The organism is Hominisplanchenecus faecis (assembly GCF_020687205.1).
Taxonomy (GTDB): domain Bacteria; phylum Bacillota; class Clostridia; order Lachnospirales; family Lachnospiraceae; genus Hominisplanchenecus; species Hominisplanchenecus faecis.
The window spans coordinates 1-56,688 of the sequence record NZ_JAJEQE010000017.1 but is presented as its reverse complement, the minus strand read 5'-3'; the positions used below and the strand labels follow the sequence as shown (position 1 = coordinate 56,688).

The following is a 56,688-nucleotide window of genomic DNA, read 5'->3' as shown; positions in this document are numbered from 1 at the left end:
GTGGATGTTCGTTTTGCTCCGACCGAAGCGGAGCGTAGACATAAAAGTGGGATGATAATCCCACGATATGCGAATACCGGAGAGGATTGTGGGAGTGCAACGCACGGAACAATCCGTAGGCATCATAGTTAGGGACTTTTGACACCCACATCATATGATCGGATATTTTTGTTCTATCAGAACTATAACACCCGATTCTCAATCTGTCAATACTTATGCACAAAAAACATGGCCGATCAGCCTGGAATCTTCTTTCTCCAGCAGAATTTCCCTCACTTTTTCAAAAACTGCCTCTGCCAGTGCTGCATGTCCTTCTCTTGTCATATGCTCCTGATCCTTTTCCCCCGGCAGTGCCACATCCGATGCCGCCAGAAATGCAATGCCTCTTGTTTTTGCGATCTGTTCATAGACTCTTTTCAGACCTTTTGACACTTCTACGGAACGGCGGTCAAATTCCCGGTCGTATTTCTCCACATCTGCTCCAAGATGGATCGGTGAGATCAAAAGCACCGGAAGATCCTCTCTTTCCCTCCAGATCTGATCCAGAAGACGCTCAATGCCCACGCCGATCTTCTCCGGTGTCGTCTCATAAGCCGCTTTGCAGTCGTTTGTCCCGAGCATAAGAACCACCAGTTCCAGCGGGCGGTGCGTCTCCAGGATGGCCGGCAGCATATCGATCCCACTTCTTCCGGAACGGTAAGCATCTGCAAACATAGTCGTTCTGCCGCACAGTCCTTCCTCTGCGACCCGATAGCCGTAAAACTGCATCTTTTCATCTAAAATACTGGTCCACCTCGTTCCCCAGCTGTAACGGTTCGCTGTTCCGGGGATCAATCCGTACGTGTTTGAATCACCAAAGCATAAAATCTGTCTCATATCCATATCCTTCTTTCTGTTTTGCTGTTTTGCTGTTTTGCTGTTTTGCTTTGCTTTTTTTCGTTTGTTTATTTCTTTTTGACCTATTTCTTATTTTCGCTTTTTGCTTCGTTTTATATTCCTATTAATTTGATATGTTTACTATATATTATTCTTTTCCATTTGTCAAGTACAGGCTTGCACAGAATTAAAAAACATGCTATGGTCAGAGTACCTGATGCCATAGACCATCGTTTAGTGCCGACCGAAGCGGATCGTAGATTGCAAAAGTTACTCTGTTACAAAGCAATTCGCAGGCATCCGTGAACTATCGATAAATTCGCAGGCATCCTCTGACTGCTAATATTTGACTGTTATTATCATATAGAAGGGATTCATTATGGAAAACACAGAAATGAAAAAAATCATCGACCGCCAGCGTGCGTTTTTTCACACCGGAACGACACTGGATGTCTCTTTTCGCATCGCCGCACTGAAACGGCTGCAGCATATGATCCGCCGCCACGAAAAAGAGATCGAGGCAGCTCTTCTGCTCGATCTGAAAAAGAGTTCTTTTGAAAGTTATATGTGCGAGACGGGTCTTGTTCTGGATGAGATCCACTATATGCTCCGCCATATCCGCTCATTTGCAAAAGAGCAGGATGTCAGAACACCGCTGGCACAGTTCTGCTCCAGAAGCTACCGAAAACCTTCTCCTTACGGCGTCACACTGATCATAAGTCCCTGGAATTATCCGATCCTGCTGACTCTTGATCCGCTTATTGATGCCATTGCAGCCGGAAATACGGTGATCTTAAAGCCAAGTGCCTACTCTCCTGCCTGCAGCGATCTGCTTGCAAAACTGATCCATCGCTATTTTCCGGCAAAATACCTGACAGTGATCACCGGAGGACGCTCTGAAAATACTGCCCTGCTTGAGCAGCATTTTGACTATATCTTTTTCACCGGAAGCAAAACGGTCGGAAGGGAAGTGATGCGGCAGGCTTCTTCGCACCTGACTCCTGTAACACTGGAACTTGGCGGCAAAAGCCCGTGTCTGGTCGATGAAAGTGCCGATCTTGCACTCGCCGCCAGACGCATCGTATTCGGGAAATTTTTAAACTGCGGACAGACCTGCGTTGCCCCAGATTATATTTACTGTGATGAAAAAAGAAAAGAGGCTCTGATCTGCGAACTGAAACGTCAGATCACGAAACAGTTCGGCAGTGAGCCTCTGAAAAATCCTTCCTACGGAAAGATCATAAACCAAAAACATTTTGAACGCATCCGAAGACTGCTCAATCCTGAAAAAGTAATCTTTGGCGGAAATGTCAATCCGGATACTCTCCAGATCGCTCCGACCCTTCTTGACCACGTGACCTTTGAAGATGCTATCATGCAGGAAGAGATCTTCGGACCGCTCCTGCCGGTCATCACTTACTGCACACTGGATGAAGCAATCGCCAGGATCAATTCCATGGAATGTCCGCTCGCCCTCTATCTTTTCAGTAAAAAGAAAGAAAATATAGAGAAAGTGACCGCAAAATGTCAGTTTGGCGGCGGCTGTGTCAACGATACCATCATCCACCTCGCCACCCCGTACATGGGATTTGGCGGCTGCGGCGAAAGCGGCATGGGAAGCTACCACGGAAAAGACGGGTTTGAAACCTTCTCCCACACCAAAAGCATCGTCGATAAAAAAACATGGATCGATCTTCCGGTGCGGTATCAGCCTTATCGTCCGGTCAAAAAGTGGCTTTTGAAAAAAGTGCTTGGATAGATAAGAACAGATAAATTTTATTCTTCTTCCAGTCTCTGGATCATTTCATAGATTGCCTTTGCGGAATTGAAGTTTTCCGGTTCCATTTCTTCGGATGGAATCTCGATATCATACGCATCGGTGATCTCTGAGATGATCGTTACAACGTCCATGGAGTCGATCACTCCGTCATCTACGAGGTCTTCTCCGTTTTCCCAGTCTACTTTCGGCATTGCTTCTTTTAAGATGTCTAATAATTCGTTCATGGTTTTTGTCTCCTTTGATTTTGTATTATTTTTTTAATATAACAGTCCGGTTTTTACTCTGTCTTTTCTTTCTCGGCTTCGATCAGTTTTTTACGCTGCAATTTTCCGTTATAGGTTCTCGGGATCTTGTCGATCTGCTCGATGAGTTTTGGCACTTTATATGCCTCCAGTTTGCCTTGCAGATACTCATAAATGCCCTGCTCATCAAATGCGGCACCGTTTTCCATCTCCACAAAGAGCTTTGGCTCTGCCCCAAGGAGCGGATGTGGCACCGGAATGCAGGCACAGTCGGCTATTCCTTCAAATCCCCCGGCGATCTCTTCAATCTCATCCGGAGCGACTTTGTTGCCGCCGGTTATGATGACATCATCTTTTCTGCCCAGCATATAGATCAGTCCGTCCTCGCCCACATAAGCAAGATCTTTGGTGCAGATATAGTCATCACGCATGATTTCCTGATTGAGCTGCGGTTCATGATAATAACCCTTCATATTCATAGTTCCGCGGCAGGCGAGAAAGCCCGGTGTCTCTTCGGTCGCATCGATTGCATTGCCCTGCTCATCAAAAAAGACAAATTCTGCATGGCAGGACGGTTTTCCGATGCAGTTTTTCTTATCCGGCATTGCATTGAAATCCAGGATACAAGAGCATCCGGACTCTGTTGTTCCGTAAAAATTATAGAGGCGTGTGTTCGGAAGAAGCTCTCGCAGATGCTCCTTGTCGTGGTTCGGGATCGGTGCGGAACCAAGCTGCACATAATCGAGCTGGTCTGCATATTCACCGAGTTTATCTCCGCTTAACTTGAACAGTGCCGCCAGTGCTGCCGGTACAAGGTCTATCGCTGTCACATGATATTTTTCGATCGCTCCGAAAAATTTCTTTGTAAAGATCACGCCGTCGATGATCACCACGCTGCCGCCATTTAAAATATTGGAATAATAGCGGCGAAGTCCGTGCGAATGGCTCAGGGGTACCGGTATCAGTTCGACACTGTCTTTTTTCATTTCGACGGAACCAATCACATTTTCAGAAACGGCGATCACACTCTCATAAGTAAGCTCAATGCCCTTGGATTTTCCGGTTGTTCCGGTTGTAAAGAGAACTTCTGCGGTTTCTTCAGGCTCAGGAAAGCGAAAACTGTCTCCATTTTCATCATCGCTTTCGGATATTCGCATTTCTGCGGCATCGTCCATTTTATACGATAATACATCTTTTATTGTTTCCCATTTGCAAGAAAACTCACCCTGCTTCGCTGCCAGATATAATTTTGCCTCCACTGCCCCGATGATCTCTGCGATGCGGTCATCTGCCGCATTCTTCTCAATCGGCACAAAGACTGCTCCGACAAGCTGGATCGCCAGTTGACTGATCACCAGCTGGGCATTTTGTGAGTTTCGCACAACGACATGGTCTCCTCTTCGGATGCCAAGTTCTCTTAAATGCACGGCATAACCGTACACACATTTCCAGGCATCCAGATAAGTCAGTTCCACTTTTCCATCTGCCAGAAACAGTTTGTCCGGCTGTACTTTTGCATATTCTGCCAGTGCTTCCACGATGGATCTTACCATATGCTCCCCTTCTTTCTTTTGATCTGATCTTTCTGTTTTCGCTTTAAACTTCATAAATCAATCTTTTCTTCGGCTGTACTAGTACTGCTCTGTCTGATCAGCCTTTGCTGCTTTGATTGCTTTTACTGCCTTTTTCAGTATCTTTTCGGCTGCCTTCTCATATTCTTTTTCTTCTTTTTCGGCCGCCTTATCCCAGCTTGCCGCCACCTCTTCGCTGTGGTCGGTCTTAATATCATAATGTTCCCTGATATAATTGCCCAGGTATGTGGTAAATTTCGCTGCACCGATCGCATTGGTATGCTTTGGATTGTAAAAATCCACGTTATATTCCAGCCCCATTTCTTCTGCATAGTAATTGCCGTCCAGGAACCGGAAGCCTGCTTCTTCCACAATGCGTTTGATATAATTGTCTTTCTGATGTTCTTCCTCTGTCACCTGCCATGGTGTTGCCACAAAAAGTACCTGAATATTTTCTTTTTTACATTTTTCTATAATTTCCCGCAGTTCTTTTTCGGATTTTTCTGTGATCGGTATTTCTCCGGTAATGTCTTTCACATCCAGATAACTTAGGATCTTATGACGGCTGTTGACCGACCATCCTTTCAGCGGATGTTCTTTTGCATTAAACAGATATTCCCAGGATTCTTCTGTCAGATTTTCCCAGTTTCCATGGTATTTTATCAGGTCAAAACCATAGCTGAGCCGATCTTCAAATCCTTCGGTCAGTTCTGTGACCATCTTAAAACGGTTCCAGGAAACTTTCATATTATCTGCGATCTGGCGAAGACGATTTTCTTTGATCACTTCATTGTCTGTATCTGTAAAACGTCTGGTTTCTATAATATACAGCTGCGGTGACTGTGTTTTTTCCACTTCATCGATCAGTGACGGTATCACATAGACCGGCTGGGCTGCCGTGGCGATCCCGTAGGATGTGATGCCCTGCTGTTTCCAGAGCAGCGGACTGTTCAGATAACGGTAAAGTGCACTGCTCCCAAAGCCTACCACATCCAGGCTGTCTCTGTCTTCTGCATAAAATCCAGCTACTCTCGCCCTGAAAAAATCTTTGTCCGTCGGACGCATCACATAAGTGGTCAGCGTCAGCAGAACTGCTGCGATTGCAAGAAATACAGCGGTTCCGAAAATGTATTTGATCTGCTTTTTTATCTTCATCTGCCACGCCTCCCCTTAAAACTTCTCATAGATAAATGCGGAAGGATCATACCCAGGGCCGTACATGCCAAAGATAACAACCGCAAGCAGAAGTGCATAGATCAGTACCCAGCGAAAGACCAGATTCTGTTTTTTCAGTGCTTCCAGGACATCCATCTTTTCCTGCAGGATACTGACGGTCAGAAGTACCAGCATTGCAACGATCACAACGGTCATATTCGCCTGGTTCAGTCCATAGTTATAAATTTTGCCGTTTGCCAGGCGGTACCATCCGATGCCGGTGCAGGCTCTCTTTAAGATGCCGACCGCACTTGCAAAGTCATCTGCCCGGAAGAAAACTCGTCCGAGACAGCAAAGCAGGAAGGTTCTTCCCATCTGGAAAAGACGGAAACTGAAACATTCTGTTTTGATATGTAATTTCTGCACCAGTTTTTCGTTGTATGGTGTGAAGATCATGCTCAGCATGATCAGGATACCGTGAAACAGTCCCCAGGTCACATATTTCCAGTCCGGTCCGTGCCAGATTCCGGTCAGGAGCCAGACCGCCAGGATCGGGATCGCTGAGGAGACGATTCTTCCAAATTCATTGCCGAAACGTTTTCTCGCCTTTTTATTTAAATCCAGTGAAAATTTGGAGATTGAGATCGGATAGAATACATAGTCTTTAAACCAGTTTCCAAGCGTCACATGCCAGCGTCTCCAGAACTCCGGCATCGTCTTTGAAAAATACGGACGCAAAAAGTTCGGTGCCAGACGGATGCCAAACAGTCTTGCCGTTCCGGTCGCGATATCCATACATCCCGAGAAATCAGCGTAGATCTGGATGGAAAAAGCTGCCGTCGCCACAAAGAAAAAGAGCATACCGGTGTACTGCGTATAATTTCCATAGATCTGATCTACAAACGTACCGAGACGTTCTGCAAGGATCAGCTTCTTTGCAAATCCCCAGAGGATCAGAAGTGCTCCGTCCCTGAGGTTATCATACTCAAAACGATGCTCTTCGTACAGCTGTGTGCCAAGATCTGCATAACGCGGGATCGGTCCCTGAACGACACTTGGGAAGAAAGAAATATAAAGCAGATATTTTAGAAAATTCTTCTGTGCCTTTACTTTCCCCTTGTAAACATCGATCAGATAGGACAGAATTTGAAATGTGAAAAAGGAAATGCCAAGCGGCATAATCAATTTAAACAGGTCATCTCCGTGTCCGATCCCGAAAAGATCGAGAATAGAATAACCGGTCTTCAGTAAAAAGTTCGTGTATTTGAACACGATCAGAATCCCGATATTGAGCACCAGCCCCCAGATCAGGATCCGTTTTCGCTGTTTTTTGTTGTTTGCCTTTATCCGCTTGATCTGTTTGCGGTCAAGGCCTTCTTCCTGTTTCTGTTTTTCAAGTTTTTCATGCAATTTCCCCATTTTGCATGCCACAACGTAAGATACTGCGGTTGCCAGAAGCAGCACCAGAAACTGGTCAAAGCCTGCTGCCAGATAGAAGATCACATTTGCGACAAGCAGCACATACATACGGTGCCGGGGTCTTATGATATAATAAATACAGAATACTGCCACAAGAAAGAGCAGATATGTTGATGATGTGTACGACATGATTTTCCCCTTATTAACCTTCCTGATGCAGTGCTTTGTTAAACATATCCCACATCTGTCCATAGCCTTCCGATGCCGGTGTGACTGGTTTCGGAATCGTATTTGGCACATCCATCTTGATACCGCCCTGCTTTGCCATGACCAGGATCCTTGTTCCCAGGCAGACTGCCTCCTGGATATTGTGCGTGATAAAGATAACGGTTACTTTTTCTTTCTGGTGCAGCTTCATCAACTCTTCCTGCAGATGATTTCGCGTCATGGCATCCAGACTGGCGAACGGCTCATCCATCAGAATGATCTGCGGCTTGAGTGCCAGTGCTTTGGCGATCGCCACTCTCTGTTTCATACCGCCGGAAAGCTGATGCGGATAGAGCGTTCTTGAAGAAAGCAAATCGACTTTCTCAAGTGCCGCATCTGAAATCTCCCGCAATTTTGTTTTATCTTTTAAACCCTGTATTTTCAGAGGGTACTGCACATTTTTTTCTACTGTTTTCCACGGAAGCAGCTGATTAAAGTCCTGAAAAACCATGATGCGATCCGTCCCCGGCTCGGTTACCTCTTTTCCGTTTACTTTGACCGTTCCGTCAAAGGTTTCAAAACCGCCGATGCAGCGAAGAAACGTAGTCTTTCCACATCCGGACGGTCCCAGGATGCAGACAAATTCGCCCTCATTCATCGTAAAGTTTACGTTTTTGAGGACTTCATTTCCGTCCCCTTTTCCACCATTGTCATAGATTTTTGTCAGGTTCTGCACATCCAAAACGGGAGTTTTCCCCTTCTGCTCCTGTGTCATCTGCTCATCCCCCATTTCTTAAGTGTCATTTTTTCTATGGTGTGGAAAACTCCGTATTCTACTACAATTCCGATCGCAATGATCACCAGAAGTGCCGCAAAAACACCGGCGATATCCACATTGGTACGCTTCATGAAAATAAACCATCCGATACCGGCTCCGGAACTGGTCGTTCCGAAGATCATTTCCGCACTGATCAGACCTCTCCACGCTCTCGCCCATCCGGTGCGGATACCGGAAAGAATATAGGAGAACGATGCCGGAATGTAAATGCCGGTCACAAGTCCGAGTTTTCCAAGTCCCATATTTTTCCCGGATTCTATGTAGATCTGCGGCACCGCCCGAAATCCGTCCATAATGCTTCTGGACATCGGCCAGATGATCGAATGTACCACGATCAGGATGATCGTCCCTTCCCCGATCCCCATCCACAGGATTGCCAGTGGCAGCAGTGCCACACCAGGTATCAGGTCACACAGGGAAACGACCATATGGTAAATGGAATAAAACGTCTTGCTGACGATGGACAGTCCGGAGAGGATAAATGCCAGCACGATTCCGATCAGCAGCCCTTTTGCGATCAGGCTTAAGGAATAAAGCGTCATCGCTCCCAGACCGTCCCGTGAAAATCCTTTGATCAGCGACTGAAATATCTTTCCAAGTGACGGAAACATCAGTTCCGGAAAGGAACCCATCTGATAGACGACCTGCCATACCACCAGAACAGCAACAATAAAAACAATCTGATTTCTTAAATTTTTCATCGTTCTCATCCTTATTCTTTCTTTTCCGACAGATCTTATCTTGCCGACTCTGTTGTGATTGCTTCAAAGGATTCCGGTGCCTTGTCTGCAAAATCATTCTCCGCCATAAAGTTTGCCATATCCATGACGCCCGGAAGTTTCATATTATAGACACATCCCGGATCCTGCATCCAGCCCAGCATTGTTTCTGCCGTGACATCTTCTTTTTGGCAGAGAATATTTGCTGCTTCTTCCTGGTTGTTGTTGATGTAATCCATCGCTTCCTGCGTTGCGTCTACAACTGCCTGATAGATTTCTGGCTGATTTTCATACAGGTCATCAGATACCAGACCAACGATAAAGGCATTTCCTTCCGGCCATACGGAATCCAGGCTCTCAGCTTCTTTGATATTATCCTGTTCTTTTGCCTTGAAAATATAAGGTGCGGTTGTGAGCTGGCAGGCTACACTTCCGGACATCAGGGCAGTCATGCCATCCGGATGGGACATTGCCACCAGATTGTTGTCCAGTGCATGGGCATCTCCAAGCTCTTCCTTTGCGAGCATTGCCAGCAGAATATGCTGAATACTTCCGACGTTTACAACGGAAATCTTTTTATCATCTGTGATATCTTTTAACGAATGGATCGAATCATCGTTTGTAAGCAGTTCATGTGGCTGTGCTGCGATCGTTCCGTACATTTTGTAAGGAATGCCTGCTGTGACGCCGGAAATAAACGGTGCAATTCCCATACATGCCACATCAATATCCCCGGATGCCATCCCTTCATTGATCGCCGATCCGGAATTTAAGCTGACCCACTCAACCTCGATATCTCCATCGTAGTTTTTCTCGATCAGTCCCTGTTCCTGCATGATGGTCAGCGGTGCATAAGCCAGTCCGTACTGATAAGCAATCTTTACTTTTGCTGTGTCCCCACTATCCTGCGTACTTTTCTGACTTTTTCCGCATCCGCTTACCCCCAAAACCATGGATGCCGCCAGAATCATTGCTGTTATTTTCCTCACCCTTTTTTTCATCGTCTTTTCCTTTCTTTTGAGCACCCGGTCTGCTGCCTGGTACATTTTTAATTTAAGCCACGGACATTATTATAACATATCCGGGTCATTTTGCATCAGCTTATTCTATAATTGTGATATAATTATGACATTTTCATTACACACAGCACTGTTTTCGTCATTTTTTCATAAACTTCCTGGTCAGGAATCTGGACAAACCGGCATCGGAAGGCAAAAAAATCCCCCGGAAATCGCTCTCCGGAGGATTGTATGTTCTGTTTTATGCTCTGGCTGCCGCCTTTGCCTTCGCTTTCTCACCCAGGAAATCAATGGATGTCTTGCAGATTACCTTATCAAAGATAATGAACATCGCCGGCAGGATGAAGATTACGCATGCCATACTGATCAGGGCACCTCTTGATAACAGTGTACAGATTGCACCGATCATATCAACTTTGGAATACCATGCCACACCGAACGTTGCTGCGAAGAAACTGAAACCACTTGTCATGATAGACAGTGCACATGCTTTGTGTGCATTCATGACGGCTTCTTTCTTGCCAAATCCTTTTCTTCTTTCCTTCTGGTAACGGCTCGTCATAAGGATCGCATAGTCTACGGTTGCACCAAGCTGAATGGTTCCGACTACGATACTTGCAACGAATGGAAGTTCGATTCCCTGGAAAAACGGGATTGCCATGTTGACGTTGATGGCAAATTCAATAACCGCAACCAGAATGATCGGAACGGAAATGGATTTGAATACCAGCATAATGATGATAAAAATAGCTGCTACGGAGGCAACGTTTACATTTACCAGGTCGATGTCCGTTACATCCTGCAGATCTTTCATCAACGGAGCTTCACCGATCACCATACCGTTTGAATCGTATTTCTTTACAAGATCGTTGATCGCTGCGATCTGACTGTTGGATTCGTCTGTTGCGGAGCTGTACTTTGAGCAGACAAATACCAGTTCCTGTTCATCACTTTGCAGCATATCTTTGACATCTTTCGGGATCATGGAAGCCGGCACGTTTGCACCGAATACGCTGTTCAGTCCAAATGCCCATTTCACACCGTCCACCTTTTCGATGTCTTTCATCAGCGTAGTCTTGTTTGCATTGGAAATGTTTTTATCCATCATGATGATGTGCATGGTGCTCATGTCGAAGGTATCTTCCAGTTTTTTGTTTGCCACATTTGAATCCAATGTTGACGGAAGCGATTTATCAATATTGTAGTAAATCTTGGTGTTGTTGTTTCCGTATACTGCCGGAAGCAGTCCGATGCAGAAAACGGCCAGCCAGATTTTATAATGCCTGATGATAAAACCGGACAGTCTGTTCGTATTCTTGATCAGCGGTTTATGTTTTGTCTTTTCGATCAGCGGATCAAAGATCAGGATGATCGCCGGAAGCAGGGTTACACAGCAGATAACACCGATGATAACACCTTTTGCCATTACGATACCAAGGTTTTTACCAAGTGCGAATGTCATCAGACACAGGGCTGCGAAACCGGCTACCGTTGTGATGGAACTGGATACGATGGATTTGAAGGTATTGGATATTGCATGACCCATCGCTCTGTTCTTGTCGCCAGGGAATCGTTTTTTATTCTCCTCGAAACTGTCCAGCAGGAAGATCGAGTAGTCCATCGTAACACCAAGCTGAAGGATCGCTACCAGTGCCTGTGTCAGATACGAAATCTCACCCAGGAAAATATTCGTTCCCATGTTATACAGGATCGAGATTCCGATACAGAGCAGGAACAGGATCGGCACCACAAAGGATGTTCCGGTAATCTCCAGCACGATGAAAGAAAACAGTGCTGCGATCGCCACGTAGATCGGCAGTTCCTGCAGACACAGATTCTTGATATCGGTTACGACACCGGACATACCACTGATAAAACACTGTTTATCTGCAATGGCACGCATATTTGTGACTGCTTCCATCGCTTCGTCTGAAGATGTCGTATTATCAAAAAGTACCAGCATCATTGTGGAATCGTCCGCAAAGAAGATATCCTTTAAATCTTTTGGCACCATGCTTGTCGGAACGCTGATATCAGCGATGTCATCATACCAGAGTACCTTTTTGACATGTTCGATCTCTTCGAACTTGTTTTTCAGTTTCTGCACATCTTTAAGCGGCATATCCTCGACGACGACCATCGAGAATGCACCTGTGCCGAATTCATCCACCATAACATCCTGACCTTTTACCGTTTCCAGAGATTCCGGAAGGTAACTTAAGATATCATAGTTGATTCTTGTTTTTATGGTTCCAATAACAGATGGAATGAGAAGCAAAATTCCGATCAGTACAATCAGGATACGGTGTTTTGCTATCCATTTTCCAGTCTTGACCATTGTTGTCATCTCCTATCTTTCCTTAATATTTATGATACCGGGGAGCAAAGATTTTATTCCCCTGACATCCCGTTTACGGATTCTGTGTCGGCTGATCATTCTGTGCATGGATTGCCTCCAGTGACATCAGCAGTGCATAATTTGATGCCTGCATCGCAAAGTCCAGAAAGTACTCTGCCAGCAGTATCTTATTCTCAGCTGAGAGTTCTTTTGTCGTTTCCTCCGTAAAACTAATCCCAAGCTGCTCCTGTGCAATCTGGATCACCTGGTCGACTTTGTCGTAAGCTTCTGCTATCCGTCCTACCAGTTTCGCCTTGCTGTACTTCATTTTATTGTGGAGCATTTCACGGTTTTCTCTGCATTCTCTGCGGAGTTCCTGGATATCTTTTTCTACCTGTTCCGGACAGTCCATCTCGCCCTGCTCAATGCGGCTGTGCATCTGTCCGATCGCCTTATCCAGCTCATATAGCTTTACAGAAAGTATATCATGTGTCATACGCACACCCCTTTCCTTTCTTTCTCACACCATTTTAGCAAAAATCTGCTTCGCTGATATAGACAAAATATCCGCAGTGTAAAAGAACTTTACACTGCGGATATTTTATAAATCGTTATTCTCATCTGAAACAAGGACTGCTTTGCCCATTAACAGAAGATAAATCTGATGTACTATATAACTGATGTTTTCGGTGTCCTGCTTCGTCCACTCGCGGAGCAGTCCCATAACTGCCTGACAGTGGTAATGCAGGATAAACTCCCGGTCTTTGTCTGAATAACCCTCGTACCAGTGCTGCATCTCCGTCACTTTCTCAAACAGATCATAAAAAACCTGCTCCAGCATACGTCCGATCTCGTCACCATAGTTGGACTGCATACCGCGGATCGCATAAGGCTGAAGCTGGATCGCAATCTCAAAGAAATGGCGAAGCCCCTTCTCAAGATCCTTCTTTGCAATGCACTCTTCCAGGACAATCTCCATCTCCTGGTACAGAACCCACTGGATCAGATCCGGAATATCCTCAAAATGATAGTAAAATGCCTGTCTTGTGATGTGACATTCCTCCACAATATCCTTTACCGTCAGTTTCTTTACTTTTTTCTCAAACAGAAGGTTGCCGGCAGCTTCTGCAATTGTTTTTTTCATATCAATAGCCATTTTACCTACTCCTATTTCACTCAAAAAACCGCTTTGTTGCTTATGCTACCGTACATTTTTTCTTCTGTCAAGTAAATTAATTCTAAACTGTTCCTGAGGCTAACGATATGCAAAATGAACAAATTCCCCAAGAAGACACTTTTACGTGTCTTCGGGGAATTCGTTCATTTGCACATTCAGAAAATCTCCGCATCTTCCTAATAAAACTGATGTGCTCCGATCTTCACTCCGGTTCCGGATCCTGTATTAAAGTACAGTGCTCCTCCTACCGGATTCTCTCCGTTCAGTGCTGCCTGAGCTGCTTCTACGCAGTCACTCGGTACACCGCTTGCCAGTGCACTTGCCAGTGCTCCGCTGTACGCCGGTGTGAACTGTCCTGCCTGGTAAACAACCTCGGAAATGCTGTTCGGGAAGGAAGCACTTGCCACACGGTTGAGAACAACGGCACCGACTGCCACTTTACCTTCGCGGCTCTGGTTGCCTGCCTCGCAGTAGATGATCGCTGCCAGAAGGTTCAGATCACTGGAATCTGCTGTGGTAACAGTCTCTTCGCTTCCGGTTGACGCTGCAGAATCGTAAGTGTCGTCTGCGGTATCATAGGAAGCATCTGCTGTCGTATCTTCGCTGTAGCTGTTGTCGGTATAAGAACCGTCTGTGCCGTATGTACTGTCGGACTCATAAGTTTCACCGGCATAAGTACCGTCTGTATAAGAATCGCCTGTATTATAAGCATCACCGGTATAAGTACTATCTGCATTGTAGCTGTTGTCTGCATAAATGCTGTCCGCAGAAGTATTATCATAAACACCATCTGCACTGTAGCTGTTGTCGGTATAAGTATCATCTGTACTATAGCTGTCATCGTTGTAAGTGCTGTCTGTATCTGCCGTGCCATAGCCTGCTGCATTCCAGCCCCAGCCGTTCGGATCGTAATAGCCCTGTGCCACGCTGTCCGTTGTGTCTGTATTGGCATCTGCATCACTGACGTTGACATCCGCAGTTGAGATTGCAACGGCACGGTCTGTGATGATCGTCTCTTCGGCATCCTCTGCCGGAACGTATGCAACCGTAACGTCATCCATCTGTACCTGATACCAGTCACCATCCTCGGAAATCAGGCTATACTCGCTTCCGTTGTCTGCACTGTCCAGAATGTCTGCTGCTGCATCCGGTGAAGAGAACAGGTTTACACCATCCCAGTTGACCTTGACGCCCTGTGTACCATAGACATTTGCCAGATATTCTGCATCTTCTCCGTATGCCAGATAATCATTCTTGATATATCCTTCCACGCCGTTTGAAATGATGTGTGACCATTTCTCGCCCTTTTCGATCAGGTCTGCAGATGCTCCCTTTGGAAGATAGCCGACGATCTCACTTTTGGTGGATGCATTTGCACGGATGTTGACCTGTGTATCTACATCTGCCACTGCACGATAAGACCACACGCTGTCTTCTATATTATTACTGTCTGTAGACGGTGCTGCAAAAACAACTGTGGAAGATAATACTGTAAATGCAAATACCGTCGCACTGCCGCAAAGTACCGTTTTCATTCTTGCTTTCATGTAAAAAAACCTCCTGAACTCCTATAACTTCACGCTTTTTTGGCATTTTTGTTATATTTGTTACAAATGTATTAATTTTTGTTACGTTTGCATCATATAACAGTTACAGTATTTTGTCAACCTTTTTTTATCTTCGTCAAGTGATGAGAAGCAAAGGATTGCACTCCCACTAAGATAGCCTCCGGCGGATTGCAGAGGCATTCTTGAATTTTAAAGTTTGAGGATATAACGCAAAAAAACATTGCTCTCATAAAGAAAGGTGAGAATCGGACTTTCTTTTATCATCGAAAGCAGCTGGCTTCCGATCTCTGTGTTGGAGCAGATCGCCACTACCAGAAAGAACAGCCAGACGATGCAGATCCCTTTTACAAATCCGAGTGCTCCTCCGCACATCCGGTTGACGCCACGCAGGATCGGCAGCCTTGTCATGATCCGCAGTGCCCGTGCAACGGCGTGCAGGGCGATACTTACCAGGTTAAAAGAAATAAAGTAGGTCAGCATGTTCAGGATCATATCCGCCAGATAGGTGGAAATATATTCCGAAAAGGTCTGAACCGCCATATTTGCATACGTGTAACTGTTGTTATTATCAAGAAGCTGCGTCTGCAATTCTTTCGGGATCGGCAGTGATTTGATGATCTTGTTCTGATCTTTTCGCGGCACATCGCTCTGCTGTGCAAATTTCTGTGTTTCTTCATCCAATTTGTCCATGATCGCATCTTTCACCAGCGTCTCGCATTTGCTCTCCACAAATGAGTAGACGGGTGTCTGCGTTTTCAGAAAATCATTGACATAGGGTGTCGAATAATAGACCAGTACACCAGAAAACACGAAAAAAAGCAGAGAGGTCAGCGTCCTCGCAAAACCTCTCATATAGCCATTGATCGCAAATACCAGCAGTACCAGTAAGATAATGATCGTAAGTAAATTCATAATTTCCTTTCTGCTATCCAAGCCGGATCAGATCTGCACTGTCCTCGGTGATCACCATATATTTGCGGAATCCACGGATACTCAGCACATTCTGGATTGGCTTGCGGTATTTTCCCTGGAATGTTTTCTGACCGTTTAACTTATAAATGGCAAATTCTTTTTCATTGAACAGCACGATTTTGTCTTTCTGCAGGGTAATACTGTTGTACTGCAGATCAAAATATTTCTGCATGGTATTCTTACCGCCGGTATTGTAGACCTTCATCAGATATTTATGTCCAGAGTCGCCTCCGTCAAAGACAAAGCCGATGCGGTTGCCGTCATGGAAAGTACTGATGATCTCCTGATCAAACTTCACCGTTTTCTTTTCTTTCGGAGACTGGCTGCCGGAAAATACCGTAAACCCGTCGGTGCGGACGGCAACTGCCGTGCTGTTGTCACAGAAAAAAATCTGCGGAGCCAGCACGTCGTCCACATTTAGCTCACCGACCTGATTGTTCAGCTCCATCTGACCTGCACTTCCGAAGTTATAAAACGCAATATGTGTACTGATTTTGTTTCCATTGACCCGCATATAGGACACTGCCATCTTGATCCCGTCCGGAGAAAGTGCCATATCCAGCGGATAACCAAAATCGTCGATCGTCGTGCGATTCTCGGCGATCAGTGTCCCGGATGCATCGTAAAAATTGACCCAGGTCACATCATCATCTGCTAGGATCACCGCCACAACACCCTGCGTTGCCACTCTTGCCTTCTGGATCGGCAGTTTTGTCTGGAACTGTCCTTTCAGTCCCTCTTCATCAAATACATAGACCTGCATCCCCTGCTGATCTGCGATCACAGCAGTCGTACCGCAGACATCCACGAACGGTGCCTGCATACTGTAGGTCGTACTCCATTTTATATTCGATTTGCTGTCCACACAGGCTACCCCGTCGGAGCTGTATTTCAGGAAATAATCTCCAAACTCCAGATACTGCGTACTGCTCACGTCATTTCTCTCAATGCGGTCTGAGGTAAGATAGGTGCTTCCGGTGTGGAAGAATAAAAATGTCCCAAGCCCGAACAGCAGGATAAACAGAAGTCCCATGGTGATCGCATTGCGGTTATGTACAAACTTCTGATGTTTTTTAATCTTATCCCACAGTTCTTCTTTTGCCTGTGGATCTTCCGTCATCTCATATGTCTCGATGCGGATATCCGGATCGTTGAGCTCTTCGTCCAGATTCAAATCCAGATCATCCTCTTTTTTTCTGAATAATTCTTTTAATTTTATTTTCATCCTCATTTCGTCCTTACTGTGCCAATTCTGAAATTTTCCTGATGCTCTGCAAAAGTTCTTCTTAAGTACCCTGCAATGTTGTTATTATAGTTTAAAAGGCATGGGATAGTCAACCATGCCTTTTACGTTCCTTATTCTTTTTACGGCAGCACGATCTTCTGTCCCGGAAGGATCGTGTTTGGATCGGTAATGCCGTTCAGATCACAGATTTCCTGAAGCTTGTCCAGATTTCCGTAGTACATCCGGCAGACGATCGCCAGCGTATCGCCGTCCCGCACCGTGTATTCTGCCTGATACTTCGTCACATCCGAAGAGGATGCCGCACGGCTATTTGTAGAGGAACTGCCGGATGTGGTGCTATCCTGCCTACCGGAAGTTCCGGCACCTCCTGTTCCATCGGTTGCTGTGCTGCTTCCCGCTGTTCCTGTGCTGCCTGTTGTTCCCATATTGTCTGTGGAATCGCCTGTTGTCGTCGTATTGCTCTCTGTACTGCTCTCTTTTAAGATCCAGGTCTTTTCGGTCTCATCCTTTGCGGCACTCTCCTTTGCGGCACTCTCCTTTGCAATTTCTCCTTCTGCCTGTGCCGAAGCTGCCAGAGCATCCGTTTCTTTCTGTTTTTCGGTTCCTTTTGACAGGCCACTGCTCTGCCCATCACTTCCAAGTGCCATCTCCTGAAGCGTCACTTCCATATCTTTCATGCGATTATAGTTGTTGACCATCGTCGCCCCGATCACCAGGATCGTCAGCACCAGAAACATACTTGCACCATATAAAAAACGCACCATCGTCGGAGTTTTGCTTTTCTGCTCCTGCTCCACGTTCTGTGCGTCCTGTTGTTTTTTTGCGATCCGTCTGCGGAAGTTCTGGATGGCTCCATCCTGATTCTTTGATTCCGCCTCCACGGACTGCCCTTCATTTTCTTTTACCATATAGCTCTGCATCTGTTCGTTTTTTTCGTAGTAGATGTAATAGCCGCTCTGCTTTCGAATCCCGGTGTTCTCCGTCAGGAAAACGCTGGCATTTTCTTCGCTGTCATACAGAAACAGCAGCCTGTCCTCACCCGGAAACTGTTCCCGGTGCAGATCAAAGAGCTTCTCATCCGGTTCTTCTTCCGGCTCCTCCATCTTTTTCGCCCAGCCGATCACTTCTCTTCCCGGAAAATACTGTTTCATTTCCCGGTAGATTTTCTCCCACATATCATCGTTTGGTTCACCCTCCGCGATCTCTACGGCTCCGTCCGCAAACAGACACTTCATGTTTTCGTTCTGCCAGACTTCACCGAGCAGCACTGCACAGCCTGTCTTTTCCAGAAATGTGATCACATAATCTTCTATATAAACCCTTTTATCTGATCCTGCATCTCCAATCTGCCGGATATTTTTCGGCAGGCCTGTCCGTTCCTTTCCCTTTCCGTCCTTTGAGGTTCCCCTGTAAACCATTTCGATCATACTCCCAATCCTCCTTTATACTACTTCCAGCTGATGCCCCTATCGTAGCACAAAGAATCTGCAAATTTTAGCAATCCGTGGGATACTTTTCAAGAACTTTCCGACATGTTTTTCATCGGATTGATGCGAATAAACCTTCCTTTTTTCGGATACACTGTAAAAGCCTTTAACACGGCAAATTTTTAAGAGAGGGATGACAATCATGTTTTCTTCCGATACGATCTGCTATTTTAATGCAGGCTCTTCCGATACCGCAGAGCTTCTCGGAAATTATCTTTCTAAAATTCTGATAAAAAACGGTTTTTCAGATATCGCACCTGTCCTTCTATGCATCGGAAGTGACCGTGTGACCGGTGACAGCTTAGGTCCGATGGTCGGCAGTGCACTGGAAGAACGGTACAAAAAAAGCATCCCCGTGTTTGGTACACTGAAGATGCCTGTTCATGCTCTCAATCTTGAGGAAACCATCGATGCGATCCATCTACATTTTCCGGATCATCCGCTGATCGCTGTCGATGCTTCCTTTGGAACAAAAGAACATCTTGGCTGCATTACGGCCGGCAAAGGAAGTCTCTGTCCCGGTGCCGGCGTCGACAAAAATCTGATTGCAGTCGGTGACTTTTTTGTAACCGGAATCGTAGCGTCCTTTTCTCCGTTTTCACATCTGGTACTGCAGTCAACACGGCTGTCTGCCGTAATGCCGCTCGCCTCGCAGATTTCCCGTGGGATCGCTCATGCCATTGACGAAATTGCTCCCGGCTATAACCTTTCTTCGCAGATACTTTGAAACTGCATGACTGATCTTATATGCATTTTGTCCTCATTACAGCTCCACGCGGCCTTCCAGGGCACGCAGCAGAGTAACTTCATCAATATATTCCAGATCTCCGCCCACCGGTACCCCGCTGGCAATCCGACTGACTTTGATACCGGTCGGCTTGATCAGCTTGCTGATGTACATCGCCGTTGTCTCGCCTTCCAGGCTGGAATTGGTAGCAATGATCACTTCATTGACATCGCCCTGAAGTCTTGTCATCAGCTCTTTTAATTTTATGTCCCCCGGTCCGATGCCGAGCATCGGTGAAATTGCCCCGTGCAGAACATGGTAGATACCGTCATACTTGCCGGTCTTCTCGTACGCCGCCAAATCTCTTGTATTTTCCACGACCATGATCGTCTTGTGGTCTCTTGCATCGTTCTTGCAGATCGGGCAGAGCTCATCGTCTGTCAGCGTAAAACATTCTTTACAGTATCTGACGTTCTTCCTTGCATCGATAATCGTATCCGAGAGCCGCTGCACTTCCTCGATCGGACGGTTAATAATATGAAACGCCAGGCGTTGGGCTGATTTCGCCCCCACACCCGGCAGTTTGGACAGTTCTTCGATCAGTTTTGTGATATGACTGCTATAATAATCCATCAGAACGGAAATCCTCCACCCATACCAGTAAGTCCGCCTGTCAGTTTTGACATGACTGCGTTGGTCTCTTCCTCTACTTTTCTCAGAGCTTCGTTGGTAGCTGCCATAATCAGATCTTCGAGCATCTCGATATCATCCGGATCTACGACTTCTTCTTTGAGCGAAACTTTGGTCACTTCTTTCTTACCGGAGATCGTCACTTCTACCACGCCGCCGCCTGCTGCTGCCGTAAACTCTTTCTCTTCCAGTGCTTTCTGGTTTTCTTCCATTTGACGTTGCATTTTCTGTGCCTGTTTCATCAGATTGTTCATATTGCCCGGAATACCTCCGCCCGGAAATCCTCCACGTTTTGCCATTTTCTAATCCTCCTGATTTTGCAATAGTTCATTCATCATCTTCTATTTCTATATCTGCATGGACCAGATTTTCAAGTGCCTCCTCGACCTGCACTTTGGAAAGTCTGGTATTTGCCACATGCTCATCTGCCTGCAGGATCATCTTGACTTTGACCTTCCTGCCTGTTTTCGCTGCAATGATCTGCTCGAGTACTTCTGCTTTCTTCGGATCATTGACATAAGTCTCTCCCAGAAAATCAGAAAATACGATATAAAGCGTACCATCTTCTTTTTCTGTATTAAATTTCGGAACGGCACTTGCCAGAACCACACGGAAACGCCCTGAAGTCTGTGCCAGGATCGTCCGCCACATACCGACGATCTTCTGCAGATCTTCCGGTGCTGCCTTCTGAAGCTTTGCCGGGTCTGTACTGCCTGCTGTTCCATCCGGATCTATGCCTCCCGGAGCCGCCATATTTACCGGATTTTGATAGTCAAAATTGCCCTCCGGTGTGTAACCACAGGTGTCCTGCTGTCTTACCACCACGCCCGATGCCAGCTGCTTTTCCAGTCTCCGCACGCGTTCCAGTACGGAGAGCTGATCCTGCTCCATCTGCGGACGGCACAGTTTGATCAGTGCCACCTCCAGCATCACCCGCTTGGATCCTGCATATTTGATCTGATTCTGCAATTCTGAAAAAATGCGGATATAACGCATCAGCGTATCATCCCGCACCATCGCTGCTTCTTCTTTCAGCTGCTCCAGATTCTCTGCGGAAACATCCAGCACATCTTCCATATTATCGGAACTTTTAAGCAGAAGCAGGTTTCGCAGATACCAGGTAAAATCGTTTACAAGCTGCGTCAGATCACGTCCCTGCATGATCATATTTTCCAGATGCAGGATCACCTGCGTAACATCCCCGTCCAGCACTTCCCGCAGCAGTTTGCTGAACTCATCGGTATCCACCGCACCGAGTACATCCAGGACATGCTCATACGTCAGCTTTTCTCCTAAATAAAAGGCAATACACTGATCCAGAAGACTTAACGCATCTCGCATGGAACCGTCGCCTTTTTTGGCGATATAACGCAGAGCCTTATCTTCGACTTCGACCTGCTCCTCATCCATCAGCTCTCGCAGACGGTCCACGATCGTCGTGCGGGCGATCCGTTTGAAATCATAACGCTGACATCTGGAGAGGATCGTGATCGGGATCTTGTGTGCCTCCGTCGTCGCCAGAATAAAAATGACATAGGAAGGCGGTTCTTCCAGTGTCTTAAGCAGTGCATTAAACGCACCTATAGACAGCATATGGACCTCGTCGATGATGTAGACCTTGTACTTGCCGCTGGTCGGTGAGTAGGCAACCTCTTCCCGGATCTCACGGATGTTGTCCACACCGTTGTTGGAAGCTGCGTCGATCTCAATCACATTCATGGAATTTCCAGCGGCGATCGCCTTGCAGGTCTCACACTCGTTGCAGGGATTTCCATCAATGGGATGCTCACAGTTTACCGCTTTTGCAAGGATCTTTGCCACCGTCGTTTTACCTGTTCCTCTGGTACCGCAGAACAGATAGGCATGTCCGATACGCTGTGCCCTGATCTGATTTTTTAATGTCCGCACAATTGCGTCCTGGCCCTTCACATCTTGGAAGGAGTCAGGACGGAATTTACGGTATAAAGCAGTATAGCTCATGCTTTCCCTCTGTTTCTAAATACTTCAAAAATGTCTGTGGCAGACTCTCTGCCCTTACATCAGATGTGAAGTGACTCCCATCCGATACCGTCTCGGTTTTATACACCAAAGCTGATGCCGATGCATTTTGCTTCTTTGATCAACTGATCATCCGGAGATACCATCTTCAGCTTGCCGGCTACATCACCAAGCGGTACTTTCTTGACTTTGCCGTTGATGATACCTACCATGTAACCATATTCCTTTTTCATGATCAGAGTTGCTGCTTCTGCACCCAGTCTGGTTGACAGTACACGGTCATACGGACAAGGGTTTCCTCCTCGCTGTGTATGTCCCGGAACGGTAATACGCACTTCGATACCGGTCTTTTGGAAAATCTGCTCTGCCAGTTCGTAAGATACGGATGGATGTTTTCTCTTTTTGATCTTTTCTTTTAATTCTTTTTTCGGAAGAGCTGCATCTTCTTTGGAGATTGCACCCTCTGCAACTGCCAGAATGGTAAAACCACGTCCGGATGCCGCTCTCTTGTGGATCGCTTCGATGATCTTATCGATATCGTAAGGGATCTCCGGAAGCAGAATGATATCCGCACCGCCGGCGATTCCTGCATGAAGCGTCAGCCAGCCGACTTTGTGTCCCATAACTTCAACTAAGAATACACGGTTGTGGGATGCTGCGGTTGTGTGGATACGGTCGATTGCATCGGTCGCAATGTCAACCGCACTCTGGAAACCGAATGTCATATCCGTTCCATAAATATCATTGTCGATGGTCTTTGGCAGATGGATGATGTTCAGTCCCTCTTCACGCAGCAGATTTGCTGTTTTCTGTGTTCCGTTTCCCCCGAGGATCACCAGGCAGTCCAGACGCAGTTTGTAGTAATTCTGCTTCATGGCCTCTACCTTGTCCAGTCCGTGCTCATCCGGTGTACGCATCAGCTTGAACGGCTGTCTGGATGTTCCAAGGATCGTTCCGCCCTTTGTCAGGATTCCGGAAAAATCTTTTGCAGAAAGCATACGGTAATTGCCGTAGATCAGACCTTTGTATCCATCATAAAATCCATAAACTTCGAGTTCCTGCACATTTGCACTAAGACCTTTGACTACTCCTCGCATTGTTGCATTGAGTGCCTGACAGTCACCGCCGCTTGTCAGCATACCAATTCTTAACATTTGCTACCACGCTCCTCTTTTTTTCATACCTTCTTATGCAGATGTCGAAGCAAAAAAACTTTCGGTCTTTTCACTTCAACGGATGCCTGCGAATTGCTTCGTTGCAAAGTAACGCTCGCAATTCTGTAAACATTTAATATAAGGCAGGTGGTCCCTGCCTTCGACACCACCTGCCTTGATTATATAATATTTTTCTTCCCACTACAACGGTAAAATCAATAACTTTCTGTTTCCTTATCCAGGATCACTTCCGCAAATGTTGCTTTCCTCTCCATCAGTTTTGTCAGTTTTGCCATTTTTGATACATTTCCGATCAAGATCACACCGCAGAGCTTTCCGTTCAGGAAATACAGTTTCTCATACTGCTTCTTGCTCCTGTCACAGATCTCCAGTGTTTTATAGAGAAGATTTTTGTTTCTGCCGTTATCTCCGATCGCATACAGGGAAGTATTCATACCGTTAAAGGAGAGCGGCATCTGTACTTTCTGATATTCCACGCACTCCCCGGCTGCATTGGCTCCTGCGACTTTTCCCTGCTCACTTGCCTCGGCCCAGAGTGCTGCATTTTCCCCTTCAAATTCCACGCAGTCTCCGCATGCATAGATATCTTTTTCACTGGTCTGCATTTTTTCATTTACAGCAACTGCCCTGTTTACCTTCAGTCCCATCTGTTCTGCAAGTTCTGTATTTGCACGCACACCGCAGGAGATCAGCACCAGATTGGCTGCGATTTCTTCCCCATCTGCAAGACGAACGGCCGTTACACGCTCCTGCCCTTCGATCCGATCGATCTTTACTCCGGTGCGGACCTTGATACCGACACTCTCTGCAATGCTTCCAAGCATCGCTGCCGCACCTTCATCCAGTTGTCTTCCCATCAGAACCGGAGCTGCCTCGAGAACTGTCACCTGACATCCTGCCTTTTTCAGCTCCCAGGCTGCCTCAAGTCCAAGCACACCGCCGCCGATCACGACTGTCTGTCCGTTCTTTGGGATCATCTGCCCGATTTTTTCTGCATCTTCCAGAGTACGAATCACTGCCACCTGCTCTTTTTCGCTTCCCGGGATCGGAGGGACGAAGCTTTTTGCTCCCAGTGCATAGATCAGTTTCGTGTATTTCAGACGCATGCCATCCTCAAGTGTCACTTCTTTTTCCGTTTTGTCCACTGAAATAATCTTTTTGCCGAGGATCTGATAAACCTGATTTTCCTCATACCAGCTCTCCGGTTCCACCTGGATCTGACTGATCTCAAGTCCGGCATTTAAGGCTTTTGTCAGCATCGGACGGTTATAGGTCGGATATTTTTCCTCCGAGATCATAAGAATCGAAGATGTCTTATCCCGCTCCCGGACTGCTTTCGCCGCATTCAGTCCTGCTGTACCGTTTCCAAGGATCACATAAAATTCATCGCCGTCTTTTCGGTAAGTAGTTTCTTTTTCTTCCACCGGCACAAAATTTTCACGTCCGACACCGCAGACCGGACATACTTCCAGGGAAGAATCAAAAATTTCTCCGCACACCAGACATTTCACAAGCTTTCGACTGCCTTTTGTCGTTTTCTCCGCCTTTTTATCCTGCAAAAGAGAACCGAAATGATAGCCGTATTCGAAAGCCTCTACAAGCTCCGTATCTCCCGGACGGAAACGGATGCGAAGTCCGTCCACGGTATTCATGCGAAGCTGTTTTAGACGCTCCATGATATGCGGCACACCTTCTCCGCTCCAGCCGTAGCTGCCGAATGCACTTGCCAGTTTCCCGCCATGTGTTCCCGCAAAAATGGATGTTGTCAGATCCCAGATCGGCTTTAATGCTTCCCCAACGATCGTCGGTGTTCCAAATAAAATACCATCAGCAAATCCAATCTCTTCCAGTACCTTTGCCTGATCTGCTGTCACCATATCGTAGCTTCGCACATCAATATCACCGCTTGCCTTGATGCCTTCTTCAATCTTTTCCGCGATCTGCTTTGTATAACCATAGGCACTTACATAAGGAATGACTACCGTTTTTTTCTTATTCGGATTAACTACGGTGCACCATCTTTCGTAAGTCTCCTCTATAAAATCAATCCCGGAATCCAGCACCGGTCCATGTCCCGGGCAGATCATCGAAACATCAAGCTCTCTTACACGTTCCAGAGCCTTCAGCATAAATGGCTTGAACGGTCCGATGATGCAGTCAAAATAATATTTCGTTGCCCGCATATAGCCTTCCCGGTCTGTCACCTTGCTGACCAGCACATCCTGAAATCCATAGTGGGAGCCGAAGGAATCGCAGGTCACAAGCACCTGTTCTTCTTCAATAAAGGTGTACATCGTATCCGGCCAGTGCAGATTCGGAACCAGCAGAAAACGCAGCGTTTTGTCCCCGATCTTCATCGTCTCGTTGTCATGCACGATCAGATTGCAGAATTCTCCGTTCACAATTTCCTTTAAAAACCCGGCCGCACAGGCTGTGGAAATGATCTTCAGCTGCGGACTTAATTTCAACAGACGCTGCACACTGCCCGCATGATCCGGTTCCGTATGATTGACCACCAGATAATCGATCTTTGTCACGTCGATCACTTCGCCGAGTTTTGCCATCCACTCCTCAAAAAAGGCTTCTTTTACCGTTTCAAATAATACGACCTTCCCGCCGCTTTTGAGCACATAAGAATTGTAGGTTGTGCCAAATTCCGTGTACATGATAATATCAAAAACTCTGAGCGTGTCATCCACGATTCCCGCCCAGTAAAAATCATCTCTAAGCTTTAATGTTTTCATAGCATACCTCCTGTGGTTTTGTGAATGCTCTATATCTTCACAGCTGCATTTTTTATTCTTGTTTTAAAATGCCCTGTGCAGCTTTAAGCTTTTTATTATGTTTAAATTATCATTTGCTTTTTTGTTATGTTTATACTATACTTTGTATCAGCAGAATTTTCTGTTGCATATGCAACTTTTTCCATCAGAACGCAGCAAGTGTTCGAAAATTCGCAGGCAACCACGGTACGGAGTCTATATCTTCTTTCTGTACAAACGTACAATATTTGAAGTGTATAAAAGATGCTGGTCGACAAAAAGGAAGAAGCTCAGTGACGATATTGAGCAATGTGCAAAATGAATAATTCCCAAGAAGGCACTTTTACGTGCCCTTCGGGGAATTCGTTCATTTGCACATGCATATTTTCTTCCTATAAGCTTTTTCCCTTTTTGCGACCAGTATCTCTACAACACTGCAAACGCTTTTTTTTGCACAAAAAAAGAAAAAACGGAGGTATTTATGAATACAAAACTTTCTCTTTTTGACGGTATTACACCGGAAGAATACAATCGCATGATGGTCTGTTTTCAGGCATCTGAGAAGTCCTTTTCCACCGATGAGACTGTCTGTTTCTATGCTGACCATCCCGACCGCATCGGCTATCTTCTGGAAGGAGAAGCCGCCATCATCCGCACACACCTGGACGGCCGCCAGACCATTCTGGAATACCTGAAAACCGGAGATGTCTTCGGCTCGGCACTTTCCGCCCTGTCACCAAACGGCGATTCTTTGCAGGTGATCTGCACCAAAAGCTGCAAGATCCAGTTTATCGACTATGCCCATCTGATCAGACGCTGCCCAAATGCCTGCAGTTTCCACAGTCTTTTAGTCAGCAATGCTCTTCAGCTGATTTCCAGAAAAGCGATCGCCCTTGGCGAACATCTGGAAATCCTCTCGCAGAGAACAACAAAAGAAAAACTCCTGTGCTATTTCGAAAAACTTGCACAGGAGCAGCATTCAGACAGCTTTACGCTGCCCTTTTCTTTAAGTACGCTTGCCGATTATCTTTCCGTTGACCGCAGTGCCATGATGCGGGAACTGAAAAAATTAAAGGCGGAGGGAATTGTAAAATCAGAACGCAAAACGTTTACCTTAGTCGAATATCGTCAAAACTGAACCGGATTATATACCCTGTTTTACCTTCTTCCCCTGAAAAATGCACCTTAATTAATTCACGCATCAAAATCTGCTTCAAACACACCTTCCGGTGTCCGCATGGTCAGAATTCCGAGGTTGAAATCTTCATCCTGGATCGTAATGTGGTATTCAAACACCACATCCTCCTCAAATTTTGACAGAAGCAGATAGGTTCCGTTCTCTTTTCCGTCGATCTGGTCGCAGATGTCATTGTATACCTCTTCTCCGGAAATCGCTCTCGGATATCCGGAAGCTTTTATTTTCTGCTCAATGGCTTCATACAGTTCGTTCATATGCTCTTCCTCTCTTTCTATATTGGATGCCACGTAAAGCGGATATTCACAATCCGCTTCGCTACTTGCCGAGTAAGTGGTCGCTATGACAATTGTACCATCTTTCCATCTCATATGGTACTGTCATTTTTGTCCTTCTTCGTAAGAGTCTCTATGCAGCTTGATGATAATCCATCACTGCGATTTCCTGCATTTTATTCATCTCTATAAAAAGAGACACCGTGACAGAAACTTTACCGTCACGGTGCCCCTCTCTTTTATGACCAGTATTCTATGGAACACCTCATAATTTTATTTCTTATTTTGTGCGTACTTTCTTCTTTGCACTGTAAGCGGTGTAAACTTTCTCGTTATCCACAACTTTGTATGCTTTGACTCTTACATAGTACGTTTTCTTTGCGGAAAGTCTCTTGATCGTTTTTGCTTTCCTGGAAGCGGAAACAGTAACGGTCTTTTTACCTTTGAAGTTTGCTTTCTTAGCATATTCAATCACATAGCCGTCTGCTCCTTCTACGCTCTTCCAGTTGACTTTCACAGACTTCTTAACACCTTTGACAGCTTTTACTTTCACTTTCTTAGCTGCAAATTCTGTTTTTGCCAACTGGTTTTCAAGGCGTTTCTGCATTGCCTGCACTTCTTCTAACTGTTTCTGTGCTTCGGCTCTCTTTTCTTCCGCCTCTTTCTGGGCTTTTGCAAGGATCTCTTCTGCTTTCTTCTGTGCTTCTTCGGCTGCTTTCGCTGCGGCTTCTGCATTTGCCTGGGCTGCTTTCGCTGCATCCGCACTTGCCTTTGCAGCACCTGCGGCTGCCTCTGCAAGGTCTTTCTGTGCACTTACGGAGTCTTTGGCTGCTTCTGCTGCTTTTGCTGCGGTCTCAGCATCCTTTTTTGCATTTTCAGCTGTTGTTTTGGCTGCCTCTGCGGCTGTTTTTGCTGCTTCTGCATCGTTTGCATAATTCTTTGCTGCATCCTCTGCTTCTTTTGCGGCTTTCTGTGCTGCCTCTGCTTTTGCCTGGGCTGCTTCGGAAGCGGTCTGTGCTTTCTGTGCCTCTGCTTCTGCAGTTTCGGCTGCTTTCTGTGCAACTTCTGCTTTCGCCTGAGCTGCTTCTGCGGCTGCTTTATCAACATCGGCTGCTGCCTTTGCCTCTTCTGCTGCTTTCTTTGCTTCTTCGGCTGCTGCTTTTACTTCTTCTGCTTTTGCCTTGGCTGCTTCGGCATCTGCTTTTGCTGCTTCTGCGGCTTTTGCTGCGGTCTCGGCATCGTTCTTTGCTGCGACTGCCTGGTTTTTGATCTCTTCCAGTTCTCCTGCTGCAGAACTTGCTTCAAAACCTGCCTTGCTTTCTTCCATCTTGTCCGTATCGGAAGTAACCGGGACAATGCGGAATCTCTCTGCATAAGTATTGTAGCTTCCATCTGCATTCTGCTTGGTTGTCGGATAGAATCCTTCCAGAGGTACATGGTTAAAGAATCCTGTATTGCTGACTCCTCGCTGGATCGCATCCAGACACAGATAGGTCTGCTCATCCATCGGAACTTCTGTGGAATGACGAATGGTCTGGTTGTTATACGGATAATCGGTCCAGCTAACCGGATTGATATTTTCTGCTTTTACATGAAGTGCAGAAGATTCTACCGTTCCGTCTGCGGCAACTAAAATACCATTTCCATCGTTATCGGTCAGTGACGTCCATCTGACATCGGTGTGGTTTCCGTTTTCCTGTGGTTTCACATATTTGCTTACAAACTGATCTGTTACGGTGCTCTTGTATACACCAACATCGGTTGCTGTCTTTCGATCAATGTAGTTTTCTTCCGGACCTCTTCCGAAGTATTCCAGATTTTCGTATCCTGCTGCAACAGTCATGCGGACACCAACTTTCGGCAGTGCCTGTGCTCCGGCGGTACCCGGTGCAAAGTTGCTTCTCGGTGTAAAGGCTGACCGAACTACGATCTCTCCATCTCCGTAAATGTCATAGAGCAGTGTCTGTTCTGCATCAACCGGAAGTTTTACGTTCAACGCTACACGGATGTGCTTTCTATTCTCATCCTGTGTGATAACCGGACTGTCCACAAGTTCCATGTTGTCATCGGTATTTCGCAGATTGCGGTTGTATGCAATCGGAGTGTCGTTATAGTTCTGTGCTCTCCAGAAGCTTGGTACCGGACCTTTTTCCAGAACCACTTTGCCGTCCACCGTGTAATCTGAAAGGATACCGGTTGCCTTGTCCATTTTCAGTGAGTAGGTTTTTCCCTCTTTTGTAACACCTTCAATGCTCAGTGTATTGCCGTCGTCCTCTGCTTTGGTAAATTCAGCCATTGCATTGTAATCCAGCGTCTGTTTCTCCTTGTATTCCGGTGTAAGGTCAAACTGCTCATGTGCCACTACATTGTCGTATTTGGTAAGTGTTGCATCCCAGTCCGGTTTTACCTTGTTCTGCACGGAGAACTCCAGCATATAAGTATCACCGGTCTGCGGCTGTACTTTCGGCAGTTCGATCGTGATCACTTCTTCCCCAAAGGTTTCTCCGTCCATACCCGGTGCATTTAAAGAAATCGTTTTTGTTGCGATCTCTTTATCATCTTTTTTCAGGCTCCAGATGATATTGTAATTTTCCAGTGTGCTGTTTTCCAGTTCGTTTACTACTTTTACTTTGATCGTTCCATCGGTCACTTTCGCATCTTCATTTTCAAGATAGAAGTTCACCTGCTGATGATCGTAACGCATCTGTACGGCTTTTGCTGACGGTGTATGATCTGCAAACAGAACACCGTTCGCACAGAATGCATCTGCATTGGAGCTTGCATCCATCCAGTCTCCGCCGTAAGCCCAGAATGTTTTTCCGTCTTCTCTTGTCGTTGCTAATGACTGGTCTGCCCAATCCCAGATAAATCCTCCCTGAACATTGGCGTACGTACGGTTCAGTTTCCAGAATTCATTGAAACTTCCGAAAGACTGTCCCATCGCATGTTCATATTCCTGTTCAAAATAAGGCAATTTGTTGTTTGTGTTTTTAGCGTAACTTTCTACGTTCTTTGCTTCCGGATACTGTGTGCTGTGAACGTCCACAATGTTCTTGCTTCTGGTCTCCATGCCCCATGGATCCGCTCCTGCATCCTTCTGATAACGATGATAATATCCATCGGATTCACGTTCGTACATACGCAGTCTGCTCGGATCACGGTTCAGAACTGCCATGGCTGCTGCCCAGAAGCAGTAAGTATTGTCTAACGGGCATCTTGTGTAAGTTGCTTCGTTTCCATAAGACCATCCGATGATGGATGCATGGTTTTTCAGAAGCTCCAGCATGTTCATGTTTCGATCTACAACCGGAGTTACCCAGCGGCTGTCCCCTCCAGGGATCGGCACTTTATGATCGCCATATGCTCCGTAGTGTGATTCTACGTTTGCTTCTGCATAAACATAAATACCAAGTTCATCTGCCAGATCATATAAAATCTTTGCATTTGGATAATGTGAAGTACGGACTGCATTGACATTGTACTGTTTCATCAGTTTCAGATCATCGATGATCTCCTGATTTGTCACGGCACTGCCGTTTTCCAGGCTGGTATCGTGACGGTTGACACCGCGGAAGATAATCTTCTGTCCTGTGATCTGCATCTGTTCCTGTTCTGCATCGTTAATGTTTACTTTATAGATTTCACGGAAACCTACATGTTCTGCTTCTGCTTCGATCACTTTTCCGGTGCTGTCTTTTAATTCCAGCGTTACCATGTACAGGTTCGGTGTATCCGGGAACCATTTCTTCGGATTCTTAACTTCGATCGTTGCTGTTTTGCGATCACCCAGATTTACTTTCTTCTCGCCGTCTGCATCTGCTGCATTCGGATCGGATGCACCTGTCACACCCTGAAGTGCTTTCAGCTTATCATAAGAAATCGTATCCTGACCGATCACTTTTCCGTCCATGTCTTTCAGTTTGACATCTACGGTATAGCCGCTGGTATCTTCTTTGTCAGTCAGATTGCGGACATCTACATCCACTTTCATCGTAACATCACTGTTCTTATCTGTGCGGTCTGCAAAACTTGTCTGTACAAAGAAATCACGAAGTTCTGCACGGCTGTCTTTGGAATACAGATAAATGTCACGCATGATACCGCTCAGCTGAATGAAATCCTGATTTTCCAGATAACTTCCGATGCCCCATCGATATACTTTCAGTGCGATCGTATTCTTACCATTTTTATTCAGATATGGTGTGATGTTGAAATCATGAGCCGTAAAGCTGTCTGCCGTATAACCAACCTGTTTTCCGTTGATAAACAGATAATAAGCAGATCTTACGGACTGCAGTGACAGAAATACTTCACGTCCGTCCCAGTTTTCCGGAAGCTCAAACTCAGTACGGTAATATCCTACCGGATTATAGTGCGTCGGTGCCTGAGGATCATCATACTCGATGGTATTTCCCTGTGCACTGCCCCACGGATAGATACTGTTTGTATAGATTGCTTCATCAAAATATTTAAAGGTCTTATCTGCGTTTCGATAAGTCTGCCATGCATGCGGTACAAATTCTTTCTGGAAATCTGCTTTTGCTTCTTCCGGAAGTGTTTCTTCCAGATAACCTTTTGCGTCCGCTGCATCTGCTTTTTCCGGATTTTCTACCAGTGCAAAATCCCATTCTTTCTGAGTCAGCAGCTTATAGTAAGTGCTTGCTGTCTCATTCTGGTCATCCAGTGCACTCTTCTCGCTGTTGAATGCAGTGTCTGCATCCTGATACGGAACAAAATCTGCATGAGAAGGCTCTCTGTTTACTTCTGCGGTTGAAATATCTTTGTACCATTCTTTTCCGGTAAATACCGGTGCTTCATCGGTAACGTAAACACGGATCGTGTTGGAAGTATATTCTTTTCCGCCTGCTGTAAGATAACTTGTAATATCAGCATGGCCTGCTTTCAGACCTTTGATCTGATTTCCTTCCAGAGAAGCAACTTCCGGATTGCTGCTCACGGTGCGGATACCGCTGCTGATCACTGCTCCGGATGCGTCTTTTGCGATTGCTGCAAAGTTCGTTGTTTTTCCGGTCTGCAGATAGCTTGCAGAAACTTCCAGACTGATGCTTGCTTTCAGCTCGTTTATGATCCACAGAGATGTTTTTGCACTTTCTTCTTTCATCTGGATCAGCTGCTGGTTTGCATCATTTGCTGTTGCAACATATTTTCCGGATGCCTTGTTCTGGATCCGGTAATTTCCGCTTGTCTCATCTTTGATGATCTTCCACTTCTGTGTATCATCGCCTGTGTTTTTCGCCATGGAAGGATAGGAATCCAGATCTCCTCCCTGGATCACAAGTGATACATTGTTGCGTGGATGCCAATATACATAACCGTCTCCGGCTTCGGTAAATACCCACATACGTGTCTGGGCAAGTGCCGTATTCCACAGATACAGGTTGTTTCCTTCGCTGACATTGTCTGCTCCAGGCTCGATCAGATAACCGGCAAATTCTACGTTATCGATGCGATAAACGCCCGGCCATTCTTTTGCTGCTTCCAGAACAGTCAGTTCTGTGCTGACTTCTTTCCCTTCAAACGCTGCCTTGATCGTTGCCGTTCCAGCTTTTTTTGCGATAACGGTGTTTCCGGAAACTTCTGCAATATCCGGATTCTCACTGGTGAGCACGGCCTTGCTTCCATCCAGTTCAGCCCCATCCGCATCAAATCCGGTCACAGCTGCGGTTGTACTTTCGCCGGTTCTTATGGTGCTGCTGCCAAGTGAGAGCTTTACTTCCGGCTCAACCTTTGCCAGTCTCCATGCCTGTGCCGTATCGGACATGCTTACCTGTGCATGGCGGTTTGCAGAAGTACTTGCATAACGGGAACCATTTTTCAGATAATACTGATCTTCTGTTCCTGCCACTTTCTCGATCGTCCATTTCTGGTTTGCAGATGCGGCATTCTTTCTCTGAAGGCTGACAGCTGAAGTATCTGCCTGCATGACAAGCTGTGCATCCTGCTTATTGTACCAGTAATAGCTTCCATCCTCAGCCTGTTCAAAATAGAACATCTCACAGTCTGCCGGTGCATTTGCCTCCTGCTCCCACAGCCAGAGATTATTGCCCTCGGATGCCTGGTTTCCTCCAGGAGCCATTCTCTGTGTCTCATCTTCCGTATGATAAATACGGTAGAGTCCTTTCAGTCCGTCCGCTGCTTTGCCGGTCTCTGCTTTTGCGACTGTTCCGAGGCTTCCGATGGAAGTCAGAACCATTGCCATGACAAGAACCATGGACAAAACAAAACGAACACTTCTGGTTACATTTTTCATTTTACTTTCCTCCTTTTCCGGGATTTTCTCCCTTTTGAAAAAAGTATAGGAAAGCAAGTGTTCCAGAAGTGTTCCTTTTTGAGGTGTTTACTGCTGTTTTACTGTTTTAATTACTGTAATTTGACATTACAATCCCGGCCTGACGTTCCAGAACCGGAAGAAAGGCCTCGCTCCAGGAATACTGTGCCATAAATTCATCTGAAAATTTTTCTGCTGCATGGATCTGCCCTTCCATCAGTCCATAATAATCACAGGAAACGCCCTTTGTCTCCAGATACATTCGTCCACGCTCGCTGTGAAGCATCCAGAGAAGTCCATGATCCCGCAGTGTATTTTTCAGGTTCATCACTGCTTTTCGGAAACGTCCTTTCACCTGTTCACTGAACGGTTCTTCTTCCCATAACAGATCCACGGCAAATTCCATTTCCACAATGCCGCCCCGTCTTGCCACAAGAAGTGCAAGCAGTTCTTTTGCCTTTCTGCTGCTAAAATCAATCGCATGACCGTTTAAAAACAGATCAAATCTGCCAAACGTGTGGATTTCCAGCTGCATTTCATCTTTTTGTTCCGTTCTTACCAGCCTTCTTGCTTTATCCAGTGCACGGTCCACCTCTTCCTGTCCAAACGGCTTCAGCAGATAATCACAGGCATCCAGCTGATAGGCATCAAATGCGTACTGGTCGTATGCTGTGACAAACGCTGCCTGAAGATCCGGTTTTTCTTTGTGCATCTGATCCAGCAGTTCCAGTCCCGTGATCCCCGGCATCCTGATATCACAAAATTCAAAATCCACCGGATGCCCGGCAACGTACTGCAATGCCTGCTTTGGGTTTACAAATTTTCCGCAAATTTCAATATCTTTGTGTTTTTCACATAAATAGCTTAATTCTTCCAGGATCAATGGTTCATCATCTATCAGAATAATTTTCATCGTCTGTCTCCTCCCATGGAATATGTATTGTCTGCCTGCACCCTTCTCCTTTTCTGCTCTCAATCTCAAGATCCGCATTTAGAAATTCTTTCAGACGCAGCTTCAGATTTCTTATGGCAATCCCGTCTGCATCTTTCAGTTTTTCGGTGTCAAATCCTGCCCCGTCATCCAGGATCTGAACACAGATTTCTCCGTTTTTCCGAAAACTTCGGATCTGTACGGTGCCGCCCTCCATCTTCTGGCAGATTCCGTGACATACCGCGTTTTCTACCAGCGGTTGGATCGTCAGAGGCGGTATCCGGAACTTTTCTTCCTGAAGATCCCACTGAACCTGAAGCCTCTCCCCAAAACGAATCTTTTCAATGTGCAGATACCGCTCAATCGTCTTACATTCTTCCCGAAACGGAATCATCTCTGCAGATTCCAGTGCATTCATATTTCCACGCAAAAATACGGCAAAATCGTAGACTGCCTGTTCTGCCTCTTTCGGACGCGTCCGGCAGAGCACTTTGATCGACATCAGGGCATTTTGCAAAAATGCGGTTTGATCTGATGCAGTGCAAGCTCCAGCCGAGCTTCCTGGAGCTTCTGCTCAATCTTCGCCGCCTCCAGTGCCCTCTGCTGGATTTTATTCATACGCCAGCGGTCAATGACATTGACGCTCAGATCAAAAGCGATCACTCCGACAAGCATGAAAATACCTCCACTATAAGGAAGCATGCCGATATGTGCGAAATCTGACAATACGATCCCGGTATACAAAAGCAATATGCCTATTTCCCAGATCATATCTTCTCCGGATATTTCTTCTTTTTTGCGATACCCTGCAAAGCGGATCAGCAGTAGCAGCCAGACACCCACGTCCATGGTCAGCTTCCATGATAAAATCCCTTCAAAAGCTGCAAGGCTCATCACAATGACACCGGTGATCAGAATCCCTTCCCGAATTCCGAAATCTTTTTTCTGCCGGTCTTTTTTATAACCGTTTTTCAGAAGAAATTCCCAGACCAGACTTTCCATCACGCATACAGAAAACAGAATCAGATCATAATATTTCAAAGTCCCGCCTATGACTGCCGAAAACGCTGCATCGGAATAGATCATATGGATGGCCAATAAGAACAGCACCAGAAAAACACTTCTGCTGTAACCGCTGTCCGGCGTGATCTTCAGCTGTAATAAATAAGAACATAAAAACAACATATGCATGCCAAGCAACAGGATCATCCAGGTATGATAACGGTCATACTGTTCACTCCACACGCTTTCATCCTGGATCCGCGGTGTAAAAGACAGCCCCGGAAGCAGATATCCCGCTGTTTCTATGATCAGATCACATTCCGAAGACTGAAGCGTAATGGTCGTCCTGATCGACGTATCCCTGCTGACTTTCAGTGCATCCGGATCAGAAGAAACTACTCCGCTTTTCTCAATACATTTTCCATTCAGATAAATCCGATAAGCCGCCGGCATACCTTTCAGGCTCACAGAAACGTCAAATTGCGGCGGACAGTTTTTCAGTTTTACACGGTAACTTCCCCAGTTGAACATCCCTGCATTTTTTCGGGGCATATAAGAAGGCACCCTGACAAACTTCCCGGAAACCTGCTCTTCATCCAGCTCCGTAGCAATGAATTTCTGTTCAAAAAACTCCCATTCTCCGCACAGATCGACTGCTTTTCCGCTTTGCAGTCCAAACTGTTTGAAATCTGCTTCTCCCTTACAGACCACCTGTTTCTGCGGCATCATGAGAACGGTCAGCATTGCTGCAGTACATACAGCAAACACCGCAGCAAGAAAAAGAAACCTTCGATTTTTTTCTGTTCTATTTAAAATCCGCATATAAAAACTCATATCCTCCACCTGCAAGATTCATGCTTGTCTCAAAACCGGTCAGGTTCCGGTTCAGTAACAGGCTTTCTTTTCGAAGCTGCAATGGAATCATCGGCACATCTTCCATCAATGCTTTTTCTGCTTTATATAAGGTGCTAAGTCTGATCTGCTCATCTGTCTGCCTTTCAGCCTCTCTCAGACATTTCTGTACCGTGCCGCTTTGACTTTCTCCTTCCCCATAAGTGTAATCATAATTCCAGCTCTGCAGATAGGCCATCACATCTGCATATTCTGCGATAATACCAGTGAGCGTAACAGTACCGTTGTTTTTCTCTGCCCAGAATGCATCTCCGGTTGCCGTTTCCAGTTCCACCGAGATTCCAAGCTTTTTCTCCCACTGGCGTTTGATTTCCGTTCCTTCCTGTATGCTCCATGGATCATCATTCACCAGCAGCTTTATTTTCACATCTTCCGCTCTGGAAATATGCAGTTTTTTGAATGCTTCTCCAAGCTTTTCTTCTGCAAGCTTCTGACTTCCGTATTTTGTACACGGCAGATCCTGATAATTCTCTGTGTAAGTTTTCAAAATACCAAGACCGTTTTCCGGAACATAGCGTGCATTCGGCACAAGAAAATCACTGTCCATATTTTCTGTGTATTCTACCCGGTTCAATGCATAATTTAACGCCTGGCGAAATTCCCTGCACTGCAAAGGTCCTTCGGTCTGCAGATCCAGATAAAGACTTTCACAGATCCCGGTCATCACTTTTTTCTGAATTCCGGCATTGTATTTTTCCGCTCCTTTTAACGGGATCGGCATCACATCGACCTCTCCTTTTACAAACCTTTCATATGCTTCATCCACTGACTCCAGGCATACCGCTTCCACCCTATCCAGCCGGATGTTGTCCCGTTCCCAGTAATAGGGATTCTTTTTCATACTTACCAGCTCTTCACTCCAGGTGTCCAGTGTAAATGGTCCATTGCAGTCTTCCGGCCGCAATATTTCCGTCGCATCTTTTCTTATCGGCACAAAACTTCGTAAAGCCAGAAGCTGCAGAAACTGAACCTGCGGATGCTCCAGCTCGATCTGAAGCGTTTTTTCATTCAGCACTGTCACACCCAGTTCTTCGATTCTCTTTTTCCCCTGATAAATGTCTTCTGCATTTTTTATGATCGCTGCATAAGAGTTAAAATATTCCGGTTCCACCAGTTTTTGGAATGCCCCAAGAAAATCATCTGCTGTAACAGGAGTACCATCACTGTAACAGGCATCATCCCGCAAATAAAATGTATAAACCTTCTGGTCCTCCGAAATTTCATAGCGGTCTGCCATTCCGTACTGAAGTTCGTACTGATACACCCGCATAAGTCCTTCCAGCAAATAACAGGAAATCGTCTGCTCTGCACTGCCTTTCAGTTTCAGATGATTCAGGCCTTCTCCCGAAAACATGCTGTAATTGACGTACCGCATAACTTTTTCCTGCCCGTCCGATTCTTTCGTTACACTTTCCGTTTCCTTCTGCCGTGCACATCCCCCTGCCAGCAACATTACCATAAAAATCAGAAAACACCGTCTCAAAAAACCTTTCATTGTCACTTTCCCTTCTCCCACCATGATTAAGATAATGATATAATATTTTTCCTGTTTTTTCAATCTTCCGGCAGGATATGATTTTTGAATACACAACAAAAAGACAGAAGCATGTGGCGGAAATAAATTCCATCGCATGCTCTGTCTTTTTGCTGCCGGCCTTTTCTGAAACACTATATCATGCCAGCTTTTCTTTCTTATGTTTTATTTTGTGCGTACTTTCTTTTTTGCACTGTAAGCAGTGTAAACTTTCTCGTTGTCCACAACTTTATATGCTTTTACTCTTACATAGTACGTTTTCTTTGTAGAAAGTCTCTTGATCGTTTTTGCTTTCTTATCAGCAGTAACCGCAATGGCCTTTTTACCTTTGAAGTTTGCTTTCTTAGCATATTCAATCACATAGCCGTCTGCTCCTTCTACGCTCTTCCAGTTGACTCTCACAGACTTCTTAACACCTTTGACAGCTTTTACTTTCACTTTCTTAGCTGCAAATTCTGTCTTAGCCAGCTGGCTCTCCAGACGTTTCTGCATTGCCTGCACTTCTTCTAACTGTTTCTGGGCTTCGGCTCTCTTTTCTTCTGCCTCTTTCTGGGCTTTCGCAAGGATCTCTTCTGCTTTCTTCTGTGCTTCTTCGGCTGCTTTCGCTGCGGCTTCTGCATTTGCCTGGGCTGCTTTCGCTGCTTCTGCACTTGCCTTCGCTGCGTTTGCTGCTGCCTCTGCAAGGTCTTTCTGTGCACTTACGGAGTCTTTGGCTGCTTCTGCTGCTTCTTTTGCCTGTACTGCATCGTTCTTTGCAGTTTCTGCTGTCGTTTTGGCTGTTTCGGCTGCTGTCTTCGCTGCGGCTGCATCGTTTGCATAATTCTTTGCTGCATCCTCTGCTTCTTTTGCGGCTGCCTGGGCTACATCTGCTTTTGTCTGTGCTGTCTCTGCTGCTGTCTGTGCTTTCTTTGCCTCTGCTTCTGCAGTTTCTGCTGCTTTCTGTGCAACTTCTGCTTTCGCCTGGGCTGCATCTGCTGCTGCTTTGTCAACATCGGCTGCTGCCTTTGCTTCTTCGGCTGCTTTTTTTGCCTCTTCTGCGGCTGCTTTTACTTCTTCTGCTTTTACCTTTGCTGCTTCTGCATCTGCTTTTGCTGCTTTTGCTGCTTTTGCTGCGGTCTCAGCATCGTTCTTTGCTGCGACTGCCTGGTTTTTGATCTTTTCCAGTTCGTCTTTGGATGGCTGATCCGGTGTATTATCGTCTTCTTTTACATAAACTTTTGCATCTGCGATATCCACGCAGTCATCGTTCTTTCCACCGACTTTATCAATGTAGATGATCAGTTTTTCTGCACCTGTCAGGTCAACATTCATAAGTTTTGCATTGTCCGGTTGAAGGATCACACCGCTCTCTGCCAGTTTATTCTCTTCGCTGATGCTGTCTTTATAGAAGATAAAGTTTGCACCGTCACGGTTTGTCTTGGTAGATTTTGTATAGTCAATACCCACATAACCTTCAAAGCGTTCTGCTTTGATGCCGCTTAAATCAAAGGTCAGGGTTGCATCGGTATTTGCACTTAATCCCTGTGCAAAGACTTTGCGTACACCGTCAACATTCATGCTCAGCTCGCCTTTGTTTGTGCTCTCTCCGCCATCGTATTCGTTGACATGGAAGCCGCCCCATCCGGATACAGAATTTGCCACATCCATATATAACAGACCATATTTATCAGATTCTTCGGTATCGGTTCCGTATACTCCGTTTGCTTCGTCTACTTTTGCGGTTAAGTATACATATTTCTGCCCGGTAACCGGTGTTGTATCTTTTCCGCCTGCCGGTGTTACTTTTACTTCTTCTGCGGAAGCATCGATCTGTGCATCTTTTCCGGCAATCGTCAGATTTTCAATGGAGAAACTTGTCTCTTTCTTTTCTGCATTTTCATTCAGGCTGAAGCTTGCTTTGAACAGATCTGCCTGTACTGCAACTGCTTTTGTCAGATCATAAACTACCTGCACACCGTCTTCTGTTTCTTTTACGGAAATATTTCCTTCCACACCGTCTGCCAGTGCAAGGCTGCTAATGTTATAAGTTACTGTATCATATTTCAGTGTGAAGCTTCCTGCTATCATTGCAGAGTTGCCGCTTTCGGATATCTGGGAAATGCTTCCTGTTACTTCTACGGTTCTTTTTTCTTCTGCTGTGTTATCTTTTGCGGTTAATTTTACGGTTGCTGCTTCTTTTGCACCGTCAATATCAGCCCCAATACCAGCCAGCACTTTCAGATCTGCCAGATCGAAAAGATCTGTTTTTCCGTCACCGTTTACATCTGCCGCATAAGTATTGACTGCATCAAATACTGCATTGCCAGCCAGCACTTCCCGAAGCATATTGATATCAGCGATGTCCAGTGTTCCGTTTGCACTTCCATCCACATCTCCGTTTACTGCCATGGTTACGGTGTCTGCTACCGTTCCGTCTTTGCGAAGTTTTACAAGATATCCGGTTGCTACCGGTGCTCCATCCTCGTCAAAGGATGCGTTGTATGGATCTTCCATAGATAAGGTTTCACCCTCGCCAAGCTCAAACATTGCAAAGAGCTGTGCTTTTGTCATGCCTGCCGGAACATTATAAAGAATATTTGCAGAACGATCCATTCTGACTGCTGCATCTTCTTTTAAGGTCAGGGATGCTGTCGTCAGTTCTTCTGTGCTTAACTGAACCTTGGTATCGCACCAGCTCACCATATCGTGTCCGTCTTTGACATTTTTGTCTGCATACAGGCAGATTTCCTTTGTTCCTGCCGGGATCTCGATGTCGAAGTACTGTGCGTTCTGACCATGTTTCATCAGCTCGCCTTTCCATACTTCTTTGCCGTCCAGTTTGATGATCGGATACGCTCCATCCTGTGTTTTTGCTTTATGAGCATCGATTCCGACATAACCCTGAAGGCGTGTTGCATTCAGTTTGGAAACATCGAAATACAGTGCGGAATCGGCATTGACACCAAATCCTTTTTCAAATTTTGTACGTTTGCCTTCCACATAGAGGTCAAGTTCTGTACCTGCATTGTCCTCGTTTACATGGATTCCGTTGTATCCGGATGTACTTCTTGCAGTATCGTATCCAAGATCTGAGAGCTGAATGGAAGTATCATTCTTGATCTCGATCGTGTAAGTTCTGCTAAATCCGCTCTTTGCGGTTGCTTTTACGGTTGCTGTGCCCGGAAGACTTTCCGGTTTTGTGACCTCAACTTTTACATCTTCCGATATTGCTTCCACTGTGATCTCCGGAACTGTTCCGGACAGGGAAGAAACGTTTACACTGTAAGATGTGATGTCATTATCAAATCCATCCAGTTCCTGGTCACCGATCTTGATGCCGTTCAGCAGTGCTGTTTCATCTGCATAATTCTTTTTGCTCTCTGTCATCAGTTCTTCGCTTGTGGATTTGCTGATCGGTTTGAGGCGGTAAGTATAGCTGTATGTCTTACCTGTTCCGAGCAGATACTGAGACAGAGTTGCCTGTCCGCAGCTTGCAGTTCCAAGACCCATCTGTGCATAGTCAATCGTCAGAACCGTATTATCTGTGCGTTCGATCTGGTATGGATGTCCGGCTGCTTCCAGTGCTTCCTGTGTGCAGTTCAGTGCACTCATCTCCAGCAGGTGATCCTGTGCATCAACCAGCAGTCCGTCACCGTCTGCATCGGTCACTGCCATCCATCTGACGTCGGTCTTGTTGCCGGTTTCCTGAGCGTAAACATAATTGGTAAACTGTTCATCTACGGTGCTGCTCCACACACCGACATCGTATCCGGTCTTTCTGTCACTGTAGCTGTCCGATTCGCCGCGGCCATACCAGGTCAGGTTGTCCAGTCCGGCTGCCAGCTGCAGGCGTGTACCGACTCTCTGAAGGTTGCTCATGTTGGAGTTCGGAGCCATTGTTGCTTTTACAACAATTTCACCGTTTGCATAGACTGCATAGGTAAGACGGTCTTTGGAATCCGCACAGTTTTTCAGTGTACGTGCTACAGAAACATAGACTACTTTGTCTTCTTTTGCAACGCTCACTTCATCGATCTGAACATTCTCGTTTGCTGTTTTCCATTTTGCATCCACGGATTCCTTCTTATCATTATCGGTAGAAGCTCTCCAGTAGTTCGGCTCAATGCCTTCTGCAATCATTTCTTTTCCGTTTGACTGGTAAGAAGTCATCTCACCGGTTTTCTTGTCAAAGGAAACGGTCCAGTTGTCACCTGCTACTTTTACCTCACCATCGGTTTCTTCAAATGTCTTGATATCTTCCAGTTTGGAGGTATCCACTGCCTCCACTGCTGCATCCGTTCCTGCGAAATCCAGTTCAAACTGTGCTTCTGCCACTGCAAAATCTTTCTTGGCCCAGGTGAACTGATCGTCACTCTTTGTTACAAAAGATATATTCAGGAAATATTCATCACCTGCTGCTGCATCCGTCGGTGTGGTAAATGGAATGACAACCTCTTTGCTGCTTCCTGCCGGAATATCCACATCCATGGTTCCGTTTTCCACTGCGGTTCCGTTCTTTACCACTTCCCATTTCATGGTATATTCGTTTGCATTGGTAGCGATCCATTCGTTGCTGATCGTAACGGTCCTGGAATCCAGATCTTTGAGCTGCATCTGAAGTGCCTGATAAATACGTTTTACTTCATAAGCTTCCGGCTGGAGTGTACGATCCGGAGATACAATACCATTGACGCAGAAATCGGTGTTTCCAGACTTCCAGGAAGAATAGTCCTTCGTATTTCCGTCTGCATCGGTATAAGTTCCGTGATTCCAGTCTCCGTCATAGCCCCAGTAAGTGCTCTTTCCGTCCCATGTTCCGTCAGAATCAAGAAGCGGTGTATTGTAACTCTGATCTACGAAATCCCAGATAAATCCACCCTGCAGGATGCCATTTGCACGAATTTCTTCCCAATACTCTTTCATACCGCCACAGCTGTTTCCCATTGCATGCAGGTATTCACACATCAGGTACGGTTTTTTCTGGTTTTTTACCTGTTTTCCAACATTCGGGTACATATTGGACCATACATCCACACCGGCATTGTCATTCCATCCCTGATAATGAACAACTCTGGTATCATCGTTATTCTGGAAATAATCAATCTCTGCCTGAAGGGAATCACCGGTTCCGGTCTCATTTCCCGGTGACCACATGATAACACATGGATAGTTTTTATCACGCTCCAGCATATTGATGGCACGGTCTTCTGCTGCCTCCACATAGCCTGGCAGACTTCCCGGAACTTTATACTGGCTTCGTCCGTTGTGAGACTCTACGTTTGCCTCGTCCATGACATAAATCCCATACTCATCACAGAGTTTGTAGAAAGTCGGATCATTTGGATAATGAGAAGTACGGACCGCATTGATATTCAGCGATTTCATCAGCTCAATATCTTTTCTCATATCTTCTTCTGTCAGATACCATCCATCCTGTGGATCATTCTCATGACGGTTCACACCGGCAATCGTGATGACCTGACCGTTTACTCGAAGTCTTGCATTATCTGTATTTGCATCGGTGATCTCCACTTCACGGAAGCCGACATCAGTCTGTGTCGCTTCTTTTGTCACACCGTCTTTTTTCAGTTCCAAAACCAGGTTGTAGAGGTTCGGTTTCTCTGCACTCCATTTTTCCGGATCGATGATGTGCTGTGTCAGGTTTACTTTTGCTTCTTTTGTCTCGCTGTCAAAGGAAGTAACCGTTCCGGTAAGCGGTGTGGTTGTCACCCGTTTGCCATCACTGTCATAAAGGTTTCCTTCTACACTCCATCCGTTCACATCCTCTGCAGAAAGATTTCTCACATCTACATCAATATTCAGATCTGCGTCGGTATAAGTTTCATCCAGATCGGTAACTACCGTATAATCACGGATTTCCACGTCATCTTTGGATGTCAGGTATACATCACGGAAGATACCGGAAAGTCTTACCATATCCTGGTTTTCGATGTAACTTCCATCAGACCAGCGATAAACCTCTACGGTAATCACGTTCTTGTTTCCTTCTGAAAAATCAAGTGCATCGGTAATATTAAATTCATCTCTTGTAAAACTGTCTTCTGCATATCCGATGTATTTGCCGTTTACCCACAGATACATGGCAGAACCAACACCTTCAAAGTTAATAAAGACGTTGCGATCTTTCCAGGATGAATCGATCGTAAAGGTTTTTCGATAAGTTCCAACCGGATTGCATTCTGTCGGAGCATCTCCTACCTTATACTGGCTGTAATTTTTGCCCTCCGCATTCATCCACGGATAGTTCTGGTTGGAATAGATCACCGGATCGTATTTCCAGGAACCATCTTCTTTTACATAGGTCTGCCAGCTCTTCGGAACGGTAATGTCATCCCAGCTGCTGTCATCGTAATCTTTCTGGTTAAAGTTAGCATCTTTTACACCGATACGGTCTGACGGTTTCACTGCCCAGCTGAATTTCCAGTCATCTCCATTTAAAAGCTTGTAGAATGAAGATTTCGTCTGGTCTTTCGCTTTTGCCTTTTCTGCGGTGTCAAAGCTGTAAAAAGTCGCTCTTGCCGCCTCGCGGTTCACCTGGAATACCCCCGGCTGCCCGTTCCATTCTGTAGAAGATGCTGCCGCTGCAACTTCCGGTATAATCCCCTCCAGACCGGAAATGCTGCCACCGCTTACGACCATCGCTCCTGCAAGTAAAACAGATAACAGTTTTTTTTGTCTCATATCCTTTCTCCTCCTTTTGAATGAGTTTGACAGTTTTACATATAGTAAAATGTTTACCTTCATCATTATTATATCACTTCAAGTGTACTTGAAGTCAAGTGATTTTTGATTTTTCATTTATTTTACACACTTTTTTTCTCTGTTTTTTGTGCATTTTTACGGTTATTTTGAAATTTAGCTATATAATAGCATATCTTTTTTGTACATACAACGTTACATTTGATCCTAAATGTAACGTTTTTCCTTTTTTCAGCATCTTGTGCAAATTCCGTCATTTTTTTCAATTTCGCTCACTTTATGTGTTTTTTACAGTAAACATTTGTATTTTATTTACGTCCATTCACCTGACAGAATCGCTGTGCTTTCTACACTCCGTTCCGGACGGAGATTGTACTCTCACTGAGACAACTTTGTTGCTCGCTGCTTATAGAAGCAGAAGTTTTCTCCGACCAAGATAAAATATGCTCCCTCCTGAGTGACAAGTTTTTTATTATTTCACTTGTCTGCCCAGAAGGGAGCATATCATGATTCACTAACATAATTCCTGCTTTTTTTGTATTCGTTTATTTTACTTTCCTGCTCTTCACTGCAGAACAGCTGCCATATACTTTCTTTTTACCCACTTTGTGGTAAGCACATACTTTATAGTAGTACGTCTTCTTCTTTTTCAGTTTTTTATTGGTGAAGCTTATCTTTTTGGCTCCGTTTAAGACTTTAACTTTCTTATACTTGCCTTTTTTCTTATCGGCACGATAAACTACATAGCCGTCTGCGTTTTTGACTTTTTTCCATTTCAGAAGCAGTTTTCCTTTCGAAACTGCTTTGATGGAAAGTCCTCTTACCTTTGCCGGTCTTGCTTTTGCCGGTGTCTCTGTGGATGGTACCTGCTGTTTTGTCTCGCTCTCTTTTGTATCCGGCTGCGGCTTCGGATCTGGTTTTTCTGTTGCGGCTGTTTCGGATTCTATCGGTTTTGTTTCGCTTTCGGTCTCCTTCTTTGTTTCGCTCTCTGCCTCCGTTTCGCTCTCTTCCGTTCTTCCCGTCAGCTTGATATACTGATCTGTCAGACTGGCGATGCCTGCCTGGAATGTATCCATCTCAGCAGACAGCGTCGCAATCTGTGCATCGGTCAGAAAGGCCGGATGTCCGCCCTGTGCAGTTGTTAAAATACCTGCATAAAGTTTTTGAATCTGATCTGCCAGCTGCGGTGCTTCTTTTTTGATCACGGCAAGTTTGTTGATATCACGCACACCCTCTGCCATACGCTCCAGTCTTACCGAGCTTCTGCTGATCGGATTCTGTGCTGTTTTTTCGTCCGGATAGATCAGGAAACAGTCACCCGGCTCAAATTTGCTGTGTGTGGTATCATCAAGCGGATCTTCCACCCAGGCATCATACGCCCAGCGAAGAAATCCCGCCGTGCCGGATTTGCCTGCATTTACGATCGACCAGTAACTTTCCACCGGTGCACTTAAGGAGAAGTTGCCCGGTCTGTGGCCGGTACAGGAATATAAAGTAGTGCGAAGTCCTTTTGCTTCCCGGTCGTTTACCAGCTGTTCAAAATCTGCCGGATGTGCGGCTGCCGCCGTATCTCCGACGTTCAGATCTGTCACTCGCATGGCAAGCTCTTTCTTTTCCACAAAGCTGTCCATCGCTCCGGCTGTCTTTAAACATTTGCCGTCCTTGTTTTTCACAGATTCGATCAGATCAAAGGCGGTGCCTGAAAATCCACGCTCATCAATGCCGATGTAACTGTCATCAAACCAGCCTTTTTCGGTCAGATGTGCGGTAAGATTGGTAAGGAAATCCGTCCAGAGTGTGGTATAACGTGTGCTTCCCACAGAAAATCCTTCTTTTACCAGCTTGCCGTTCTCCCAGTAAGTGAATGAATTGTGCCACGGTGCCACGCTGTAAAGCACGATTTTATCCCCAATGCCCAGAGACTTGTTGAAGCTTACCCACTTATCAAAATCGGTATAATCATACGTAAAGCTATCTCCGTTCTTTATCCATTTGATCATAGATGGATAATGCACATCATTTGCACTGTACGTCTGTCCGTCCCAGGCATCTTCGATGACAGAAGCAGTGATTGCATGTCCGCCTGCTTTTTTATAGAGCTCCATGGAGGACTTCATGATCTCCAGATGCTCATCGGAAAACGGCTCTACGTTATAATATTCTGCACTCGTATACGGATACTGCCACAGTTCAATATCAAAGGTATCTCTGTAGTTGTCCGGAAGTTCTGCATTCTGCACACGCACTTCATACTCAAACACCAGCGGCTTATCGAGCTGATCTGCTGTTACGGTCAGCTGTGTTTTGTAAGTGCCGGATTTTGCTGTCTTTGGAATCGCAAACTCAACCCAGACCGGCTGGAGTGTATCTGCTTTTATGTCGATCGGCGTACTCTGCCAGAGAATATCCGATGCTTCCGCACGGTTTTCTTCTGTTGCCGCCGGAACATCATTTCCATAGATATATCCATAAACATAAGCTTTTGTAGAACGAATAAACGTTGCCGTCACATTTTCGGCTGCGATCTTCTTTTTGCCGTCCGTCAGGTCAGATGCCTGAACTGTCACATTTGTGAAATCACCGCCGATCGCACTTAAGACCAGTTCACTGACTGCACGGTCATTCTTCCAGGCAGTCAGCGTCTCGCTGCGGTTTTTCTTTACCGAAACTTCCGCAAAACGTTTCTGCGTGTACTGCGTGTTATGATCGGTAACGGTACCGCCAAGTACACTTCCCTGCTCTCGCACTTCCACTTCCATTGTTCTGGAAATCCCTGCCTTCTGGCTGGATGCCGTGATCACTGCCGTTCCGCTTTTCTTTGCTGTGACCGTGCCATCTGTACTTACCGAAGCAACCGTTGTATCGGAAGCTGCATAGGTCATATCATCCAGTGTCGCATAAGACGGTGTATAGCTGTAAGAGATTGCATAACTCTGTCCGACACTTAAGGAAATCCCCTGATCTTCCAGTTTAAAATCTTTTGCAATATACGGGCTGTGTGTGACCTGTACATAAGCCACCTGATTGACTACCGCACTGCCACTGCGTTCCTTCTGCGTAACTGCATAGAGCGTATGTTCACCTTCCGTAAGGTTTTCTGCTTTATATACAGACTGCGGCGTGGTACGGCTGCTCTCATAAAGATCCACCAGTGTCTCTGCTCCGTCATCCACACGGTATTTCACTTTTCCGTGGTTGTGACTCTTGTTTGCAAAAACTTCGATGGCATTTCCCTTAAACGTTACCCTGTAAAAACATTCTTCTGCCTTCTCATTCGATGATCCGAGGTCTATATATGCCTCGTCATCATTGTACGTCCAGCTCTTTCCACTGAATGATTCGTAGGAAAAACAGTTGATCTCTCCCGATGTCTGGCTCGGCAGGATCTTCGTTGTTTCCTGTGTCTGGCTTTTTGCATTTCCTGCTGCCATCAGTGATACCGGCAGACCGGCAAATGCCAGGATCACGGCAAGAAACAGCGAAAGCCATTTCTTTTTTTTCTTTTCCATTTTCTTCTCCTTCTCTTTCATCTGCCTCTTATCTCAGATGTTGTTTAACTCTGCAATCCGCCGGAAGCGGTATCCGATGGGAATGAAATCCCTGCTGATTGTCCGTACTTATTCCGGCTGTTTGAAAATAATATCGGCAAACTCTCCCCTGCTTGCCTTTTTCAGATCTTCCGGTTTCAGCTCGATCTGTACGCCGAGACGGCCTCCGCTGACGATCATCTTCTCCAGTTTCTGTGCACTTTCATCAATTCTCGTCACATACTGCTTTTTCATGCCGATTGCCGTACAGCCTCCGCGGATATAACCGGTGACCTGATTGATGTCTTTGACATGGATCATAGAAACGGATTTTTCGCCGACTGATCTGGCTGCCTTTTTCATATCCAGCTCCTCGGCGATCGGTATTACAAACACAAAATAATTTCTGCTGTTTCCAATCGTGACCAGTGTCTTATAAAGCAGCTCATATGGCTGTCCGAGTGTGTCTGCCACTTTCAGGGCATCCACAAATTCATCACACTCATACGTATACTCTTTATACGGAATCTTGTTCCTCTCAAGGATACGCATGGCATTTGTCTTTACTTCTTTTGATTTTCCCATCTTTTTTTCAGAACAGTCCTTTCACAAAATCTGCCACCGCTTTCAGATCCTGACGGTCCGGATGAAGAAGTGCCTCGTCAAAGTTGTGAAGCAGCATCTCCACCTGCTGTGTATTGGAAGTGTTCTGCATCGCCTCATAGCGTTTGCGAACCTGGATCGGCATCTTGCCCTGACATAAAAATCCGCCCAGATATTCACAGTCCTCCGGGATAAATGCTGCAACTCCGTTTAAAATCCGGTCATAATATTCCGGCACATTCCCCATGCCGCAGGTTCCAAACAGTGCAACCTTTTTCCCGTGGAGGTTTCCAAGCAGATCCAGGATCTCCGAACTTGCTGTCCCGCGATCCGTCCAGAACCCAACCAGATACATCTCTCCGTCATCCCGTTCTGTTCTCTCCTCGATTCGTTTTACATTTTTTTCTTTTACCGGCACTGCCGCAAAAACTGCTTCTGCCAGTTTCTCCGTATTGCCGGTGCGGCTTGTATATACAATCTGTACGCCCATCCTGATTCCTCCTCTGGCATGATATTGATGTCAAAAGCCATTAACTTTGATACTCTGCGGATCATTCCATGCTCTGCACTCACATAATCCTGATATCTTTGCATTATCATAGCATACTTGACTGTACATAAAAATAGTTTAACTCTAAACAATTCTAAAGTTTTTATAACTCAGATTTCATGTCTGCATTCTCAGATTCCGGCATGAATGCATGTTTTCTGCACTTCTTCCAGCGATTTTCCTCAGTCTGCATTCTGGATCCTGACCACTTCCACACTTTCCTGATCGGAGTCCTCGCTTTGCAGTTCTCCGCGATAAGTGATCTTCACAGACATTCCTTTTGTAAGACCTTTTTCTAAATACAGCGGAACCTGTACAATCCGGAACTTCAGTTCCTTTCCATCAGAAGTTTTAATTGTCATGCCGGTCATGGAAATCTTTTCCAGTGTTCCTTTTACCGTCTGCTTCTTTGATGCATCCGCCTTCGTTTCTGCTGCCTTGCTCTCGTCCGTTTTCGCTTCCGTCGCAGCCTCACTGCTTTTTTTATTTTTTCTTGTGGTCTGTTCCGTTACTTTTTCCGTTTCTTTCTCAGTTGCTGCTTCCGTTTCTGTTTCTGCATCGCTCTTAAAAACATCAGCCGATCCCGCAATACGCACAGCAGTTGCCTTTTCGCTACCTTTCTGCGTGATCTTTCCGGTGTAATCTATAGAAACCAGATTGCCGATCCGGATACCGGACGGCAGATCGATTTTTACATCATCCGTGGAAAACGCAAGTTCATTTCCATTATCGGAAAGCAACACTACCTGATCCATGCTCAGCTCTTCCAGCGTCCCGATCACGGTATGTACCTCCGAAGAGTTCACTGTTTCGCTGCTTCCGGTGCTCTGCTTTGTCTCTTTTTCCGATGCGGCACTTTCCTTGTCAGTCTGTGTTTCCCTGTTTTTTTCTGATGTACTTTCTTTCTCTTTTGCAGTCTCACTTTCTGCTTTCTTTTTGGCTGTTTCTTTTGTGCTGCTCTTCGCCTGTGTCTCTTTTGCCGTTTCAGAGGAACTTTCACTTTCCATGCTGCTCTCTGTTACCGTTTGCGTCTCGGTCTGTTTTGCGGTATCGGTCTGCGTTTTTTTGCTGCATCCGGATAACAAAAGTGCGGTTGCAAGCATTGCGGCTGCTCCTGCCGTCAGAAATCGTCTGTACATAAAATTTCCTCCATTCTTTTTACGATTGTTTTATCCCCTTAAGCTTTTGCGAAAAATGTCGTTTCACCATCCCAAAGATGATAAAACGACATTCTGGTTTTCTGTTTCTTTATGCGTTCGCTGCGATCACATCCTGCATATCATACAGTCCAGGCTCTCTGCCTGCCAGGAATTTGGCTGCCTGTACGGCACCTTTTCCGAAAACCGCCTTGGAATATGCAGTATGCTTAAACTCGATCACTTCGTCTGTTCCGGCAAAGATCACTTCATGCTCACCTACGATATTACCGCCGCGAACTGCGGAAATACCGATCTCTTTCGGATCACGCTCTTCTCTTCGGTCGCTTCTGTCGTAAGTATAATGATAGGCATTCCCCAGTGCCTCATTCATACTGTCTGCCAGTGCCAGAGCCGTGCCGCTCGGTGCATCCAGTTTGTGTTTGTGATGCTTTTCTACGATTTCCATATCAAATCCTGCTTCTGCCAGTACTTTTGCAGCACTCTTTAACAGGTTCAGCAGGGTGTTGATACCAAGTGACATATTTGCAGATTTCAGGACAGCAGTCTTTTTTGCTGTCTCTGCCACTTTCTGAAGCTGTTCTTCTGAAAGTCCTGTTGTGCAGACTACAACCGGAAGTTTGTGTGCTCCGCAGTAATCAAGCAGTGCGTCCTCTGCTTTTGCAGATGCGAAATCGATTACAACATCTGCTTCTTCTTTGCAGTCCTCCAGGCTTTTGTATACCGGGTATTCCATTTTTCCGTTATCAAACGGATCAATGCCTGCTACGATCTGTGCATCTGCATCCTCTTTTACGATCTGTGAGATCACCTGACCCATGTGTCCGCAGCAGCCGTGCATAATAATTTTTACCATTGCTTTTTCCTCGCTTTACATTTATGTAAGAATAATGCCTACGAATTGCTCCGTTACATAGTAACTCTGGCATTATCCATTATTCTGCCAGTTTGATGCCGAACTTTTTCATCTCTTCTGCCAGTTTTGCTGCATGTTCCTCTTCCATCTCGGAGAGCGGTCCGCGAAGCGGTCCGACCTCTTTTCCCATCAGATTGAGAGCTTTTTTGACCGGGATCGGATTTACTTCGCTGAACAGTGCATGGATCAAAGGCAGTGCCTTCAGCTGCAGATCACAGCTTTCTTTTACTTTTCCTTCATTATAAAGAGCAACAATGTCATGTGTTTCTTTTGGTGCTACATTGGAAAGTACAGAGATCACACCTTTTGCTCCAAGGGACATCATCGGCACAATCTGGTCATCGTTTCCGGAATACAGATCAATGCATCCGTCTGCCATCTGCATCAGAGTTGCAACCTGTGAAATATCTCCGCTTGCTTCTTTGATCGCCACAATATTTTCTACATTTTTTGCAAGATATACGGCTGTCTGCGGCTGGATGTTGCAGCCGGTTCTGCTCGGTACGTTATAGAGAACGATCGGCAGTTTTACAGACTCTGCGATTGCTGTATAGTGTGCAATCAGTCCGTTCTGTGTTGCTTTATTATAATACGGTGTTACCAGAAGAAGGGCATCTGCTCCTGCCTTCTCTGCCTCCTGGGAAAGGTAGATGGCAGTTGCTGTACAATTAGAACCGGTTCCGGCGATAACCGGGATTCTCTTTGCCACTTTTTCAACGGTATAGCGGATCACATCCAGATGTTCCTCATGTGTCAGTGTGGATGATTCTCCGGTGGTTCCGCAGATAATGATGGCATCTGTGCCGCCTGCGATCTGCTCTTCCAGAATCTCACTTAATTTTTCGTAGTTTACGTCTCCGTTTTCATGCATCGGTGTTACAATTGCCACACCTGCTCCTGTAAAAATAGCCATAGTCTTTCCTCCTAATCTGAACTGGCTGAAACGCTATAAAACTGATACTTGTACTGTAGAGTGCACAGCGATCCTGTCGGGTAACTGTCAGTAAAGCCTGCCGGAACCATATGACAGATCCCAGGTGCATCTGACTTGAACAGAACAGCTTCTGTATCATAAAAGGGACAGACCCGAGCGATCAGGTCTGTCCCAAAGAATAAACAAATGATAAAAACTGTATTCTTTCAGATAGCGCCCCATCGTCATTCGATGACAGTCATAGAGTTCTTAGCTCCATGCCCAAGCTGCAAGCTTCAGGTGCAATCCAGCTTTCGGCGTTTTCCCCTTTTGGCCACCTTCGCCTGTACCTGAATACATCGGATGACTTACTCTTGAAACACGCAACCTCTATCAAACTTATACATGATATCGGGGTCAACAGATATTTGCCCCCTTTGATACTCAAACCGGTACGCACGTACTTCTCCGTGCAGACACTGATTTGTTTATAATCTTATCATTGTCAAAATATATTGTCAACTGCCGGGTTGACTTTTTTATCTCAGCGTAGAAGATCCCACTACTGTCCGCTACTGTCCGCTTTATATGCTGTGACCATCTCCGTCACTTCGTCTGCATACTGCCAGATTTCTTTCGCCGGATAGATCCCGGTCAGGATCAGACTGGTATATTCTCCCTTTGCCTCAAACAGGGCACGCAGTTCTTCTGCTTCGATCACCCCTGCTTCCACAAGTCCCAGAACTTCATCCAGAATCAGCACATCACACTCTTCCGTGACCAGTACTTTTCTTGCAAAATTGAGTGCATTTTTGAGATTTTTGATCTCTTCTGCTTTTTCGGCATCCGGAAGATCTTCAAATGCCTCTTCTGCCTTCTGAAAACGGAACAGTTTAATCTCCGGCTCCAGACGCTGCACAAAACCAACTGCTTCTGCATTTCTTTCCTTCATGAACTGTATAATGATAACGCTTCTCCCCTGACTTGCTTCCTGTATCCCCTGTCCGATCGCTGCGGTGGTTTTCCCCTTTCCCTCGCCACAGTAAATATGTATAGAACCTTTATCCATTAGCACCTCGTTAAAAATTCAAGAATGTTTCACATATCTTTGAACAGTTATACACTATTTTTTTTAAAAAAGCAAGAATATCAGATCTCTGCTTCTCAGATATACTCTAATTTACTGACGGACACTTCATACGCCACTCTTTTCTGTGCTTCCTCTCCTTCTAATTTTTTCACATATTCACGGCTCTGGATACGTCCCCAGATCTGTACATGGCCACCGACTTCAAATCCCGCTGCAAATCTGGCATTTCTGCCCCAGCAAATGCATGGGATATAGTCCGATTTTCCATACGGCCGGTTCACTGCGATCAGCATATCTGCAATCTCTCTTCCAAGAGGTGTTTTCCGGTAAACCGGTGCCTTGCATATATAGCCATCCAGAAAAATCTGATTTGTCTTTGCTTTATCGGTCTCTTCTTCCACAAAGCTGACTTCTCTTGCAAATACAGAAAGTACCAGACGGTTTCTCTTTTCTTCATGCCGGTTGTATGAACGGAACTGACCGTTGATCTGGACATATTCTCCTCTATAATCTTTGCTTACGTCAATCAGGCGTTCCGATATCATAACCGGAATGCAGTCGGAACAGTCGCTCAGTCTCTTGACCAGTATGTCAGCCATATAAAAACCTTCCCCGAATACTTCGTGACTGAATACAAATGGTGACGCAACCTCTCCTATGATCGTTACCTGATTGTTTTCAATAATCTTATCTGCCATAAATAACAGTTCTCCCTTCCCTATGAAGCTCTTTTTGTATTTTCCGGTGTCTTCATCTGCAACACCGCATAGTTTTATATATTCTGCGGATGGTTTCAATATGTCTGTTTTCCGATTTTTCTTCAAAATTTTTTTAAATCCCTTGTAATCTGGGAAAAATGTGATAAACTCTGTAGTGGTTTAGATGCGAAAAACGAAAAACAACATATACAAAAGGAAGAGTGTATTATTTATGATTAGAGAAGATGTACGCAACATTGCCATTATCGCACACGTTGACCACGGCAAGACTACATTAGTAGATGAGCTGCTCAAGCAGAGCGGTGTGTTCAGAGCAAATCAGGAAGTAGCCGAACGTGTTATGGACAGCAACGATATTGAACGTGAACGCGGTATCACCATTTTATCCAAAAATACCGCCGTATTTTACAAGGACACAAAAATCAATATCATTGATACTCCGGGACATGCCGACTTCGGCGGTGAGGTGGAACGTGTACTGAAAATGGTAAACGGCGTTATCCTCGTGGTAGATGCTTTCGAGGGTGCCATGCCTCAGACAAAATTCGTTCTGCGTAAGGCACTGGATCTGGATCTGCCTGTTATTGTCTGTATCAACAAAATCGACCGTCCGGAAGCAAGACCGGATGAAGTCATCGATGAGATCCTGGAACTTTTTATGGATCTGGACGCTTCCGACGAACAGCTTGACTGCCCGTTTGTTTATGCTTCTGCAAAAGGCGGTTATGCAACTTTAAGTCTGGATGACGAGCCAAAAGACATGGTTCCGCTGTTCGAGACGATCTTAAATTATATTCCTGCTCCGCAGGGTGATGAAACTGCCGGAACTCAGGTTCTAATCAGTACCATCGACTACAATGAATACGTTGGACGTATCGGTGTCGGTAAAGTAGATAACGGAACCATCCGTGTCAACCAGGACTGCGTTCTTGTCAACCATCACGATCCGGACAAACAGAAAAAAGTAAAGATCAGCAAACTGTATGAGTTTGACGGTCTGAATAAAGTAGAAGTAAATGAAGCAACGATCGGCTCCATCGTAGCGATCTCCGGTATCGCTGATCTGCACATCGGTGACACACTCTGCTCGCCGGATCATGTGGAAGCAATTCCGTTCCAGAAGATCTCCGAGCCGACGATTGCCATGCATTTCATCGTAAACGACAGTCCGCTCGCCGGAAGAGACGGTAAATTTATCACTTCCCGCCACCTGCGCGACCGTCTGTTCAAGGAATTGAACACAGACGTCAGCCTGCGTGTCGAGGAAACCGAGACAACCGAATCCTTCAAGGTTTCCGGCCGTGGTGAGCTTCATCTTTCCGTACTGATCGAGAACATGCGTCGTGAAGGTTATGAATTTGCCGTAAGCAAGGCAGAAGTTCTGTATAAAACAGATGAACGTGGCAAGAAATTAGAGCCAATGGAGCTGGTTTATGTGGATGTTCCGGAAGAATTCTCCGGTACCGTTATCCAGAAGCTGTCTCTGAGAAAAGGTGAACTGCAGGGCATGAGCGTTGCCAGCAGCGGTTACACAAGACTGGAGTTCTGTATTCCTTCCCGTGGGCTGATCGGTTACCGTGGCGAATTTATGACCGATACAAAGGGTAATGGTATCATGAATACCATGTTTGACGGTTATGCACCTTATAAGGGAGATATCCAGTACCGCAAGCAGGGTTCTCTGATCGCATTCGAGGATGGCGAATCCGTAACTTACGGTCTGTTCAGTGCTCAGGAGCGTGGTACCCTGTTCATCGGACCTGGTGAAAAAGTTTACTCCGGTATGGTCATCGGACAGAACGGTAAGGCAGAGGACATCGAGCTGAATGTCTGCAAGAGCAAACATCTGACCAACACCCGTGCTTCCGGATCTGACGATGCTCTGAAACTGACACCGCCTAAGATCTTAAGCCTGGAAGAAGCCCTGGACTTCATCGATACCGATGAACTTCTGGAAGTAACACCGAACCATCTGCGTATCCGTAAGAAAATTCTGGATCCGAAGCTGAGAAAGAGAGCTTCCTTTAAAAAATAAAAAATTACCGTTGGTTTCCCGGCAGGTGTAAAGAACTGAAATGCCGCACATTTTAAAATAGTGTTTGCAAAAGAATAGTATTGCATGTGCAAATGAACGAATTCCCCGAAGGGCACGTAAAAGTGCCTTCTTGGGAATTCGTTCATTTTGCACATTGCTGTACGTTTTTGAAAGGCCATAGTTTTTAAAAACACTTCATATCATATTTTACACGCTGGCAGGAAACAGCCTTTTGCCACGCTGATGCACGCAGAAAGTTTTTAGAATCAAAACGTTCCGCATCAAGATAGTAAAAAAGCAGAGGCACAGTGACGGAAATTTACTACCGTTACAGTGTCTCTGTTTTTTCGTGTTCTGCCTTTTGGCCTGAAGGAC

The 56,688-nt window shown here is 45.7% G+C and carries 39 protein-coding genes and 1 riboswitch; of the genes, 4 read left to right on the top strand and 35 right to left on the bottom strand.

What is annotated here, in order from left to right:
• Nucleotides 1-213 precede the first annotated feature (213 nt).
• Entirely contained in the window at nt 214-876 is a 663-nt protein-coding gene (locus LKD42_RS06850) for a GDSL-type esterase/lipase family protein (RefSeq protein WP_248835221.1), read from the bottom strand.
• Between the two features lie 379 nt (nt 877-1,255).
• Here LKD42_RS06850 and LKD42_RS06845 point away from each other — a divergent pair, with 379 nt between their 5' ends.
• Nucleotides 1,256-2,635, top strand: coding sequence for an aldehyde dehydrogenase (locus LKD42_RS06845; RefSeq protein ID WP_248835220.1), 1,380 nt, complete (start codon nt 1,256-1,258; stop codon nt 2,633-2,635).
• A gap of 17 nt (nt 2,636-2,652) precedes the next feature.
• Here the strand turns inward: LKD42_RS06845 and LKD42_RS06840 are convergent, their stop codons facing one another.
• The 14 genes from LKD42_RS06840 to LKD42_RS06775 all read right to left on the bottom strand — a co-directional run bounded on the left by LKD42_RS06840 (nt 2,653) and on the right by LKD42_RS06775 (nt 18,554).
• Nucleotides 2,653-2,880 (bottom strand): phosphopantetheine-binding protein, encoded by a 228-nt coding sequence (locus LKD42_RS06840; RefSeq protein WP_022118934.1) that lies wholly within the window; start codon nt 2,878-2,880, stop codon nt 2,653-2,655.
• A 53-nt stretch (nt 2,881-2,933) separates the two neighbouring features.
• Nucleotides 2,934-4,505, bottom strand: a complete 1,572-nt coding sequence (locus LKD42_RS06835; RefSeq protein ID WP_173899299.1) for a class I adenylate-forming enzyme family protein — start codon at nt 4,503-4,505, stop codon at nt 2,934-2,936.
• 24 nt (nt 4,506-4,529) lie between these two features.
• Entirely contained in the window at nt 4,530-5,624 is a 1,095-nt protein-coding gene (locus tag LKD42_RS06830) for a metal ABC transporter substrate-binding protein (RefSeq protein WP_248835219.1), read from the bottom strand.
• A gap of 15 nt (nt 5,625-5,639) precedes the next feature.
• Nucleotides 5,640-7,232 carry an MBOAT family O-acyltransferase gene (locus tag LKD42_RS06825; protein WP_248835218.1) on the bottom strand — a complete coding sequence of 531 codons (1,593 nt, stop codon included), beginning with the start codon at nt 7,230-7,232 and terminating at the stop codon, nt 5,640-5,642.
• Between the two features lie 13 nt (nt 7,233-7,245).
• Complete coding sequence (locus LKD42_RS06820) at nt 7,246-8,040, bottom strand: ABC transporter ATP-binding protein (protein WP_248835217.1); 795 nt, start codon at nt 8,038-8,040, stop codon at nt 7,246-7,248.
• Nucleotides 8,022-8,789, bottom strand: a complete 768-nt coding sequence (locus LKD42_RS06815) for an ABC transporter permease (protein ID WP_248835216.1) — start codon at nt 8,787-8,789, stop codon at nt 8,022-8,024. Before LKD42_RS06815 ends, LKD42_RS06820 begins: the two co-directional genes overlap by 19 nt.
• A gap of 35 nt (nt 8,790-8,824) precedes the next feature.
• Nucleotides 8,825-9,808 (bottom strand): ABC transporter substrate-binding protein, encoded by a 984-nt coding sequence (locus tag LKD42_RS06810; RefSeq protein WP_248835215.1) that lies wholly within the window; start codon nt 9,806-9,808, stop codon nt 8,825-8,827.
• A gap of 259 nt (nt 9,809-10,067) precedes the next feature.
• Nucleotides 10,068-12,164, bottom strand: a complete 2,097-nt coding sequence (locus LKD42_RS06805; RefSeq protein ID WP_248835214.1) for an efflux RND transporter permease subunit — start codon at nt 12,162-12,164, stop codon at nt 10,068-10,070.
• A 73-nt stretch (nt 12,165-12,237) separates the two neighbouring features.
• Nucleotides 12,238-12,660 (bottom strand): hypothetical protein, encoded by a 423-nt coding sequence (locus LKD42_RS06800; RefSeq protein WP_022118926.1) that lies wholly within the window; start codon nt 12,658-12,660, stop codon nt 12,238-12,240.
• Nucleotides 12,661-12,765: 105 nt separating this feature from the next.
• Nucleotides 12,766-13,320 (bottom strand): TetR/AcrR family transcriptional regulator, encoded by a 555-nt coding sequence (locus tag LKD42_RS06795; RefSeq protein ID WP_248835213.1) that lies wholly within the window; start codon nt 13,318-13,320, stop codon nt 12,766-12,768.
• A 197-nt stretch (nt 13,321-13,517) separates the two neighbouring features.
• Nucleotides 13,518-14,888: a cell wall hydrolase gene (locus tag LKD42_RS06790; protein ID WP_248835212.1), complete on the bottom strand. Its 1,371-nt coding sequence runs from the start codon at nt 14,886-14,888 to the stop codon at nt 13,518-13,520.
• Nucleotides 14,889-15,098: 210 nt separating this feature from the next.
• Nucleotides 15,099-15,821 (bottom strand): CvpA family protein, encoded by a 723-nt coding sequence (locus tag LKD42_RS06785; RefSeq protein WP_248835211.1) that lies wholly within the window; start codon nt 15,819-15,821, stop codon nt 15,099-15,101.
• Nucleotides 15,822-15,834: 13 nt separating this feature from the next.
• The gene (locus LKD42_RS06780) at nt 15,835-17,106 is read right to left on the bottom strand and encodes a DUF5711 family protein (RefSeq protein WP_248835210.1); all 1,272 of its coding nucleotides are present in this window, start codon (nt 17,104-17,106) and stop codon (nt 15,835-15,837) included.
• A 140-nt stretch (nt 17,107-17,246) separates the two neighbouring features.
• A complete protein-coding gene (locus LKD42_RS06775) occupies nt 17,247-18,554 on the bottom strand; it encodes a LysM peptidoglycan-binding domain-containing protein (RefSeq protein ID WP_248835209.1) in 1,308 nt (435 codons plus the stop codon).
• A 193-nt stretch (nt 18,555-18,747) separates the two neighbouring features.
• Here LKD42_RS06775 and yyaC point away from each other — a divergent pair, with 193 nt between their 5' ends.
• A complete protein-coding gene (gene yyaC, locus LKD42_RS06770; protein ID WP_173866680.1) occupies nt 18,748-19,341 on the top strand; it encodes a spore protease YyaC in 594 nt (197 codons plus the stop codon).
• A gap of 36 nt (nt 19,342-19,377) precedes the next feature.
• Here yyaC and recR read toward each other — a convergent pair whose 3' ends face one another.
• The 5 genes from recR to LKD42_RS06745 all read right to left on the bottom strand — a co-directional run bounded on the left by recR (nt 19,378) and on the right by LKD42_RS06745 (nt 25,948).
• The gene (recR, locus tag LKD42_RS06765; protein WP_248835208.1) at nt 19,378-19,974 is read right to left on the bottom strand and encodes a recombination mediator RecR; all 597 of its coding nucleotides are present in this window, start codon (nt 19,972-19,974) and stop codon (nt 19,378-19,380) included.
• The gene (locus LKD42_RS06760; RefSeq protein WP_022118918.1) at nt 19,974-20,330 is read right to left on the bottom strand and encodes a YbaB/EbfC family nucleoid-associated protein; all 357 of its coding nucleotides are present in this window, start codon (nt 20,328-20,330) and stop codon (nt 19,974-19,976) included. The genes recR and LKD42_RS06760 overlap by 1 nt, the downstream gene beginning before the upstream one ends.
• Before the next feature lie 28 nt (nt 20,331-20,358).
• Nucleotides 20,359-22,011: a DNA polymerase III subunit gamma/tau gene (gene dnaX, locus LKD42_RS06755; RefSeq protein ID WP_248835207.1), complete on the bottom strand. Its 1,653-nt coding sequence runs from the start codon at nt 22,009-22,011 to the stop codon at nt 20,359-20,361.
• A gap of 98 nt (nt 22,012-22,109) precedes the next feature.
• A complete protein-coding gene (locus LKD42_RS06750) occupies nt 22,110-23,183 on the bottom strand; it encodes a 6-phosphofructokinase (RefSeq protein ID WP_248835206.1) in 1,074 nt (357 codons plus the stop codon).
• 215 nt (nt 23,184-23,398) lie between these two features.
• The gene (locus LKD42_RS06745; RefSeq protein WP_248835205.1) at nt 23,399-25,948 is read right to left on the bottom strand and encodes an FAD-dependent oxidoreductase; all 2,550 of its coding nucleotides are present in this window, start codon (nt 25,946-25,948) and stop codon (nt 23,399-23,401) included.
• A 499-nt stretch (nt 25,949-26,447) separates the two neighbouring features.
• On the opposite strand from LKD42_RS06745, the gene LKD42_RS06740 reads away from it, so the two are divergent.
• Nucleotides 26,448-27,104: a Crp/Fnr family transcriptional regulator gene (locus tag LKD42_RS06740; RefSeq protein WP_248835204.1), complete on the top strand. Its 657-nt coding sequence runs from the start codon at nt 26,448-26,450 to the stop codon at nt 27,102-27,104.
• Between the two features lie 56 nt (nt 27,105-27,160).
• Here LKD42_RS06740 and LKD42_RS06735 read toward each other — a convergent pair whose 3' ends face one another.
• The 15 genes from LKD42_RS06735 to LKD42_RS06665 all read right to left on the bottom strand — a co-directional run bounded on the left by LKD42_RS06735 (nt 27,161) and on the right by LKD42_RS06665 (nt 54,257).
• Nucleotides 27,161-27,418, bottom strand: a complete 258-nt coding sequence (locus LKD42_RS06735) for a hypothetical protein (protein ID WP_248835222.1) — start codon at nt 27,416-27,418, stop codon at nt 27,161-27,163.
• A 298-nt stretch (nt 27,419-27,716) separates the two neighbouring features.
• On the bottom strand, nt 27,717-33,707 hold the full coding sequence (locus LKD42_RS06730; RefSeq protein ID WP_248835203.1) for a glycoside hydrolase family 2 TIM barrel-domain containing protein: 5,991 nt from the start codon (nt 33,705-33,707) through the stop codon (nt 27,717-27,719).
• Between the two features lie 106 nt (nt 33,708-33,813).
• Nucleotides 33,814-34,638, bottom strand: coding sequence for a response regulator (locus LKD42_RS06725; RefSeq protein WP_248835202.1), 825 nt, complete (start codon nt 34,636-34,638; stop codon nt 33,814-33,816).
• A complete protein-coding gene (locus LKD42_RS06720) occupies nt 34,616-35,158 on the bottom strand; it encodes a sensor histidine kinase (protein ID WP_248835201.1) in 543 nt (180 codons plus the stop codon). Before LKD42_RS06720 ends, LKD42_RS06725 begins: the two co-directional genes overlap by 23 nt.
• Complete coding sequence (locus tag LKD42_RS06715) at nt 35,158-36,426, bottom strand: hypothetical protein (RefSeq protein ID WP_248835200.1); 1,269 nt, start codon at nt 36,424-36,426, stop codon at nt 35,158-35,160. The genes LKD42_RS06720 and LKD42_RS06715 overlap by 1 nt, the downstream gene beginning before the upstream one ends.
• 37 nt (nt 36,427-36,463) lie before the next feature.
• Nucleotides 36,464-38,086, bottom strand: a complete 1,623-nt coding sequence (locus LKD42_RS06710) for a peptide ABC transporter substrate-binding protein (protein ID WP_248835199.1) — start codon at nt 38,084-38,086, stop codon at nt 36,464-36,466.
• A gap of 183 nt (nt 38,087-38,269) precedes the next feature.
• Nucleotides 38,270-44,785, bottom strand: a complete 6,516-nt coding sequence (locus LKD42_RS06705; RefSeq protein ID WP_248835198.1) for a beta-galactosidase small subunit-related protein — start codon at nt 44,783-44,785, stop codon at nt 38,270-38,272.
• Nucleotides 44,786-45,348: 563 nt separating this feature from the next.
• Complete coding sequence (locus LKD42_RS06700; RefSeq protein WP_248835197.1) at nt 45,349-48,312, bottom strand: glycoside hydrolase domain-containing protein; 2,964 nt, start codon at nt 48,310-48,312, stop codon at nt 45,349-45,351.
• Between the two features lie 108 nt (nt 48,313-48,420).
• Nucleotides 48,421-48,915, bottom strand: a complete 495-nt coding sequence (gene ybaK / locus LKD42_RS06695; protein WP_147630970.1) for a Cys-tRNA(Pro) deacylase — start codon at nt 48,913-48,915, stop codon at nt 48,421-48,423.
• 7 nt (nt 48,916-48,922) lie between these two features.
• Nucleotides 48,923-49,423 (bottom strand): flavodoxin family protein BilS, encoded by a 501-nt coding sequence (gene bilS, locus LKD42_RS06690; protein ID WP_147630969.1) that lies wholly within the window; start codon nt 49,421-49,423, stop codon nt 48,923-48,925.
• A 242-nt stretch (nt 49,424-49,665) separates the two neighbouring features.
• Nucleotides 49,666-50,622, bottom strand: a complete 957-nt coding sequence (locus tag LKD42_RS06685; protein ID WP_248835196.1) for a hypothetical protein — start codon at nt 50,620-50,622, stop codon at nt 49,666-49,668.
• A 109-nt stretch (nt 50,623-50,731) separates the two neighbouring features.
• Nucleotides 50,732-51,496: a 4-hydroxy-tetrahydrodipicolinate reductase gene (dapB, locus tag LKD42_RS06680; protein ID WP_147630967.1), complete on the bottom strand. Its 765-nt coding sequence runs from the start codon at nt 51,494-51,496 to the stop codon at nt 50,732-50,734.
• A 79-nt stretch (nt 51,497-51,575) separates the two neighbouring features.
• Nucleotides 51,576-52,469: a 4-hydroxy-tetrahydrodipicolinate synthase gene (gene dapA, locus LKD42_RS06675; protein ID WP_147630966.1), complete on the bottom strand. Its 894-nt coding sequence runs from the start codon at nt 52,467-52,469 to the stop codon at nt 51,576-51,578.
• A 224-nt stretch (nt 52,470-52,693) separates the two neighbouring features.
• Nucleotides 52,694-52,870: riboswitch (Lysine riboswitch) on the bottom strand.
• 161 nt (nt 52,871-53,031) lie between these two features.
• Nucleotides 53,032-53,538, bottom strand: a complete 507-nt coding sequence (locus LKD42_RS06670; RefSeq protein ID WP_248835195.1) for a cob(I)yrinic acid a,c-diamide adenosyltransferase — start codon at nt 53,536-53,538, stop codon at nt 53,032-53,034.
• A 95-nt stretch (nt 53,539-53,633) separates the two neighbouring features.
• A complete protein-coding gene (locus tag LKD42_RS06665; protein WP_147630965.1) occupies nt 53,634-54,257 on the bottom strand; it encodes a single-stranded DNA-binding protein in 624 nt (207 codons plus the stop codon).
• Between the two features lie 232 nt (nt 54,258-54,489).
• Here LKD42_RS06665 and typA point away from each other — a divergent pair, with 232 nt between their 5' ends.
• The gene (gene typA / locus LKD42_RS06660; protein ID WP_022119421.1) at nt 54,490-56,313 is read left to right on the top strand and encodes a translational GTPase TypA; all 1,824 of its coding nucleotides are present in this window, start codon (nt 54,490-54,492) and stop codon (nt 56,311-56,313) included.
• Nucleotides 56,314-56,688 lie beyond the last annotated feature (375 nt).

Coding starts and splice junctions, on each gene's coding strand:
- LKD42_RS06745 (WP_248835205.1), bottom strand. CDS start 25,948: ATGAAAACATTAAAGCTTAGAGATGATTTTTACTGGGCGGGAATCGTG.
- LKD42_RS06800 (WP_022118926.1), bottom strand. CDS start 12,660: ATGACACATGATATACTTTCTGTAAAGCTATATGAGCTGGATAAGGCG.
- LKD42_RS06750 (WP_248835206.1), bottom strand. CDS start 23,183: ATGTTAAGAATTGGTATGCTGACAAGCGGCGGTGACTGTCAGGCACTC.
- LKD42_RS06670 (WP_248835195.1), bottom strand. CDS start 53,538: ATGGATAAAGGTTCTATACATATTTACTGTGGCGAGGGAAAGGGGAAA.
- bilS (WP_147630969.1), bottom strand. CDS start 49,423: ATGGGCGTACAGATTGTATATACAAGCCGCACCGGCAATACGGAGAAA.
- LKD42_RS06775 (WP_248835209.1), bottom strand. CDS start 18,554: ATGATCGAAATGGTTTACAGGGGAACCTCAAAGGACGGAAAGGGAAAG.
- LKD42_RS06685 (WP_248835196.1), bottom strand. CDS start 50,622: ATGTACAGACGATTTCTGACGGCAGGAGCAGCCGCAATGCTTGCAACC.
- ybaK (WP_147630970.1), bottom strand. CDS start 48,915: ATGGGAAAATCAAAAGAAGTAAAGACAAATGCCATGCGTATCCTTGAG.
- LKD42_RS06815 (WP_248835216.1), bottom strand. CDS start 8,789: ATGAAAAATTTAAGAAATCAGATTGTTTTTATTGTTGCTGTTCTGGTG.
- typA (WP_022119421.1), top strand. CDS start 54,490: ATGATTAGAGAAGATGTACGCAACATTGCCATTATCGCACACGTTGAC.
- LKD42_RS06725 (WP_248835202.1), bottom strand. CDS start 34,638: ATGAAAATTATTCTGATAGATGATGAACCATTGATCCTGGAAGAATTA.
- LKD42_RS06785 (WP_248835211.1), bottom strand. CDS start 15,821: ATGAATTTACTTACGATCATTATCTTACTGGTACTGCTGGTATTTGCG.
- LKD42_RS06700 (WP_248835197.1), bottom strand. CDS start 48,312: ATGGAAAAGAAAAAAAAGAAATGGCTTTCGCTGTTTCTTGCCGTGATC.
- LKD42_RS06810 (WP_248835215.1), bottom strand. CDS start 9,808: ATGAAAAAAAGGGTGAGGAAAATAACAGCAATGATTCTGGCGGCATCC.
- recR (WP_248835208.1), bottom strand. CDS start 19,974: ATGGATTATTATAGCAGTCATATCACAAAACTGATCGAAGAACTGTCC.
- LKD42_RS06735 (WP_248835222.1), bottom strand. CDS start 27,418: ATGAACGAACTGTATGAAGCCATTGAGCAGAAAATAAAAGCTTCCGGA.
- LKD42_RS06760 (WP_022118918.1), bottom strand. CDS start 20,330: ATGGCAAAACGTGGAGGATTTCCGGGCGGAGGTATTCCGGGCAATATG.
- LKD42_RS06790 (WP_248835212.1), bottom strand. CDS start 14,888: ATGAAAGCAAGAATGAAAACGGTACTTTGCGGCAGTGCGACGGTATTT.
- LKD42_RS06740 (WP_248835204.1), top strand. CDS start 26,448: ATGAATACAAAACTTTCTCTTTTTGACGGTATTACACCGGAAGAATAC.
- LKD42_RS06720 (WP_248835201.1), bottom strand. CDS start 35,158: ATGTCGATCAAAGTGCTCTGCCGGACGCGTCCGAAAGAGGCAGAACAG.
- dapA (WP_147630966.1), bottom strand. CDS start 52,469: ATGGCTATTTTTACAGGAGCAGGTGTGGCAATTGTAACACCGATGCAT.
- LKD42_RS06665 (WP_147630965.1), bottom strand. CDS start 54,257: ATGGCAGATAAGATTATTGAAAACAATCAGGTAACGATCATAGGAGAG.
- LKD42_RS06840 (WP_022118934.1), bottom strand. CDS start 2,880: ATGAACGAATTATTAGACATCTTAAAAGAAGCAATGCCGAAAGTAGAC.
- LKD42_RS06795 (WP_248835213.1), bottom strand. CDS start 13,320: ATGGCTATTGATATGAAAAAAACAATTGCAGAAGCTGCCGGCAACCTT.
- LKD42_RS06850 (WP_248835221.1), bottom strand. CDS start 876: ATGAGACAGATTTTATGCTTTGGTGATTCAAACACGTACGGATTGATC.
- LKD42_RS06730 (WP_248835203.1), bottom strand. CDS start 33,707: ATGAAAAATGTAACCAGAAGTGTTCGTTTTGTTTTGTCCATGGTTCTT.
- yyaC (WP_173866680.1), top strand. CDS start 18,748: ATGACAATCATGTTTTCTTCCGATACGATCTGCTATTTTAATGCAGGC.
- LKD42_RS06830 (WP_248835219.1), bottom strand. CDS start 5,624: ATGAAGATAAAAAAGCAGATCAAATACATTTTCGGAACCGCTGTATTT.
- LKD42_RS06805 (WP_248835214.1), bottom strand. CDS start 12,164: ATGGTCAAGACTGGAAAATGGATAGCAAAACACCGTATCCTGATTGTA.
- LKD42_RS06780 (WP_248835210.1), bottom strand. CDS start 17,106: ATGAAAATAAAATTAAAAGAATTATTCAGAAAAAAAGAGGATGATCTG.
- LKD42_RS06835 (WP_173899299.1), bottom strand. CDS start 4,505: ATGAAGTTTAAAGCGAAAACAGAAAGATCAGATCAAAAGAAAGAAGGG.
- LKD42_RS06705 (WP_248835198.1), bottom strand. CDS start 44,785: ATGAGACAAAAAAAACTGTTATCTGTTTTACTTGCAGGAGCGATGGTC.
- LKD42_RS06825 (WP_248835218.1), bottom strand. CDS start 7,232: ATGTCGTACACATCATCAACATATCTGCTCTTTCTTGTGGCAGTATTC.
- dapB (WP_147630967.1), bottom strand. CDS start 51,496: ATGGTAAAAATTATTATGCACGGCTGCTGCGGACACATGGGTCAGGTG.
- dnaX (WP_248835207.1), bottom strand. CDS start 22,011: ATGAGCTATACTGCTTTATACCGTAAATTCCGTCCTGACTCCTTCCAA.
- LKD42_RS06820 (WP_248835217.1), bottom strand. CDS start 8,040: ATGGGGGATGAGCAGATGACACAGGAGCAGAAGGGGAAAACTCCCGTT.
- LKD42_RS06845 (WP_248835220.1), top strand. CDS start 1,256: ATGGAAAACACAGAAATGAAAAAAATCATCGACCGCCAGCGTGCGTTT.